This window comes from Burkholderia sp. MSh2, from assembly GCF_000731655.1.
In the GTDB taxonomy this organism is placed as follows: Bacteria; Pseudomonadota; Gammaproteobacteria; order Burkholderiales; family Burkholderiaceae; genus Burkholderia; species Burkholderia paludis.
Genome location: NZ_JPGM01000023.1, coordinates 1 through 57,671, shown reverse-complemented (window position 1 = coordinate 57,671; position 57,671 = coordinate 1). Strand labels below are relative to the sequence as shown.

52 protein-coding genes and 3 pseudogenes (1 of these 55 running past the window's edge) are annotated in these 57,671 nt (G+C 60.4%); 50 read left to right on the top strand and 5 right to left on the bottom strand.

All coding sequences use genetic code 11. The features are described from left to right. From GQ57_RS39475 to GQ57_RS15520, 7 genes are all read left to right on the top strand, one after another. Positions 1-54, top strand: the 3' end of a protein-coding gene (locus tag GQ57_RS39475; RefSeq protein ID WP_034198313.1) for a nuclease domain-containing protein. Its footprint begins 390 nt before the window's first position; 54 of the gene's 444 nt are visible here — the last part of the coding sequence; its start codon lies beyond the left edge, outside the window; the stop codon is at positions 52-54. Between the two features lie 2 nt (positions 55-56). After that, the gene (locus GQ57_RS15545; RefSeq protein WP_034198312.1) at positions 57-389 is read left to right on the top strand and encodes a hypothetical protein; all 333 of its coding nucleotides are present in this window, start codon (positions 57-59) and stop codon (positions 387-389) included. Continuing rightward, on the top strand, positions 386-634 hold the full coding sequence (locus tag GQ57_RS15540; RefSeq protein WP_034198311.1) for a hypothetical protein: 249 nt from the start codon (positions 386-388) through the stop codon (positions 632-634). Before GQ57_RS15545 ends, GQ57_RS15540 begins: the two co-directional genes overlap by 4 nt. A 39-nt stretch (positions 635-673) precedes the next feature. Continuing rightward, positions 674-1,105, top strand: coding sequence for a hypothetical protein (locus GQ57_RS15535; protein ID WP_235215069.1), 432 nt, complete (start codon positions 674-676; stop codon positions 1,103-1,105). Between the two features lie 138 nt (positions 1,106-1,243). Next, a complete protein-coding gene (locus tag GQ57_RS15530) occupies positions 1,244-1,495 on the top strand; it encodes a hypothetical protein (RefSeq protein WP_152603265.1) in 252 nt (83 codons plus the stop codon). Between the two features lie 70 nt (positions 1,496-1,565). Continuing rightward, positions 1,566-2,450, top strand: a complete 885-nt coding sequence (locus GQ57_RS15525; RefSeq protein ID WP_235215068.1) for a DUF4747 family protein — start codon at positions 1,566-1,568, stop codon at positions 2,448-2,450. A gap of 4 nt (positions 2,451-2,454) precedes the next feature. Next, entirely contained in the window at positions 2,455-3,078 is a 624-nt protein-coding gene (locus GQ57_RS15520) for a hypothetical protein (RefSeq protein ID WP_235215067.1), read from the top strand. A gap of 241 nt (positions 3,079-3,319) precedes the next feature. Here GQ57_RS15520 and GQ57_RS39470 read toward each other — a convergent pair whose 3' ends face one another. Further along, on the bottom strand, positions 3,320-3,706 hold the full coding sequence (locus GQ57_RS39470) for a helix-turn-helix domain-containing protein (RefSeq protein WP_034198307.1): 387 nt from the start codon (positions 3,704-3,706) through the stop codon (positions 3,320-3,322). Continuing rightward, positions 3,703-3,960 (bottom strand): type II toxin-antitoxin system RelE family toxin, encoded by a 258-nt coding sequence (locus GQ57_RS39465; protein WP_059601806.1) that lies wholly within the window; start codon positions 3,958-3,960, stop codon positions 3,703-3,705. The genes GQ57_RS39470 and GQ57_RS39465 overlap by 4 nt, the downstream gene beginning before the upstream one ends. A 62-nt stretch (positions 3,961-4,022) precedes the next feature. Between GQ57_RS39465 and GQ57_RS39460 the strand changes: the two genes are divergently transcribed. The 27 genes from GQ57_RS39460 (at position 4,023) to GQ57_RS41700 (ending at position 28,868) form a co-directional block, all read left to right on the top strand. Continuing rightward, on the top strand, positions 4,023-4,421 hold the full coding sequence (locus GQ57_RS39460; protein ID WP_034198306.1) for a hypothetical protein: 399 nt from the start codon (positions 4,023-4,025) through the stop codon (positions 4,419-4,421). A gap of 95 nt (positions 4,422-4,516) precedes the next feature. After that, positions 4,517-4,996 carry a terminase small subunit gene (locus GQ57_RS15500; RefSeq protein WP_034198305.1) on the top strand — a complete coding sequence of 160 codons (480 nt, stop codon included), beginning with the start codon at positions 4,517-4,519 and terminating at the stop codon, positions 4,994-4,996. Next, positions 4,996-6,708 carry a terminase large subunit gene (locus GQ57_RS15495; protein ID WP_034198304.1) on the top strand — a complete coding sequence of 571 codons (1,713 nt, stop codon included), beginning with the start codon at positions 4,996-4,998 and terminating at the stop codon, positions 6,706-6,708. The genes GQ57_RS15500 and GQ57_RS15495 overlap by 1 nt, the downstream gene beginning before the upstream one ends. Positions 6,709-6,715: 7 nt before the next feature. Then, entirely contained in the window at positions 6,716-8,011 is a 1,296-nt protein-coding gene (locus tag GQ57_RS15490) for a phage portal protein (protein ID WP_034198303.1), read from the top strand. Further along, the gene (locus GQ57_RS15485) at positions 7,989-8,828 is read left to right on the top strand and encodes a head maturation protease, ClpP-related (protein ID WP_034198302.1); all 840 of its coding nucleotides are present in this window, start codon (positions 7,989-7,991) and stop codon (positions 8,826-8,828) included. The genes GQ57_RS15490 and GQ57_RS15485 overlap by 23 nt, the downstream gene beginning before the upstream one ends. A 4-nt stretch (positions 8,829-8,832) precedes the next feature. Then, positions 8,833-10,113: a phage major capsid protein gene (locus GQ57_RS15480; protein ID WP_034198301.1), complete on the top strand. Its 1,281-nt coding sequence runs from the start codon at positions 8,833-8,835 to the stop codon at positions 10,111-10,113. Between the two features lie 76 nt (positions 10,114-10,189). Beyond that, positions 10,190-10,354, top strand: a complete 165-nt coding sequence (locus GQ57_RS43355; protein WP_174923028.1) for a hypothetical protein — start codon at positions 10,190-10,192, stop codon at positions 10,352-10,354. 3 nt (positions 10,355-10,357) lie between these two features. Then, complete coding sequence (locus GQ57_RS15475; RefSeq protein ID WP_034198300.1) at positions 10,358-10,699, top strand: head-tail connector protein; 342 nt, start codon at positions 10,358-10,360, stop codon at positions 10,697-10,699. A 2-nt stretch (positions 10,700-10,701) separates the two neighbouring features. Beyond that, positions 10,702-11,031, top strand: coding sequence for a phage head closure protein (locus GQ57_RS15470; protein ID WP_034198299.1), 330 nt, complete (start codon positions 10,702-10,704; stop codon positions 11,029-11,031). Next, positions 11,024-11,446, top strand: coding sequence for an HK97-gp10 family putative phage morphogenesis protein (locus tag GQ57_RS39455; RefSeq protein ID WP_081896665.1), 423 nt, complete (start codon positions 11,024-11,026; stop codon positions 11,444-11,446). The genes GQ57_RS15470 and GQ57_RS39455 overlap by 8 nt, the downstream gene beginning before the upstream one ends. Further along, entirely contained in the window at positions 11,443-11,787 is a 345-nt protein-coding gene (locus GQ57_RS15465; protein WP_034198298.1) for a hypothetical protein, read from the top strand. The genes GQ57_RS39455 and GQ57_RS15465 overlap by 4 nt, the downstream gene beginning before the upstream one ends. A gap of 57 nt (positions 11,788-11,844) precedes the next feature. Next, positions 11,845-12,309, top strand: a complete 465-nt coding sequence (locus GQ57_RS15460) for a phage tail tube protein (RefSeq protein ID WP_034198297.1) — start codon at positions 11,845-11,847, stop codon at positions 12,307-12,309. 27 nt (positions 12,310-12,336) lie between these two features. After that, positions 12,337-12,804 carry a phage tail assembly chaperone gene (locus GQ57_RS15455; RefSeq protein ID WP_034198296.1) on the top strand — a complete coding sequence of 156 codons (468 nt, stop codon included), beginning with the start codon at positions 12,337-12,339 and terminating at the stop codon, positions 12,802-12,804. Then, positions 12,801-13,082 (top strand): phage tail assembly protein T, encoded by a 282-nt coding sequence (locus GQ57_RS15450; RefSeq protein ID WP_034198295.1) that lies wholly within the window; start codon positions 12,801-12,803, stop codon positions 13,080-13,082. The genes GQ57_RS15455 and GQ57_RS15450 overlap by 4 nt, the downstream gene beginning before the upstream one ends. A 13-nt stretch (positions 13,083-13,095) precedes the next feature. After that, positions 13,096-17,235 carry a phage tail tape measure protein gene (locus GQ57_RS15445; RefSeq protein WP_034198294.1) on the top strand — a complete coding sequence of 1,380 codons (4,140 nt, stop codon included), beginning with the start codon at positions 13,096-13,098 and terminating at the stop codon, positions 17,233-17,235. Then, the gene (locus GQ57_RS15440) at positions 17,235-17,573 is read left to right on the top strand and encodes a phage tail protein (protein WP_034198293.1); all 339 of its coding nucleotides are present in this window, start codon (positions 17,235-17,237) and stop codon (positions 17,571-17,573) included. Before GQ57_RS15445 ends, GQ57_RS15440 begins: the two co-directional genes overlap by 1 nt. Positions 17,574-17,581: 8 nt before the next feature. Next, positions 17,582-19,297 carry a tail fiber domain-containing protein gene (locus GQ57_RS43350; RefSeq protein ID WP_200880661.1) on the top strand — a complete coding sequence of 572 codons (1,716 nt, stop codon included), beginning with the start codon at positions 17,582-17,584 and terminating at the stop codon, positions 19,295-19,297. Beyond that, a complete protein-coding gene (locus GQ57_RS15425; protein WP_034198292.1) occupies positions 19,294-19,977 on the top strand; it encodes a phage minor tail protein L in 684 nt (227 codons plus the stop codon). The genes GQ57_RS43350 and GQ57_RS15425 overlap by 4 nt, the downstream gene beginning before the upstream one ends. A gap of 49 nt (positions 19,978-20,026) precedes the next feature. Next, a complete protein-coding gene (locus tag GQ57_RS15420) occupies positions 20,027-20,779 on the top strand; it encodes a C40 family peptidase (RefSeq protein WP_034198291.1) in 753 nt (250 codons plus the stop codon). After that, positions 20,776-21,339, top strand: coding sequence for a tail assembly protein (locus tag GQ57_RS15415; protein ID WP_034198290.1), 564 nt, complete (start codon positions 20,776-20,778; stop codon positions 21,337-21,339). Before GQ57_RS15420 ends, GQ57_RS15415 begins: the two co-directional genes overlap by 4 nt. After that, entirely contained in the window at positions 21,336-25,595 is a 4,260-nt protein-coding gene (locus GQ57_RS15410) for a phage tail protein (RefSeq protein WP_034198289.1), read from the top strand. The genes GQ57_RS15415 and GQ57_RS15410 overlap by 4 nt, the downstream gene beginning before the upstream one ends. Beyond that, positions 25,595-25,900 carry a hypothetical protein gene (locus GQ57_RS43725; RefSeq protein WP_034198288.1) on the top strand — a complete coding sequence of 102 codons (306 nt, stop codon included), beginning with the start codon at positions 25,595-25,597 and terminating at the stop codon, positions 25,898-25,900. The genes GQ57_RS15410 and GQ57_RS43725 overlap by 1 nt, the downstream gene beginning before the upstream one ends. Beyond that, on the top strand, positions 25,900-26,646 hold the full coding sequence (locus GQ57_RS39450; RefSeq protein ID WP_081896664.1) for a hypothetical protein: 747 nt from the start codon (positions 25,900-25,902) through the stop codon (positions 26,644-26,646). Before GQ57_RS43725 ends, GQ57_RS39450 begins: the two co-directional genes overlap by 1 nt. 56 nt (positions 26,647-26,702) lie before the next feature. Next, a complete protein-coding gene (locus GQ57_RS15400; protein ID WP_034198287.1) occupies positions 26,703-26,987 on the top strand; it encodes a phage holin family protein in 285 nt (94 codons plus the stop codon). Between the two features lie 2 nt (positions 26,988-26,989). Further along, positions 26,990-27,484 carry a glycoside hydrolase family 24 protein gene (locus GQ57_RS15395; protein WP_034198286.1) on the top strand — a complete coding sequence of 165 codons (495 nt, stop codon included), beginning with the start codon at positions 26,990-26,992 and terminating at the stop codon, positions 27,482-27,484. Continuing rightward, the gene (locus tag GQ57_RS15390) at positions 27,481-27,972 is read left to right on the top strand and encodes a DUF2514 family protein (RefSeq protein ID WP_034198285.1); all 492 of its coding nucleotides are present in this window, start codon (positions 27,481-27,483) and stop codon (positions 27,970-27,972) included. Before GQ57_RS15395 ends, GQ57_RS15390 begins: the two co-directional genes overlap by 4 nt. Positions 27,973-28,028: 56 nt before the next feature. After that, positions 28,029-28,868: a hypothetical protein gene (locus GQ57_RS41700; protein ID WP_034198284.1), complete on the top strand. Its 840-nt coding sequence runs from the start codon at positions 28,029-28,031 to the stop codon at positions 28,866-28,868. A 24-nt stretch (positions 28,869-28,892) separates the two neighbouring features. On the opposite strand, the gene GQ57_RS15380 is transcribed toward GQ57_RS41700, so the two are convergent. Further along, positions 28,893-29,384, bottom strand: coding sequence for a hypothetical protein (locus GQ57_RS15380; RefSeq protein WP_034198283.1), 492 nt, complete (start codon positions 29,382-29,384; stop codon positions 28,893-28,895). Between the two features lie 86 nt (positions 29,385-29,470). On the opposite strand from GQ57_RS15380, the gene GQ57_RS15375 reads away from it, so the two are divergent. The 5 genes from GQ57_RS15375 (at position 29,471) to GQ57_RS41690 (ending at position 41,356) form a co-directional block, all read left to right on the top strand. Beyond that, positions 29,471-29,839: a ribonuclease E inhibitor RraB gene (locus tag GQ57_RS15375; RefSeq protein ID WP_152603264.1), complete on the top strand. Its 369-nt coding sequence runs from the start codon at positions 29,471-29,473 to the stop codon at positions 29,837-29,839. A 32-nt stretch (positions 29,840-29,871) separates the two neighbouring features. Further along, complete coding sequence (locus GQ57_RS15370; RefSeq protein ID WP_034198281.1) at positions 29,872-30,555, top strand: SOS response-associated peptidase family protein; 684 nt, start codon at positions 29,872-29,874, stop codon at positions 30,553-30,555. 85 nt (positions 30,556-30,640) lie between these two features. Beyond that, positions 30,641-31,381, top strand: a complete 741-nt coding sequence (locus tag GQ57_RS15365; protein WP_152603263.1) for a hypothetical protein — start codon at positions 30,641-30,643, stop codon at positions 31,379-31,381. Between the two features lie 703 nt (positions 31,382-32,084). After that, positions 32,085-40,406, top strand: a complete 8,322-nt coding sequence (locus GQ57_RS15360) for a two-partner secretion domain-containing protein (RefSeq protein WP_152603262.1) — start codon at positions 32,085-32,087, stop codon at positions 40,404-40,406. 626 nt (positions 40,407-41,032) lie between these two features. Continuing rightward, a complete protein-coding gene (locus GQ57_RS41690; RefSeq protein WP_152601951.1) occupies positions 41,033-41,356 on the top strand; it encodes a hypothetical protein in 324 nt (107 codons plus the stop codon). Positions 41,357-42,056: 700 nt separating this feature from the next. On the opposite strand, the gene GQ57_RS15350 is transcribed toward GQ57_RS41690, so the two are convergent. Next, on the bottom strand, positions 42,057-42,254 hold the full coding sequence (locus tag GQ57_RS15350; protein ID WP_031403138.1) for a hypothetical protein: 198 nt from the start codon (positions 42,252-42,254) through the stop codon (positions 42,057-42,059). A 558-nt stretch (positions 42,255-42,812) separates the two neighbouring features. Here GQ57_RS15350 and GQ57_RS41685 point away from each other — a divergent pair. The 11 genes and pseudogenes from GQ57_RS41685 (at position 42,813) to GQ57_RS15320 (ending at position 57,447) form a co-directional block, all read left to right on the top strand. Further along, positions 42,813-43,049 carry a MafI family immunity protein gene (locus GQ57_RS41685; RefSeq protein WP_152601950.1) on the top strand — a complete coding sequence of 79 codons (237 nt, stop codon included), beginning with the start codon at positions 42,813-42,815 and terminating at the stop codon, positions 43,047-43,049. A gap of 82 nt (positions 43,050-43,131) precedes the next feature. Beyond that, a complete protein-coding gene (locus GQ57_RS39435) occupies positions 43,132-43,713 on the top strand; it encodes a DUF2846 domain-containing protein (protein ID WP_235212819.1) in 582 nt (193 codons plus the stop codon). A gap of 348 nt (positions 43,714-44,061) precedes the next feature. Next, a pseudogene (locus tag GQ57_RS44360) lies at positions 44,062-44,160 on the top strand (DUF6166 domain-containing protein); the annotation flags it as partial. Between the two features lie 258 nt (positions 44,161-44,418). After that, positions 44,419-45,423 (top strand): helix-turn-helix transcriptional regulator, encoded by a 1,005-nt coding sequence (locus GQ57_RS15345; RefSeq protein ID WP_160257524.1) that lies wholly within the window; start codon positions 44,419-44,421, stop codon positions 45,421-45,423. A gap of 1,661 nt (positions 45,424-47,084) precedes the next feature. Further along, positions 47,085-48,137, top strand: a complete 1,053-nt coding sequence (locus GQ57_RS15340; protein ID WP_034198279.1) for a helix-turn-helix domain-containing protein — start codon at positions 47,085-47,087, stop codon at positions 48,135-48,137. Between the two features lie 70 nt (positions 48,138-48,207). Continuing rightward, positions 48,208-48,711, top strand: coding sequence for a hypothetical protein (locus tag GQ57_RS41680; RefSeq protein WP_152601948.1), 504 nt, complete (start codon positions 48,208-48,210; stop codon positions 48,709-48,711). Between the two features lie 294 nt (positions 48,712-49,005). Next, positions 49,006-49,560 carry a hypothetical protein gene (locus GQ57_RS15335; protein WP_031403135.1) on the top strand — a complete coding sequence of 185 codons (555 nt, stop codon included), beginning with the start codon at positions 49,006-49,008 and terminating at the stop codon, positions 49,558-49,560. 215 nt (positions 49,561-49,775) lie between these two features. Next, positions 49,776-50,282, top strand: a complete 507-nt coding sequence (locus GQ57_RS44355; RefSeq protein ID WP_075123092.1) for a DUF4189 domain-containing protein — start codon at positions 49,776-49,778, stop codon at positions 50,280-50,282. A 166-nt stretch (positions 50,283-50,448) separates the two neighbouring features. Then, positions 50,449-50,581, top strand: a pseudogene (locus GQ57_RS41675) (IS3 family transposase); the annotation flags it as partial. Between the two features lie 916 nt (positions 50,582-51,497). Next, a complete protein-coding gene (locus tag GQ57_RS15325) occupies positions 51,498-56,186 on the top strand; it encodes an autotransporter-associated beta strand repeat-containing protein (protein ID WP_081896663.1) in 4,689 nt (1,562 codons plus the stop codon). 253 nt (positions 56,187-56,439) lie between these two features. Beyond that, positions 56,440-57,447: a cupin-like domain-containing protein gene (locus GQ57_RS15320; RefSeq protein WP_031403701.1), complete on the top strand. Its 1,008-nt coding sequence runs from the start codon at positions 56,440-56,442 to the stop codon at positions 57,445-57,447. A 31-nt stretch (positions 57,448-57,478) separates the two neighbouring features. Here the strand turns inward: GQ57_RS15320 and GQ57_RS39425 are convergent. Then, positions 57,479-57,671: pseudogene (locus GQ57_RS39425) on the bottom strand (integrase core domain-containing protein); the annotation flags it as partial.

The window sequence follows — 57,671 nt, the reverse complement described above, 5'->3', positions numbered from 1 at the left end:
GAGGAATGGGAGCCAGCGCGCGCCCGAAAGATGGGAGAGGCAAATTGCCAGTGAGGATGTGGGTTCATATCCCGGCGGGGATGAGTAGCACACCGCGCAAGCGCGGCATGGGGGCGATGATCGTCACGGAGATCACGCGGAAGATCGACGCGACGGTGTTTCGACTGGCGCGCATTCCGACCGTGAAGAGGCAACTGGTGGCAGCAGTCGAGGCGGACGTGTTCATTCCGGAAATGTATCGGGCACAGATCGCGAAGAGTGATCCGCGTTGGGTCGCTCCGGGGGTGTTCCGCACGAAGGTCTATTGGGTCGACAACCAGAAGTCGCGCGTGCTTGGGCAGTTCCTTGCCGGTGGTGCGCACGTATTGGATCTGAGCGACGAAGTATGAGCGCCGCCGCATGCATCTTGTACAGCGACGTGCCCGAGCGGTTGCTCGTCTCGGCGATCCGCCATTTTGACGGGGTGACCGGCGCAGACCTCATCGCGTTCGACGAATGCCCGTTCTCAGGGGAGATCGACGAGACGGAGCACGGTACGCAGATCTCGTTTCCGTGGCCTCGCAATCGAACGATGCGCTACGCGATAGGTGATTGGCTCACGCACCACGGCATCAATTTCACGGTCGTCATGTAACGACGAAACCCCCGCCTCTCAAGAAAATCGAAAAACAGGATGAACATGACGATCGATGAAAGCAACCAGATCGAGGAACTGCTCGGAGAATGGTACGCATGGCAAGCTGGGTATGCGCCGAGCCTTGGCTATGGGCGCGTCGATCCGTCGTGCCGTGGCTTCTCCGAAGACGAACGGACGATCACGGCTGACGAGCGCTCGGAAACAGCAGAGCGGAAGGTGGTGAAGCGGCGAGCCGAACAGATTGAAATCTGTATAGACGAGCTTGCGTTCGAACACCGAGCAGCAATCCAGAGCCATTTCAAGGGAAAGCAGGTTAATAGCCTCAACAGGGAGTGTCACGCGTCGGTATGGAGGAATCCCCGTATTGCATTTAGTCAGATTCATTGCGTCTATCAAGATGCGAAGCGCACTCTGCTGCCCGTATTTCTGCGTCGCGGGCTGATGGCTCGCGATGACATTTATGTATAGATCATCTTTTTTGTTTGAAAAAATGAAACAATAGATGCGATTGGCTGTTGCCGGTCGAGAAATTATTCGGAATCTCCTGATTGAGGAGTTCGCTTGGCGAGGTTATTCTTTCCGGTCCAACTAATTCTGGAGGGGTACATGGACTTGGAAGACGTTTTTACCGGCGATCAATTTCGGGCGCTCAATGATCACTACAGCATCAAGCAACCTACCATCCGTCTGTGGACACAAGACGAAGTCTACGTTGTCGGTCAACTGCGTCGTGAGCTGACGAGCAACGCGGTTGCGGCGATCGATATCAAAGATGACACTGGCCAATGGGGCGTTTTGCAAGCGAGTGAGTTCAAAGACATGTTCACGAACTTGTCTGCGGGTAAGGCTCGGAGCTAAATTGCAGCCAACAACCTAGTCGGCCCGATGGGGCGATCATTGACCACAATAGAATCAATACGGGGAAAGCGTGAGAACTGTAATCGTTGGCGCACTGAACATTGTGATGCCTGATCCACACAATGAAGGCCGGTACGTAGATATGTTGCGTGCCGCATACCGATCGAAGCGCGTTGTGAAAATTCGCGGTCAATTCGCGGGGATACTCGGCACTTTTGGGCGGCGTATTGGCAGTGATTTCTACTATGGCGAGATCTTCAAGTTTTACAACTTGAAACTCACTGGCAAGTGGCTCAACGTGAACGAGCAGGCCCCGGCGGAAGAAGAGGATTTGCAGGAGTTGAACGTTCCAGAGCACCTGAAGCCCGGACTTGAAGCGTTCCCATTTCTCCTCCACTCGCCGACGCACACGCTTTTTTTCCTAAGTCAAGAGAGTGATGAGCACTTGGGGCCGGTCGATGCGGCGCGATACTTTCGAGAGCTACTGAACCAACCGCGATTGGCAGAGAAGTACGGAAAAATAAAGATTACGGTTGTACCCGACGAGGATGCTCTGAAAAAGATTCTCTCACTTCCGGATCTGCGTCGCCTCCATATCGAGATTTCACCGCCAAATCCGGACGATCTCAACAAGCTCGAAAAGAAAATTAAAGAGCGTCTGAAGAACCAGAACGCGAAAAAAGTGGTCACTGTCCTCGTGGCTGAGAAAGGTGAGTCACTTGAGCCGGACGAGGAGACCAGGTTGTTGTCTGAAGTGGCCGCGATCAATGGATATGTGGAAGGTCGTGGAGCGACGGAAAGTGGAAAAGTGCAGACGTTCTCGACGAAGGAGCATCCGATGCGCGCCCCCTCGGTGTACGATCCTGACGTCGAAACTGTAGAGACAGCCTTGTTGGGCGCTGCTGAGAAGTACCTTGCCCGCCTGCTAGGACGGAGAGGTACCAATAGGGGTTAATTTAATGCTAGGTGAGCTGAAAGAGTCGTACGGCGGCGTCTTCGAGATCTTTGGACGATACTGGAGCGCTTATGGTGGGTGGAAAGCGGTGTTTTTTTCGCCATACTTCCATGGTGCAATTGTGCTTACGGCAGTGCTCGCCCACGCATGGGTTAAACAACCGTGGTGGTCAGTGACTATCGCGGTCCTTCCTACCCTGGTAGGTTTCGCAATAGGTGCATACTCGATCGTGTTGGGCTTCGGGGACGACCGCTTCCGTGACATCATCATGGAGCGTGACGAAGATGGGCCGAGCCCGTATGTGGAGATCAGTGCCTCGTTCGCTCACTTCATCGTCGTGCAACTTTTGGCGTTGATTGTCGCATTCGTAGCAAACGGACTCGATTTCCCTCTCGACGAGAAGGAAGGAATTGGCGCGTTTATCTATTCTGTCGTTGGAAGTGTGGAGTTTGTTCACGACTACGTTGCGCCAGTCGGGTATTTCTTCGGATATCTGTTGTTCATGTACGCAATCACGACTGCTTTGGCGACTGCAATGGCAATCTTTCGCCTTACCACGTTGGCAGAGCGGGAAAAGCCGGCGGCGTCACCTGCGGCGAGCGATGATAGTCCACCGGCCGGCAACTAAATTGCTGGTGCGCTAGGGCTTGTAAACTGATCGAAGCTTTGGTATCTTGACGACGTCGGGCGCGAGGTGCGCCCAAATAGAGCCCGCTCGGTTTGCCGCGCGGGCTTTTTCGTTTGCGCGCCCGGAGTTGATATGGCTGTTTTGGTGTTTCGCCGTCGCCCGCGCTGGGTGCGTGCAGTCGTGGCGGTTGTTGCACTCATGCGACTTCATTACGCAGACAGACGAGACGAGCGACACCGCGTTACGGCAGTGCGGGTGGCGGCTCGATCAGGTCGTCAACAGGCACAGCGAGGGCATTGGCGATCTTAGACAACACGTCAGCAGTGCCGACACGTTGACGGGTTTCGATCTGGCTAAGATATGGTTTGCTGATTCCTGCGGCAGCGGCGAGCGCGTCTTGCGTCATACGCAGGTGATTGCGCCAGGCGCGAACGGGATGATCGCCCGCCAGTTCGGCATCGAGTACGGCAGCCGGGATACGGCGGCCGTCGTCGTTTGCCTTGGCGTGCGCGAACAGCGCTTCATCTTCGAGATCTTCAAGCAGGCCCTTCACGCGGTCCCACAGTTCGATGGGGACCACCGCAAAGGCTCGGTGGCCGTCCTGCTCGATAAATTGAACTTCGGTCATTTGTAGGCACCTCCACGGGGTTTGACGGCCAGCACAACGATCACAACGCGGCCATCTTCGATTTCATACAACACACGCCAATCTCCAACTCGGAGCCGGTAGCCGGGTTGGCCTGCCAGCTTTTTCGCGTTCGGATTCGGTGCGTAGGGATCGGCAGCCAGTGCATCGATCTTTGCCCGAATCGTCGCCGAAATGTTGCGCGGCATTGCCTTGAGGGCTTGGGCGGCTTGTTTGGTGAATTCGATTGAGTGCATAAACGTATGTTAGCAAAGTGCTAACAAGTTAGCAAACAATATTTGCAGTATTGCGAGGGACCATGGCCAGAAGGCTTGAGACGCTGAAGCCGCGTGTGCGACAGGTGGTCGGCTCGCGTGTTGCGACGGCGACGCCGGGCTCATGGCGAGCCGGCAAGACGAGCAGCACAGCGCGCGGCTACGGCTATGCGTGGCAAAAGCTACGAGCTGACCACCTCGCGAAGCATCCGCATTGTGTGTACTGCATGCGCGAGATTGGAATGACTGGTTGGTTGCCTGCGGATGTAGTGCTCGCCTGTGCGGCCCGAGGGATTGCCGAGCCGCTCGGGACGATCGGAGATCACATCACGGCGCACCGTGGTGACAGACGGTTGCAGTTGGATCCGACCAACATACAGACGCTGTGCAAGCCGCACCACGACAGCGCGAAGCAGCGCGAGGAGCGATGCGGTGGCCGGTGAGGTGGGCCGGGGGTATCAAAAGTCTGAGGGTCCGCCCGGCCTAGACCGCACGTTCCCTCACGCGCAGAAAATTTCCCCTTTTCAGGATTTTGTTAATGGCTTTAACAGGCAAAAGGCGGGCTTTCGCTGATGCCGTTTTGGCCGGCAAGTCCAATAAGGACGCGGCTATCGCGGCAGGCTACAGCCCCGCAACGGCGTCGTCGGCAGGATCGCGCCTTGTTAAAGACAAGGATGTGGCCCTTTATCTGGCCGCGAACCGGGTGCAGAAGGAATCCAAGGTCGCCGGCCGGGCTCAGCAGTCTCCGCCGCCTCAGAAACCGGCCGGGTTCGACCTGGAAGCGATGACGAGCTTCACGGATCCGAAGGCGTTTCTTCTCGCTGCCATGAACGATTCGCGAACGGAGCCGAAGCTGCGCATCGATGCGGCGAAGGCGCTGATGCCGTTCGTGCATAAGAAGCTTGGCGAGGGGGGCAAGAAAGAACAGAGCGCCGAGGCGGCGAAGAAGGCTGCGAGTCGGTTCGCGCCTGCGGCGCCGCCACGGCTGGTCGCTAACGGTGGCAAGAAGGTCGACTGATGGAATGGACAACAGCGTGCCCTGACTGGGAAAGACGGCTGATTGAGCGCAAGTCAATCATTCCGCCGCCGATTTTCCCGGACCAAGCTGAGCAGGCGGTCGCGATCTTCAAGGAGTTGCGAGTCACCGACCTGCCCGGTAAGCCGACCTTCGGCGAATGCAGCGAGCAGTGGGTTTTCGATTTCGTTGCGGCGATCTTCGGTGCGTACGACGCCGAAACTGGAAATCAGCTGATCCGCGAGTTCTTTCTGCTGATCAGCAAGAAGAATACGAAATCGACAATTGCTGCGGCGATCATGCTTACGGCAGTGATTCTGTGCTGGCGCGAGGAAGAAGAGCATCTGATTCTGGCACCGACGAAGGAGGTGGCCGACAACAGTTTCAAACCGGCGGCTGGGATGATACGGGCCGACGAAGAGCTGTCCGAGCTGTTCCACATCCAGGACCACATCCGTACGATTACGCACCGTGTGAGCCGAGCGTCATTGAAGGTAGTCGCGGCCGATACTGACACAGTATCGGGCAAGAAGTCGGGCAAGATTCTTATCGACGAGCACTGGGTCTTCGGTAAGAGGGCGAACGCTGAAGCGATGTTCATGGAGGCCACTGGTGGCCAGGTGTCGCGTAACGAGGGGTGGGTCATCATCCTGACAACGCAAAGCGATGAGCCGCCCGCCGGGGTGTTCAAGGAAAAGCTGCAGTATTACCGCGACGTTCGCGACGGCCAGATCGTCGACCGGAAGTCGCTTGGCGTGCTGTACGAGTTCCCGGCGGAGATGGTCAAGTCCAAAGCCTATCTCGATCCGGCCAACTACTACATCACGAACCCGAATCTCGGGCGATCGGTCAGTGCGGAATGGCTGGCGGATCAGCTGACGAAGAACCGGACGAAGACGGACGGATCGTTCCAGCAGTTCATCGCGAAGCACCTGAACATCGAGATCGGCATGAATCTCCGGTCCGACCGTTGGGCTGGCGCCGATTTCTGGATAAGCGCTGGGCTTCCGGAGCGTGTGACGCTCCTCGACCTGATCGAACAATGCGAGGTGATCGCCGCCGGTATCGATGGTGGTGGTCTTGATGACTTGCTGGGGCTTGGCGCTGTCGGGCGCATGCGTGGTGCGCGGAACTGGCTGGCGTGGGCGCACGCCTGGGCCCACCCGTCAGTTCTCGATCGACGGACAGAAATTGCTCCGGCGCTTCACGATTTCGAGAAGGCAGGCGATCTGACGATCGTCTCTCGGATCGGCGAGGATGTTGTGCAGGTGGCCGAGCATGTGGCGCGCATCGAGCGCGCTGGGCTTCTGTACAAGGCAGGCGTCGATCCGGCCGGCATCGGAGCCGTTCTCGACGCGCTCGCGGCTGCGAAGGTGCCGGAAGACAAGGTGATTGGCATTTCGCAGGGATGGAAGCTCTCCGGAGCCATCAAGACGACGGAGCGGCGTATCGCGGCGGCGTCAGGGCAACGCATCGAAGGCGATGAAGCCCCGGATGGGGCGTTGTATCACGGGGGCCAGCCGTTGTTGACGTGGGCCGTTGGAAATGCCCGCGTCGTGCCGGTCGGTAATGCCGTGAACATCACGAAACAGGTGAGCGGGACGGCCAAGATTGACCCGCTCATGGCGTTGTTCAACGCGGTGTCGCTCATGGCACTCAATCCGCCCGCGCAGGGCCAATCGGTCTACGAGTCGCGCGGCATTCGTTTTCTCTGAGGTGTGAATGGGTTGGTTCGATTTCATCCGGCGCGGTAGCCCGCCGGAGGCCGACGCTCGTCTACACGTCGAGCCGTCGTATCAGGCGGCAGCTCAGGCGACATCTCTGCCAGGCGAGTCGTTCGATGGGCTCGATGATCCGCGACTGAAGGAGTACATCAGGCGCGGTGAACTGGATGGTGGCGCAGGACGAGAGTCTCGCGCACTGCGAAACATGGCGGTTTTGCGCTGTGTCTCGCTGATCTCGGGAACGATTGGCATGTTGCCGATGAATCTGATCAGCAGCGACGAAAGCAAGCAGGTGCAGGCGGATGATCCGGCACATCGCCTGCTGAAATACAAGCCGAACGATTGGCAAACGCCGATGGAGTTCAAGAGCCTGATGCAGCTGCGTGCGCTGCTCGATGGTCAGTCGATGGCGCGCGTGATCTGGTCCGGAAGTCGGCCGATTCGCATGATCCCGATGGATCGCGGATCGGCGAAGCCGCGGCTAACGTCTTCGTGGCAGATCGTCTACGACTACACCGCTCCGGGCGGTAATGCGGTCGAGTTGCCTGCACATGAGGTTTTCCACCTGCGTGACCTGTCTCTCGATGGGATCAACGGTATTTCGCGGGTGAAGCTGTCGCGCGATGCGCTGCAATTGGCTGAGCAGGCGGAACGAGCTGCATCGCGCACGTTTACAACCGGTGTCATGGCGGGCGGAGCGATCGAGGTTCCGAAGGAACTGTCCGACAACGCATACGGACGCATGAAAACGTCGATGCGAGTGAACCACAGCGGTTCGGAGAACGCTGGGAGTTGGATGCTTCTGGAGGAAGGCGCTACCGCGAAGCAGTTTTCGAATACAGCAGTGGCGTCGCAACAGATCGAGAACCGCAATCACCAGATCGAAGAAGTCGCGCGCATGTACGGCGTGCCGCGCCCGCTGCTGATGATGGACGACACCAGTTGGGGCAGCGGGATCGAGCAGCTTGCGATCTTTTTCATCCAATACGGGCTTTCGCACTGGTTCGTGTCGTGGGAACAGGCGGCGGCTCGGTCGTTCTTGCCGGAAAAGCAGTTGGGGCAGCGGCAATTCAAATTCAACGAGGGAGCATTGTTGCGAGGAACATTGAACGACCAGGCCGCCTTCTTCTCGAAGGCGCTCGGAGCCGGTGGCCAATCGCCTTGGATGAAGCAAAACGAAGTCCGCGAGACGCTTGATTTGCCTCGCGTCGACGATCCGGTTGCCGATCAGCTCCGGAATCCGATGACACAGAAACCGAAGGGAAACGGCGATGAGCCTCCTCAAACTGCCTGAAATTCGGGCCGATCATCGGCTCAATACGGCGCAATACGACGTGCGCCCGGACGCGTTGGAGCGATGGGAGCCAGGTGTGCATGCCGCGGCTGGCGACGACTCCGCGTCGATCTCGATCTACGACTCGATCGGGGACAACTGGGAGGGCACGGGCATCACGGCGAAGCGGATCAGCGCAGCGCTGCGCAACATTGGAGCGCGCGACCTTACGGTCAATGTGAACTCACCGGGCGGTGATTTTTTCGAAGGCGTCGCGATCTACAACCTGCTGCGCGAGCACAAGGCGAAGGTCACGGTAAATGTGATGGGCCTGGCCGCGTCGGCCGCGTCAGTGATTGCGATGGCGGGCGACGAGATTCTCATGGGTGACGGTGCGTTTCTGATGATCCACAACGCGTGGACGGTCGCGATCGGTAACCGACATGACATCGCGGCAGCGGCCGAGGTGCTGGCCCCTTTCGACGCCGCGATGGCGAAGGTCTATTCGCAGCGCGCGGGCATCACTCCGGCCGAGGCCGCGGCGTTGATGGACAAGGAAACGTGGATCGGCGCCGAGCAGGCCGTCGCCGACGGATTCGCGACCGGTCTGCTCGACGGTGCCAAGGTCGCCAAAGAAACGAACGCGAGCGGACGCAAAGCTCTCGCGCTCATCGAAGCGTCGATGGCGCGGGCCGGCTACTCACGCGGCGCACGTCGCGACGCTCTCAAAGCCCTATTTGACGGCACGCCGGGCGCTGCCGTCGAGAACGCCAAGCCGGGCGCTGGCGAAGACGTTGCAGCCTCGCTGCAGAACCTCATCAACGCTCTTCAAGGATAAATCCATGAGCAAGAAACAATTCCTGATCGCCGCGCTTGCGGCAACCATGGCAGGCACGGCTGGAGCGGTTCCCCGCGGTATCGTCGCGGTACGCGCAGATGCAGGTGGGGAAGTCAAAGCCCTTGTCGAGGGTGTCAATCGTGCCTTCGAGCTGTTCAAGGCCGAGCATACGAAACAGCTCGATGCGGTGAAGGCCGGTCTGCCGGCATCCGACATCACCGCAAAGGTCGAGAAGATCGGTGTGGATCTGGATGCGTTCCAGAAGGCGCTCGACGAACACAGCGTCAAGATGGCAGCGCTCGAAATGGGCGGTACCGGTGGCGCCAAGCTGCGCGATGCTGAATACACCGATGCGTTCAATGCGCACGTCAAGCGTGGCGACGTCAATGCGGCGCTGAACAAAGGGGCTGACGAGCAGGGCGGCTACCTGACGCCGATCGAATGGGATCGGACGATCACGAACAAACTCGTGCAGATCTCGCCGATGCGCCAGCTGTGCCAGGTGCAGTCGGTTTCGAAGGCCGGCTTTTCGAAGCTTTTCAACTTGGGCGGCACGGCGAGCGGCTGGGTTGGCGAGACGGACAATCGCCCGCAAACGAACACCGGCAAGTTCGCGTCGCTTACGTTCGGTCACGGCGAAATCTATGCGAACCCGGCTGCGACACAGCAACTGCTCGACGACAGCGAAATCGATCTCGAAGCGTGGCTCTCGGGCGAAGTGAACACCGAGTTTTCGAAGCAGGAAGGCCCGGCATTCGTTGCGGGTGACGGCGAGAAAAAGCCGTTCGGTCTTCTGACTTACGTGGACGGCGGCGCGAATGCGAAGAAGCATCCGTTTGGCTCGATCGGCGTGGTGAACAGTGGTGCCGCTGCCGGCATCGCGTCGGACGGCATTATCGACCTGATCTACGATCTACCGAGCGCATTTGCTGGCAATGCGCGGTTCACGATGAACCGCAACACGCTCGGGAAGGTTCGCAAGCTGAAGGACGGTCAAGGCAACTACCTGTGGCAACCGTCGTATGTCGCGGGCCAGCCGTCGACGCTCTCGGGCTACCCCATCACGGAAGTGCCAGACATGCCGGATGTTGCCGCGAATTCGACGCCGATTCTGTTCGGTGACTTCAATCAGACGTATCTGATCATCGATCGCATCGGCGTTCGCATGCTGCGTGATCCGTACACGCAAAAGCCGTATGTGCTGTTCTACACGACCAAGCGTGTTGGTGGAGGTTTGCTGAATCCGGAGCCGATGCGCGCGATGAAGGTCGCGGCAGGCGCGTAAGCAGTCGATCGGAAGGAATCAGGGTTCGAGGGGCGTCTATCGGCGCCCCTTTTCTTTTTTCTACTGGAGGAATCGTATGGCGACTCTCATCAAGCCGTTCAAGGGGGTGAAGAACGGCGAAATCTATCCGACCGTGTTCGAGGTCGGTGACGAGTGCCCGGAAGAACTCGAAGACGGCGCCCGTGCACTCGGTGCGCTGGAAGGTTCGGAAGAGAAGAAGCCGGCCGCGCCGAAGAAGTAAGCGATGGCGCTCGTCGAACTGAAACTGGCGCTCGGCTTTGTGCGTGCTAACCCAGGCGTCGAGGATGACGTCGTGCAGGTTCTGCTCGATGGGGCGACACAGTCGGCAATCGATTACCTGAATCGGCAGGTGTTCGAAACAGGAGAGTTGATGGCCGCTGCGATTGCTGCCGAAACCGCTGGCGAAAACCCGATGGTTGTCAATGCCGCGATTCGCGCTGCGATCCTGAAGATCACGGCCGAGCTTTACGCGAATCGAGAAGACACGGCGTTCGGACCGGTTATGGACCTTCCGCTTAACGCACGAACACTGCTGCGACCGCATCGAATCATTCCGGGGGTATAGGCGTGCTGCGTTCAAGCGATCTAACCGAGCGCATTGTCATCGAGCGTAGGAGCGGCAGGACAAACGAGAACGACGAACCGTTGCCTGATGACTGGGTGAAGCACGACGACGCTTGGGCGAATGTCCTTTTCGTCAGCGGCAAAGAACAGGTCGTTTCTGGCGCCGTGCGCAGTTCTGCAGTGGCGAGTGTGCGTGTCCGGTTCCGGACGGACATCGATAGCGAAATGCGAATTCTCTACGACGGCAAGTTTTACGACATCGTCTCGGTGTTACCGAATCGTCGAAAAGGCAGCCTCGATTTGTCCGTGAAGGTAGGGGAGAAGTATGTCTAGCGTTCAAATTCTGGGTCTGGCAGACCTGCAGGCCGATTTCTTGAAGCTTGCAAAGGCACAGTCCACAAAGGCGCTCAGGCGCGCGACTGTGGCAGGCGCAAACGTGATCCGCAACGAGGCTCGAGGGCGGGCACCGAAGAAGACTGGCAAGTTGCGCCGAAACATCGTGTCGGCAGCTCTTCGTCAGAAAGACGCACCTGGAGTTGCCACGGCTGGTGTCCGCGTCCGATCGAAGGGAAACGCCGACTCGCCGAGCAACGCGTTTTACTGGCGTTTTGTGGAACTTGGTACGCAGCATATGAAGGCGGAACCATTCATACGGCCGGCGTTCGATGCATCCCTTTCACAAGCCGAGGGCGCGATTCGAACCGAGATCGTGCGCGCAATCGATAGGGTAATTGGGGGCGGGAATTGAGCACGTTGATTATTCGAGATGCGATCGGCGCGATAGGTACGGCGAAGGGCTATGTCACCGTCGCACCTTCCACATCGAAGTCTCCGTATTACGTTGTTTCTCGCGTGAGCGGAGCGCTCGATATGGCAATCGGCGGGGCGACGGGAGGTAAGTCTGGTGCTTTCCAGATCGACGTGTACGCGAAAACCTACACCGATGCAGATGCACTCGCCGACCAGGTGATCGACCGCGCGTCGACGAGCGGGAAGTTCTCTGTTGGTGGTGTTGATGAACTTCCTGACGACTTTTCGAGCGAAACCGGGGATTTCCGGGTGAGTCTCGAAATCTCCGTGCAGTTTTGACGGATTTCGATGTGTGTTTGGCCCGCCGAGTGCGGGCCTTTTTCATTTGAAGGGCATATGGCCGAGAAAAGTAAGCGCACCAAGGCGCAAGGTACGAAAGTCGAAGTTTCGAAAACCATTTCGACGGATATCGATGACGTAGCGCTCGTCTTTGTTGACCTCGATACGACGGGCAAGACGTTCCAGTGGCAGGGCGGTCAATCTTCAGAAATCGACGCGACTACGCTGGCGAGCGAGGAGAAAGAGTTCGAACTGGGGTTACCGGATCCGGGCGAATTCTCGGTCGACGGCAATTTTTCGTCGACCGACGAGGGGCAGGGCATTCTTCGTGCAGCTCGCTCGACCGGCGAAAAGCGCGTTTTCCGGGCGACGTTTGTCGACGGCTCGAAGTTCCTGTTCGTCGGCATGGTGCGTCAGTACACGTGGTCGGCCGGTGTCGATGGCCTCGTCGCGGCGACGTTCAGTGTGCGTGTCAGTGGCGCGCCGAAGCTGATTCCGCCTCCTGCTCATCCGGCAGGCTAATCGATGAGGCGAACAACAGGAAACGAAATGACGAAGACTCCTACGAAAGTCGGCACGATTCGCGCTGCAATTCTCAACCCGCTGGCTGGCTGGCGACATGAATTCGTTCCGATGCCGGAATGGGGCGGTGAAACCGTGGCGGTGCGGGAGCCGCTTCTCGAAGACCGGGCATTCTGGCTTGAGCCGTTGCGCCTCGCGGCCGGCGTTGAACCGGGTGACGACGAAGCGACGGCCCGAGCGAAGTATGCGCGTGTCAGTGCGGAAGAGCACAAGCTGGCATCCGCACGCCTGTTTGTCCGCGTTCTGTATGTCGAGACGTCAGCCGGTTGGCGTCGCGAGTTCGAGGACGGCGAAGCCACGGAGGTCGCGTCTGCATATGGTGCCGCGCATGATCGCATCGTCAATAAGGCGATCGAACTCGGCAACCTGAAGGCCGACGCAGAAGACGACGGAAAAAAGCCCTCCGCCGAAACCCCGATCTCCGACTCGAATTGACGCTGGCGCTGCGGCTCGGCAGGACACTTGCCGAACTGCGTGCGCAGATGTCGTCGGCCGAGTTCGCGTTATGGCAGGCACTGGATGCCGAGTCGCCGATCAGCGATGACCGCTTTGACCTGCACGCGGCGATGGTTGCATCGGCGGTGTTCCAGGCGCAGGGCGCAAAGGTGAAGGTCTCCGACATGCTGCCGAGCTGGGGTGGCAGTGAGACGGGGGCGGCTCAAGAGGTTACGGACGATCCGTTCTTCATGGGCCTCATGAGCATGGCAAAGTAGGCGAGAAATTAATATGGCAACGAGTCTGCGCGAACTGATCGTCAGCGTTACTGCAAATACGACCCAGTACGATCGACGCATGCAGCAGCTTGGGTCGACGGCAAGCGGCTATTTCAATGCGGTCCGAGATGGAGGTCGGGCCGCTGACGCTGCGTTTGCGTCGAATGCGTCGAGCGTGCAGGTGACGGTGCGGGCTATCGAGGCTGCGCGCGGTTCGATTCGGGGATATGCCGAGGCGGCCGCTGCGGCATTCGGTGTGCACCAATTGATCGAGTATGCCGACGAATGGACGAACCTGAGCAACCGGCTCAAGATCGTTACGCGGGATCAGATCGATTTCGCGGTCGCGCAAAACGATGTGCTGCGGATCGCACAGGCGACGCGCCAGCCGCTCGACGCTACGGCCGAGCTGTATCAGCGTATCGCGAACAACACGTCGCACCTGGGTCTGTCGATAAAGCAGGTCGGGCCGCTGGTCGAAACGATCAGTAAGGCTGTTGCGCTTTCTGGTGTTTCTGCAGACACGGCACGTCTCGGCATTGTGCAGTTGGGGCAAGCATTCGCGGCTGGCCAACTCCGAGGGCAGGACCTGAAAAGCGTTCTAGAGGAACTCCCTGGGGTTGCAGATGCGATCGCACGAGGCATGGGCAAAGGCGCGTCCGAGCTTAAGGCGCTGGCCGAGGACGGCAAGCTGACCGTTGAGAACCTCGTCGACGCGCTGAAGAGCGCAGGTTCAAGCACAGACGCGTTGTTCGGAAAGGTCGACATGACTGTCGGCCAGGCGATGACTCGCCTGCAAACGGAAATTGTCGCCTACGTCGGGCACGCGAACGAGGCGACGGGCGCGAGCGCGAAGCTGGCGCAGAGCGTGGTTTACGTGGCTGATCACCTCGACGAGATCGTAGCGATCAGCGCTTCGCTCGCTGCCGGCCGGCTCGGGGTCTATTTCGCGGCAACTGCGGTGGCGGTCGGCAAGTCGGTTATCGCGTGGAATGCTGAGCGGCAGGCACTGCTTGCCAAAGCACAGGCGGAAAACGCGGCGGCGCTTGTGACGATCGCGAGGGCGCAAAGCGATCGCGATGCGGCGGCCGCGAAGCTGCAGAATGCGCAGGCGGCGGAGGTTGCTGCGGCAGCTGAACTGGCAGGGATGCGCGCGATGCGGGAAAGCCTCGCGATGCAGTCAGCGTTGACGGCCGGTTCGATCCAGTACACGCAGGCGAAGCTTGCCGAGGCGCGCGCGATCGAGGCGAGTGCGGTCGCGCAGGTGGCGACGGCGCGGTCGAGCCTCTCGAACAGTCAGGAGATCGGCACGCGGATCGCTGGAACGCCGTACGCGGCGATTATCGCGCGCGAGACAGCGGCGGCGCAGCGCGAACTGGAGCGCGCCGAGGCATCCCTCGCGCTGGCGCAGCAGCGCCGCGTAGCGCTGGAGGCTGCGGCGGCCAAGGGTACGGTCGACCAGACGCGCTACGCGGCGGCGCTGGTTGAAACCGAGAAGGGGCTCGCAGCCGCCGAGCGCGAGGTAGCTGCGGCGACGCTGGCCCGCGAGCGGGCCGAGCGCGGGGCGACTGCGGCGACCGCTGGCTTGGCTGCGGCGACAGAGCGTGCGGCAGTGGCGCAAACCGCAGCCGCACGCGCGGGCTCGATGATGCGCACGGTCGGTTCCGGGTTGCTTTCGGTCATGGGCGGCCTGCCCGGCATCATCGCGACGGTCGGCACGGTGGCGCTCGGCGCTGCGGTGAACTGGCTGGTATTCCGCGATCACGCTAGCAGTGCGACGTCGAGTCTGATCGATATGCAGGCGCCGCTTGACCAGATTATCGAGAAGTATCGGCAACTCACGCCGATGTTGCAGGAGGTTGAGCGGCAGCGTGCGAAGCAGGCACAGGGCGCGGCGGCCAATGATGTTGCAGATGCTTACGGAAGCTTGAAGATTCAGGCTTACCAAAGCATCACGACGCCAGGATTCGACGGTGCTCCGCCGATCGTCAACGGGGAGTATCAGGAGGCGTATGACCGTCTGAAAGAGAGTCTGGATCGCGTTCAATCGACGAATCTCGGTGTCGAAGAGAAGTCGCGCGAGATTCAAGCGCTGATCGGCAATTTCGTTGACGCGACGCATGGGGGCGATGAGCTTCGATCCTCGCTCATCCAAACTGCGACAGCTATCGATACGGCTGGCGCTTCGGCCGACAAGGCTGCGCAAGCTTACGCCGCAATGGGGGCTAATAGCCGGGATGCGAACGAAGGCGTCAGGCTGCTGACCGAGGCGAACAACTTCTTTGCCGGAGGTATGGCACAGGAGGGATGGGATAAGTACATCCAGAAGTTGAACGAGGCTTCTGCTGTAATTGGTATGACCGCTCAACAACGCGCCGAGTACGAAGCAAAAGGAAAAAGTGCGAATGCGGCCGAAGCCCGACAAGCTGGTCTGATTGTTGGCCGAGCAGATGCTTACAAATCGCTCGAAAAAGCGATTCAGGACAAGGACTCGAAGGCCGAGTCCGGTGCTCGAACGAACATCGATAATTTGACGCGCGAGCTCGCGTTGATGAATCAGCAGATGGTCGTAGCGGGTGCGTTAGCGAGCTTCCAGAATGCGATTAACACAAAGAACTTTGGAAAATTCGCAAAATACGGATTTGACGAGAAGTCTGGCGATCCTGAGCTTGCGGCAATGGTGGCCCGAGCTGAAGCAACCGCAAGCGGCAAGAAGGCTTACGACGAAACGGTAGCAGAATCAGCCGCGCAGGTCGCCCGCATCGGCGTCAACGCTCCGGGGTTGAAGAAGTCATCGGGGCATCGAGCGGGAAGCGGTTCAACCACAGAAGCCGATCGGCTTCTCGAAAATATCCGGCAGCGCACGGCTCAACTGAACGTTGAGGCAGTTGCGACGGACAAGCTCACGCAGTCCGAGAAGGATTTGCTTGCCTTCGATCAGAAGATCACGGATCTGCGTGCTAAGCGAGCCAAGCTTAGTGACGGTGACAAAAGCCTACTGCGACGAGAGCAGGAGATTCGAGCCGGATACGAACTGAATGCTCAGAAGGAAAAGGAGGTCCGCTATAACGAGTCGATCAACAAGCTGAAAGAGCGGAGCGCGCAGATCGATGCCGAAATGGCGGATTACGCGAAGGAGAGAGCGCGCGAAGCTCAGCGGAACCTCGATGCAATGTCGCAGGGTGACAATGAGCGCGCATTGAATCAGTCGCTTGACCGAGTAGGCGACGAATTTCGCCGGCGCCGTGATGAGTTGGCGAAGGGTGCGCGGAAGGATGGCACGCTCAACTCGCCCCAGTACCTTGAGGCGATTTACAAAATCGATCAGGCGCAAGCCGAGCAAGAAGAAAAGGAGCGCGGGTATCACGCGGCGGAATTGGCTCGGCAGGCCGACTGGAAAACCGGGGCGAAGCGCGCGATGGCGCTGTATCAGGAGTCGGCGGAAAACGCGGCTGGTCGTGCGGAGGAGGCGTTTTCGAGTTCGTTCCGCAGCATAGAGGACGCGCTTACTTCGTTCGTGTCGACCGGCAAGCTCGATTTTCGCGGGCTCGTCAACAGCATGATCGCGGATTTGGCGCGGTTCGCTGCGCGCGCGGCGATGGCGCCGGTGTTTAGCGCGCTCGGCTCGACGCTTGGGTTGGGCGCGGCCAGTACGGACGGATTTAGTTCGTCGTCGTTGCTCGGCGGATTGGCGGGGGGCTTGTCCGACATGTTCGGAGGCGGGGGCGGCAAGGCGTACGGCTTCCACCTCGCGACTGGCGGGCAGGTCGCTGGTCCGGGTACGTCGACGAGCGACAGCATTCCGGCGTGGCTCTCCAACGAGGAGTTCGTGGTGAAGGCTGCGGCGGTGCGCAAGCCGGGTGTGCTGCGCCTGCTCGAAGCGATCAACAGCGGACAGGATCTCGGCTTCGCGAAGTTTGCGAATGGTGGACTTGTCGGCGGTGGCTCGGCTGGTGGTGGGGTGCTGGGAGCTCAGGGCGGTGGGATAGAGCTGAATATTCCGGTGACGATCGACGGTGGAGCAGGCAACGCGTCGCAGATGATGGCGAGTGCCGAATTCGTGAAGAAGCTTACGCAGATGGTGCAGGGGCTGATCGCGGTCGAAAGCCGTCAGGGCGGAGCGCTTTGGAAATTGAAAAACGGGATTGGGTGATGACGGACACCTTTATTTGGTCGCCGACCGTCGAGGGATTCGGTGGCGATACGACACTGCGTGTACGAAAAGCAGGTTTCGGCGAAGGGTACACGCAGCGCGCGGCCGACGGCCTCAACAACCGGCAGACGCCATACAACCTTCGATTCGTGGGCAAGGCCGACAAGATCTCGGCGATCCTCGCGTTCCTCGACGCGCATGCCGGCGCGGTGTCATTCTTCTGGACACCCCCGCTTCGGCCGCAAGCGCGATTCGTATGTGAGAAGTACACGGAACCGGTAAAGAGCGGGAGCGTGTACACGATCACTGCACAGTTTGAGCAGACATTTGCACCATAGGGTTAGATATGCCAAAACTTCAGAAAGCGAACCTCGGTGTGCCGCCGAGCGGTAGCGGGGGCGACGATCAGCGGACGGCCAACCTGCGGTTCAACGAGAACGCGGACATATTGAATGCTTGTGTTGCGCTCGGCTATTCGTTTCTCACCGACAATACGACGATTCGTCCTGATCAGGTTGGTGCGCGCTACGGGGTAAGCATGGGCGTCGCTGGCAAGGGCTTGACATTGCCCCTTGTGTCATCTGTCAGTGTGAATGCGTGCGTCCACGTTTTCAATGTGGGGCCGCCGATAACCATTGCAACGCAGGGCAAAGACGGCACCCAGATCCGCAGTCTCAATACTGGAGATTGGGCGACATACAGTGCAGACGGGGAGTCATTTTGGAATGTTGTCGCACGTGGTCGAATGTTTCCAGATGAGGTCGTAAGCGGATTCCTCACGGTAGCCAATGGGCTTACGGTTGGAGGGGATGTAGTTGTAAAGGGCGGCGTTGCAGCCAGCGGCAAGCTTATCGGCGTGAATGGTGCGAACCTGCTCCTCAATGGCTCTGGGGAGCTTGGCAACGTTCCCGGTGGGTGGGGAGGTGGCTGGCTTACTGCGGCTAACTGGGCCACGACGGGGGACTACTTCGCGAACTCGGCTCCGATTAATTCGGTTTCGTACGCCGGATGTAATCCCATCGCAATGCCACCTGGAGTGACGCTGACACTTTCCGGCGAAATCTACGCCGGCGGCGTTACAGCCGGTTCAGTGTGGTTTAGGCTTGTTTTTCTGAGCGCCTCAAAGAGCGCCATTGGCGTCTCACCAAATATCGCAGCGACCAACGGTGCAGATTGGACGTTCCGATCGAATTCGATGAATACGCCGGCCGGTACGGCGTATGTATATGTGCAACTTGGAATTGAAGGCACCTCGCCAGCCGTGGCCGCAGGCGGGGTGGCATGGCGACGCCTCAAGCTCGAATACGGTGCGACACCATCCCTGTATTCCCAAGAAGCGAGCATAGCCTATCTGAGTGGGGCGCCTGCGTTTTCTGGTCGGCCGACGTTCGCTGGTAAAGTCCCGTACGACACGGGGAATTTCGATCCATCGAAGTATGCGCCCCTCTCCGGTGCGGTGTTCGCGAACACTGTCTCAATTCGAAGTGGTGCGGGGCAGTTCAGGGGAACAGCGACGGCAATCTCCGGCACGTCAACGGGCTCGGTGAATGACGGAATTCAGTTCAGCTCTGTCCATGGGCCATTTGACCGCGAAGCATTCTTCGCGGTGCGTGAGTATTACAACCAGTCTACGAATGGGTTGATCGCGGTTCGGGCCGGGACGGAATGGCGCACATTCCTGTTCAGGATGGACGGTAACGCGTACTGCGAAGGGAACTGGAGCAACGGTTCGGATGAGCGGGTCAAGACGAATATTGCGCCGATCGATGACGCTTTGTCGAAAATGCGCGTGATTCGGGGATGCACCTGGGATCGCCTGGATGGCGTGGCGGGCGGTATTGGATTCATTGCCCAGGATGTGCAGAAGGTGTTTCCTCAGCATGTTCACGTTGCATCCCCTACCCGTACGCTTACTGACGGCACGACTATCAAGGACTTCCTGTCACTGGATACGGGTGGGATTGCCGCGGCGTTGCACCATCAAGCAATTCTCGAATTGATGGACGAACTCGAATCCATGCGAACACGGATTCGGGTGCTCGAATCGAAGGTGTCGGCATGACGATTACCGCCGACATTCAGCAGCTCGAACCTGGCCGACGCTTGGAATTTCTCGAGGTCGACTGTTCGGAGATCGGCGGAGACGTGTTGCGCTTTCACGGGCACCTGCAGTCGACGTCGATTATTTGGCAGGGGAGGGAATACAGGCCGTGGCCAATTCAGGCTGCCGGCTTTGAGCGGACGTCGGATGCTCGACAGCCGGCGCCGACGCTTACTGTCGGAGACATCAACGGCACGATCACGGCGCTGTGTGTCGCGCTCGATGATCTTGTCGGCGCTAAGGTGTTTCGCCGGCGGACGCTGGCGAAATACCTCGACGCGGTGAATTTTCCCGACGGCAACCCGACCGCGGACCCGAATGAGCAATGGCCGCCTGAGCAGTGGCGAATCGAGCAGAAGAGTGACGAGCAGCCCGGCGTGCAGGTGGAATTCACGCTGTCGTCGCCGCTTGACTTCGGCGGGCAGCAGGTGCCGGCGCGCCAGATCGTCGGCCCGTGCCAGTGGCGCTATCGAGGGCCCGAGTGTGGATATGTCGGCGTGGTGTACTTCGACAAGAACGACAGGCCGGTGAGCGATCCGGCACTCGATCGCTGCAGCATGAAAATCAGCGGGTGTGAATGCCGGTTTGGCGTGAACAACCCGTTGCCGCACGGCGGCTTTTTGTGCGACACGCTCGCATAGGCCGTCGACCAACATCCCTTTATGGACCCGCCAATCGGCGGGTTTTTTTATGGACGAACGAATCAAGCAAGCGATCGCGGAGCACGCGCTCGCCGAGTATCCGCGCGAGTGCTGCGGGCTCATCGTCGAGACGGCGTCCGGCGACGTGTATGTGCCTGGCCGAAACAACGCAGCTGTGCCGACCGAGCAATTCGCGCTCACGGCGGAGGACTACGCAGACGCGGAGGACATGGGAGAAATTCTCGCGCTCGTGCATTCGCATCCGAACGGAACGGCGCAGCCGAGCATGGGGGATCGTGCAATGTGCGAGCGTGCTGGCATTCCGAGGTGGGTGATTGTCTCGCTCGGCGTGCAGGCCGACGGATCGATTGGCATCGACAAATGGTGCGAGTTCGCGCCGAGCGGGTATGTGGCGCCGCTCTATGGCCGGGAGTACCTGCACGGCGTGCTCGACTGCTATTCGCTGGTGCGCGACTGGTATCTCGCGGAGCGCGGGATCGCACTTCCGGATTTCGAACGCAAGGATGGGTGGTGGGCCGATGGGTATTCGAACCTGTACATCGCGCACTACCAGGACGCGGGCTTTCTCGATGTGGGGCGTGACGCGCAGCTCGACCCTGGCGACGTGCTGCTGATGCAGGTCCGAAGCAGAAACGGCGTGCCGAACCATTCGGGTGTGTACCTCGGCGATGGCATGTTCGCGCATCACATGTACGGGCGTCTGTCGTGTCGTGCCGTGTGGGGCTCGATGTGGCGGGATAGCTGCACGACCGTGCTGCGTCACGTAGGGGGTGCGAAGTGACGGAACGGTTACGTGAGGTGAGGCTTTACGGGATCGCGGGTGCGCGATTCGGACGTGTGCATCGTCTGGCCGTTTCGTCTACCGCGGAGGCGGTGCGGGCGCTGTCAGTGCTGATTCCCGGCTTTCGGCAATTCCTGCTCGAGTCGCGTGATCAGGGGCTCACGTTTGCGGTGTTCAACGGACGTCGGAATCTGCGCGAAGACGATCTGGCCGCGCCGGTCGGCGATGACGCGATCCGAATCGCGCCAATGATCATCGGCAGCAAGAGCGGCGGCCTGTTCCAGACGATTCTGGGCGCGGCACTGGCGGTGGCCGGCTTCGTGTTCAGTCAGCCGACGCTGATCGGCCTGGGCGTCTCGATGGCCCTCGGTGGCATCACGCAGATGCTGAGTCCACAGCAGGCCGGGCTCGCTGGGGTTGCCGACAACGGCACGTCGTACTACTTCAACGGGCCGGTGAATGGCCCGGCGCAAGGCGAGCCGGTGCCGCTCGTGTACGGCGAGATGGTCGTCGGATCGAAGGTTGCCAGCTCGGGCATCTACACAGAGGATCAGGTGTGAAAAAGGTCTACGCGGAATCGGGCCCGAAGCGGATCAACGGCGCGAAGGGCGGTGGTGGTGGCGGTAGTGGCGGCGAATCGCCGGACAACCTGCACTCGATCGCGCGTGCGAAGGTGCTCGACATCATTTCCGAAGGGCCGATCGTCGGCCTGGTGAAGGGTATGCAGTCGGTATTCCTCGACGGCACGCCGATCCAGAATTCCGACGGGTCGGTCAACTTCCAGAATTACAGCGTCGACGTTCGCACGGGCACGCTCGATCAGGATTTCATGCCGGGCTTTCCGGCGGTCGAGCGTGAATCGGCTGTTGGTGTTCCGTTGGCCTCTGATGCGCCATGGGTGCGGCAGGTGCAAAACACGCAGCTGACGGCGGTTCGTATTCGCTTCGGTGTGCCCGCGCTGCAGAAGAGCGATCCGGCGGCGGGCGTGTTCGGTTATCGCGTGGAATATGCGATCGATCTGTCGGTCGACGGTGGGTCGTACGCGCAGGTGCTGTCGGCGGCATTCGACGGCAAGACGACGTCGCTGTACGAGCGGTCGCATCGGATCGAGTTGCCGCGCGCGAAATCGGGATGGTTGGTGCGTGTGCGCCGCATCACGCCGAATGCGCACAGCTCGCTGATTGCCGACACGGTGAATATCGAAGCGATCACGGAGGTGATCGACCGTAAGCTGCGTTACCCGATGACAGCGCTCGTTGGCATGACGTTCGATGCGCGTTCGTTTTCGCAGGTGCCGGTACGCTCGTACGGTGTGCGCGGCCTGATTATTCGCGTGCCATCAAATTATGATCCGGAGACGCGAACATATTCTGGAGTATGGGACGGAACGTTCAAACCGGCCTGGACAAACAATCCGGCGTGGATCTTCTACGACGTCCTGCTTGAATCTCGGTATGGTGCCGGTCGCTTCGTTGACGCGTCGATGGTCGACAAATGGGCGTTGTACGAGATCGGACGTTATTGCGACGTCATGGTGTCGGACGGAAGGGGAGGTATCGAGCCGCGCTTTACCTGCAACTGCGTGATTCAGACCGAAGCCGACACGTTCAGGGTGTTGCAGGATCTCGCCAGCGTTTTTCGTGGCATTGCGTATTGGGGGCCGGGGGCGGTGATCGCTTCTGCGGACATGCCATCCGATCCAGTCTACGTGTATACCGCGGCGAACGTGATCGACGGAGCGTTCCGGTACGTGGGGAGCGAGCGCAAGACGCGATACACGGTCGCGCTTGTCAGCTACAACGATCCGTCGAACCAGTACAAACAGGCGGTCGAGTATGTGCCGGACGACGACGGCATCGCGCGTTACGGCGTCATCAAGACGCAGGTAACGGCGTTCGGTTGCACGTCACAGGCTCAGGCGCACCGGCTCGGTCGGTGGCTTCTCCTGACGTCGCGCTACGAGTCGGGCACGGTGTCATTCAAGGTCGGGTTGGATGGGGTGCTGGTCGGCCCGGGGCAGGTGATTGCGATCGCGGATCCACGAAAGGCTGGTCGTCGCATCGGCGGACGCATTCGCGCGGCGGCCGGCAACGTTGTCACGCTCGACAAGGCGCCGACCATGGCGCCCGGCGACCGCTTCACGGCGATTCTGCCGTCGGGCGTTGCAGAGTATCGCGCGGTGAAGTCCGTTGATGGCGACGTGCTCACGTTGGCGGATCGCTTCGATGCGGATCCAGTGCCCGGCGCGGTGTGGATGCTGGAAAACGCGGAGGTCGCGGCGCAGCTCTATCGCGTCGTGAGCGTTCAGGAAGGCGACGACGACGGGCGCATCGAGTACACGATCACGGCGACGATGCACGAGCCGGGGAAGTACGCGGCAATCGACGATGGTGCGCAGATCCAGCAGCGGCCGGTGACGGTTGTTCCGCCTTCGGTGCAGGCGCCGCCGGCCAATGTGCGGATCACCACGTATTCGGCGGTCGATCAGGGCATTTCGAAAACGACGATGGTGATCGCGTGGGATGCCGCGGATAACGCCGTGACATACCTGCCGGAGTGGCGGAAGGATAACGGCGAGTGGGTGAGCGTGCCGCGTACGGGCGGGCTTCAGGTCGAGGTGCCCGGGATTTACCAGGGGCGGTACGTTGCGCGCGTGCGTGCGCAAAATGTGATGAACGTCACTTCGTTGCCGGCTGTCAGCGTGGAAACGCAACTGAAGGGAAAAACGAGCCTCCCGCCGGCGGTCGTGTCGCTCAAGGCGGCTGGCGTGGTCTACGGCATCAACCTCGACTGGGCGTTTCCTGGCGACGGTACTGCCGGAGACACGCAGCGCACCGAGCTATGGTACAGCCGCACGCCGAACCGGGCCGACGCTATCAAGCTGTCGGATTACGCGTATCCGCAAGCCTCGACGTCCATGCAGGGGCTTGCTGTTGGCCAGGTGTTTTATTTTTGGGCGCGTTTGGTCGACACGACTGGGAACATCGGCCCGTGGTTTCCGGCGAATGGTGCAGGTGTGCAGGGGCAACCTACGACCGATCCGGGGGCCTACGAGAAGTATTTCGAGGGGCAGATTTCTCATTCGTCGCTGGGTGCGGATCTGAAAAAGCCGATCGACGCGATTCCGGGGATTCAGCAGGGCGTCGCGGATAACGCAACCGCGATCGCGAAGGAGGCGACCGACCGGGCGACGGCGGTTGCGGGCGAAGCGCAGGCCCGCGCTGACGCCATTTCGAAGGAGGTGAAGGATCGCGCGGATGCGATCGCGAAAGAGGCGAGGGATCGGGCTGACGCTGTTGCCGATGAAGCGCGCCAGCGTGGCGCGGCCGTTACGGCCGAGCAGCAGGCGCGGCAGACTGCCGATACGTCCCTCGGGCAGCGAATCGATACCGTGTCGGCGAGCGTAGGTGATGCGGCGGCGGCCATCAAGCAGGAGGCGACGGCGCGCGTCGACGCTGACGGCGTGCTGTCGACTCGTATCGATACCGTCGTTGCGAAGGCGAATGACAATGCCGCGGCGATCGCATCGGAGGTGACGACGCGGGCCAATGCCGACACGGCACTCGGCAAGCGCGTCGACACCGTAACGGCCGATGTCGGGGCTAACAAGGCAGCGATTACTGCCGAGCAACAGGCGCGAGCCGACGCCGACGGCGCGCTGTCGACGCGAATCGACTCTGTCGTCACGAAGTCGAACGACAACGCGGCGGCGATCACGTCGGAAGCGACGACACGCGCGACTGCGGACACGGCGCTCGGCAAGCGCGTGGATGCCGTGACGGTCGACGTCGGCGCGAACAAGGCGGCGATCACGGGCGAACAGCAGGCGCGAGCGGACGCTGATACGGCACTCGGCAAGCGTGTCGATGCCGTCACGGCGACGGCCGGTGGCAACTCGGCCGCAATCGTCGCAGAGCAGACCGCGCGCGCGGCTGGCGATAAAGTCAATGCCGATTCGATCACTTCGTTGAAGGCGACAGTAGATTCCAATACGGCGGCCATTCGTCAGGAAGCGTCGACGCGAGCGGATGCCGACTCGGCGCTTTCGAAGCAGGTCAGCCAGGTATCGGCGCAGATCAGCGGGCCGATGGCGGGCGATACGGGGCAGGCGGCTGGGTCAACGCAGGTAATGGCCGGTGTCTACAGCGAGCAATCGGCGCGCGCCGAGGCTGACATGGCGTTGGGGCGACGGCTCGACACCGTTGGCGCGCAGATGCAGACGGGGCAGGCGTCGCTGCGTGCGGACATTCGAACGGAGTCGAGTGCGCGCGTGGATGCGATCAGCGCGCAGGCCGAGCAGATCACAACGATACGCGCGCAGGCCAACGAGAACGCGGCGGCTGTCCAGACGGTTGCGCAGTCGTACGCGGATATCAACGGGCGCGTTTCGGCGTCGTACCAAATCAAGACTCAGGTCACGTCGGACGGGCGGACGTATATCGCCGGCATTGGCGTGGGCATCAATAACGACAGTGGCATCGTTGAGTCGCAGGTTTTGGTGTCGGCGCAGCGCTTCGCGGTCGTTGACCCGAACAACGGCGGATCCTCGATCGTGCCGTTCGTGGTGCAGGGCGGGCAGGTGTTCTTGCGTCAGGCGCTCATCGGCGTGGGGTGGATCACGAACGCGATGATCGGCAGCTATATCCAGTCCGACAACTATGTCGCGGGAAAGCAGGGTTGGCGGCTCGATAAGAGTGGGTGGTTCGAGATCAATTCGACTGATGGTCGTGGAAACCGGACCGTAATCGATAGCAATGGCGGCCGCGTGTACGACTCGAATGGACGTTTGCGTGTTCGTTGGGGGGTATGGACGTAATGGAGGCCGGGCTCGAGATTTGGGACGATGCTGGCCGAGTAATGCTGAATGGCACGACTCGGTGCGGGCGGCTGCATGGCGTAGTGAGGATCGGCGGTGCAGATGGTGGCGTCGCTGCCGACCTATCGGGAGGGCAGCCGTTTTGGTCGTTTATGCCGGACTGGTTGTTTCAGCACATTTCTATGAATGCTCCCGTTCCTGTGATCGATATTGACGCGGGAGGTGTGCGGTGGCGGTACAGCACGGACGGCGGCGGGAGCTACCGAACGCCTGTTCCGGGGTGGCTCATCTACGGAGTGTATTGATGGAGGCAGGATTTCAGGCCTTTACAGACGGCGGGGTTTTCCAGATCGATGGTAAGACGCCGAATTACCAACTAGTTCAGTCAATGTCGGGAGTCTCGCAGCGGACATCTGTCCAGACTGTCTGGAACAATGATCACAAGCTTCAGTTCTATGGTGAATATTGGATTTGCTCGTTCACCTTCTCAGCCGATGAACCTCTCTATGCGTTTCAGGCTGATCCGGGAGTCGGAGTTGCGCTTTGGGACACGACGTCGGCTGATGGTAGCGGTCGCCTTTTCACAGTGCGCCTGATAACGACCCAACAAGCGACGGTGCGCCTTTTCGTCTTTTCGAAGGTTCCTGTCAGCTCAAGCAAGTTTGGGTTGCAGGTGTTCGACGAGAATGAATCTTTGATTGCTGATGCGGCTAGCCCTTTCTATCGAGTGCTTGACGTTATCCAAGAGGGCTATTTAGGCAACGATCTTGGATGGGTCGTAGCTGGCGCGCCGAGCCCTTCAGACCTTTCGAGATCGTATGGGCGGCCAGTGCTGATTTCGGCGTTATGGTCGTCGCATTACATATGGGGCTCATCTAACAGCAACCAGCGGCTGTGGGACATCCTCGAAATCGGAATGGTGTGGGTCACCGGTGACACCGTCTCGTGGGGAACGCGACTGTTCAACGGTGGTAGGAGTCCGAACGTCGCGACGTTTCGGGAGTGTTGGCGAACCAGGTTTATGGTGCTAGACGGAACAGGAATTGTGTAACAAGCCGCCAGATTGGCGGCTTTTTCTTTTGTGGGGTACGGGGAAGAGGAGCCGTAATGCAAGAGCATGAAAAAACCATCCTGGAGTTGATTCTCATGGGCGGATTGATTGGTATCGCGAAGGTGCTGGTCGGTAATGAGCCGTTGTCGTTTCGGCTCGTCGTCGGCCGGGCTGTATTGGGTTCCGCGACGTCGATGGTGGCTGGGCTCGCTCTGCTGCAGATCCCGGATCTGCCTCCGATTGCGCTGCTCGGTCTGGGGAGTGCGCTCGGCATTGTGGGGTCGCAGTACCTCGAAGTGCTGCTGCGTCGAAATGCAAAGCGTGTGTTTGGGGGAAAGTGAAGATGGCGCGAATCAGTGTGGCCGCTGCGGGCGGAAAGAACCGCGTGGCGTTTCTCGATGCAATCGCAGTCAGCGAGATCGGCTCGGCGCTGCTCGCGAAGTCGGACGACGGTTACAACGTTCTGGTCGGAGCGACGGCATCACGGCCGCTGCTGTTTGCGAGCTATGCCGCACATCCGGACGTACTCAACCGACAGATCCGGGTGCCGTCGACGGCAGCTGGGCGTTACCAGATCCTCACGCGCTGGTGGCGGATCTATCAGGCGCAGATGAAGCTGCCCGACTTCGGGCCGGTGTCGCAGGATCGGTACGCGCTGCAGCAGCTCCGCGAGCATGGAGCGTTGCCGTTGATCGACGCAGGGCGGTTTCGCGAGGCTGTGGCGAAGGTATCGAACGTCTGGGCCAGTCTGCCGGGGGCTGGCTACGGCCAGCACGAGAACGACATCGAGAAATTGCTGGCGGCGTATCGCGCGGTCGGCGGGGAGGTGACCGCATGACGTGGATCGACCCGCGTATCTGGCTGCTCGTCATTGCCGGGGTTATTGCCGGTGCCGGCTGTGGCTATTTCAAGGGGCATGGCGATGCCGACCAGTCTGCGAAGGTAGCGGATCAGGCGCGGCAGATCGATGACCTGACGAACGACCGTAACGAATTTCGCCGCCGGTTGGCGGCACAACAGGAGATTGCAACGGATGCCGCGAAACAACGTGATCGTGCGACCGCTGATGCAGTTGTTGCCGATGCTGCTGCTGACGGCCTGCGCAAGCAGGTTGCCGCACTCGTCGCCGATGCTCGACGTACCAGCGCTTCCACCGGAGGCCCGGCAGCCAGTGACGCCCTCGATCTGCTTGCCGACGTGTTCGGCTGGACTGACGAGCGCGCGGGAGAACTGGCGAAGCTCGCTGACGAGCGAGGCATCGCGGGCCAACAGTGTGAACGTGTCTACGACGCCCTGACGGTGGGGCATTCCAAAAATCGGAATTGATCTGTAAACTTCCAAATTACGAAGTGAAAGAAATTAACCAACGTCCGAGACCACCAATGAAAAGAAACCTCGCAGCACTGGCTTTCCCGCTCCTCCTCTCGCTTTCCGCGTGCGGCGGCGGTGATGATGTGGGTGCAGCCGCCGCACCGAGCAAATTTGCGATCAAGCTGACCTATTCCGGTCTGCCGCTTATCAAAGCGCAGCAGTCGTCGAAGATGTCTGCAGTAGATGTCGGAACCGGACGCGCTTCGAGTCAGCCATCATCGGATGGCCAGGCCACTGTCGATGCGTTACAGAAGAAATTCAGCGAAGCAGGAACGGGAGTCACGGTTTATCCTGGCGTGATTGATGGAACGACTCTTCACCAGATCGTGATGTCGGTGAATGACGGCGTGGGCCCCACCGAAGATGAAATGCGAAACGCCAAGCATCCCGTCGTTTTAGACGAATGGGTAGTGCTCAATTTTGAGCTTGATGATATGCAAACGGGACGCAGCGATCCGGCTCAAGTTGCCGCGCTCGCGCAATTCAAGAAGGATCTCATCGTATTTCAAAATCGACTGTCGTTGGAGAACAAGCAGTTTTATAAGGTGCTTCCGATTCGCACATGCGAGCTTCCGGAGGGACAAACGGCGGCAGATGGCTTGATCGAAGTTCTCAAGAGTGTGCCTAACTCGGGATACCTTCTGGGCTTGCGGGATGCACCGGACAAGGCACACATGGGGGCCGACTGCCGCACTCCTGATGCGGAAACGCGGGAGGCTCATTTGAATGAAATCGTGAGCCCCGTCGTTGCAAGCTACAACGCCGTCAACCAGCAAGTGAATGACTGTAGGACGAACCCGGCGAGTCGCCCCGAGTGGGAGTGCTGGGGTATTGAGCCTGTGAAGAAGTAACGGTTGCGGGGCGCGCCGCAGACTTCACATCATCCCGGCGCGCCCTTTTTCCTTCCGGAGAAGGTGGCGCAGCTCCTGAAATTGTCCATTCCCGCCACTAAGCTCCCCGCGGTCCGCCACGTTCTTGTCGACGTAGTCGAACCACGCCTGAATCCTATCTAGCGATTTCCGGAGGGCAAGGATTTCGAGGATCAGCCAGCGCACCTGAAGGTCGGAGTACTCGCGCCAGAGGGCGCGCAGCTCGGCATCAGACGGGGCGTCAAACTCCGGGATCTTAGGCTTCGTCTTGAAGCGCGGATCGGTAAGCGGCACACGGTTACGATCAATCCTGGTGGCCTCGATCGGCGTGCACGAGCCTAGGAACGCTGACCTCGCGTCCTGGTCGATCCACAATTCAAATTCCGGTTTCGTGAGCTCAATGGGTGTCCTCAGGCGGTTTTTGTCGCCCTGGAACCCGTACTCCCAGATGTAAGCCCACTGCGGCTTGATCACGTCGTCACCACTGTATAAAAACACAGTGTATCCCGCCGCAAGGAACCCACGTCAAGTCTTAGAAACAGGGAGCGAACCGGGCTGCTGACGGTGGTACGATCAGATTCAAGTTGAAACAAAAAAGGGCCAGCATTATGTCGACTGTTGCGACGCTGATGGACACTGCTGTGGCCGACGTTGAACTCCTACGCGTGCTGGATGCCGACGGAGACGACTTCAGCATTCCGCGGGATGTTGAATTTCTTCTGCGAGGACCATCCGCGGAGAAGGCAGCTATCGTCGCGAGCTTTATCAACGATCATCAATATGGCCGAGCGACAGCCGATCAATCAGGGGCAGGGCATCGCGTCTTGGTCGTGATCAATATGCCGATTCAGCAGCACAACATCTTGTCCGTCTCTGGTTTCATGGCATGCCTCGGCATGCTCTACGGTCTAGAGTACGACGGTTGGGGCTGTCTGGCACAGAAGCGTCACTGATCTGGGTCTGTCACGTTGGAGAGCTTCCCGAGATGTGTACAAGCTACCGAGCGCCGCATGAAGACTACGAAATCCGAGAACTGCGGATCGAGCCGTTCAGCGACCTGTACCGCGACTTCCCGTGGAAGCCCGATATCTACCAGGACTACCTGGCGCCGATCGTTGTAAACGTCGACGGAAAGCTCAGACCATTGGCGGCCGGCTTCGGCTTCTGGCCGCGTGCGTTACAGAAGGCGAACATCGAGAAGGCGAAGGAGCAGGGCCGGAAGCCCCCGATCATGCGCAGCACGGTGAACGTGCGCGATGACAACCTCGGAAAGTCGCTGCTATACGGGCCGGCCTGGCGCGCCGGGCGCCGCTGCCTGATCCCGGCCGACTGGATCTACGAGCCGTGCTACGAGACTGGGAAGAACGTATGGCATCGGATCGGACTGACCGACTGGCGAACAATGTGCGTCGCCGGCATCTGGCGGACGTTGCAGGGTGCGGACGGTGTCGAGCATCACACGATGTCGATGATCACGGTGAACGGCGACGGGCACCCGATCTTCTCCCGCATGCACAAGCCCGAGGACGAGAAGCGAGCCGTCGTGATCCTGCACCCAGACGACTGGGAGGAGTGGCTGACGACCTCGAACGTCGAGGCCGCGCGCGCGATGCTTCAGCTATATCCCGCCGATGACATGGTGGCAGCTCCCGCGGGTACTGAACGTTGACGAAGTAGCGTGACAATTCCCTATATGCGGCTACATTTTTGAACACTAGACTTGCGAATACCTATACCGTCGCGGACAAAGGAAAATGCCACTCCCACCCGAACAACGGCTCAAGTTCTTTGTTTTTGTCATAGAGTCGCCGTCTCCTTTGGATCTCTACCATCGGAGAAGCGAGGGCGAAATTGTTCGGCAGGCGGTAGAGCTGAATGTGATCAAGTGCGCCGTGAAGACGGCAATTTCTAGACTCGCGTTTGAGGCATGTCTGAAAATCGGTCTTGCAGAGGCGATGGCCGAGAATCCTGGGCTTATCCCCATCCTCCACATAAGCGCGCATGGAAATCAGTTCGGCATTCAGTTGTCGGACGGCTATGTAATGTCATGGCAGGAGTTGAAAGATTTCTTAAAGCCTGTAAACGCTGCTCTTCAAGGATTGCTGATCTTGTGCATGTCGAGCTGCGAGGGTTATTCCGGCATTAGGATGGCAATGCATACCGATGAGAGCGACCTCCCATACTTTGCACTGATTGGATGTGGTTCTAAGCCGACGTGGGGGGAGACTGCGGTAGCATATGCAACGTTCTATCACCAGATGGCCCGAGGCGAGCACATTTCGGAGGCCGTTCGAGCGATGTGTGTCGCTTCGGGGAATAATCTCTTTTTCCTTGAACACGCTCAAGAAAGTAGGCGCGCCTACCTAGAGTACATGCAAACATTCGACGCCGCGCAGGCTCAGTCGAGTATGGAAAGTATCGTTTCGGATGAGTGCCCGACTCGCCGCGATGAGCTGAAGGGGCACTCTGAAATTTCCACCGACCGGGGCGAGTAGGGGCTTGCGGCGTAGGTTTCGATATAGGAGTCGTCCCGCAGGCCACTGGCATTACTTCGAGGATAGTAGCCGACGTGGTCGGCACTGTGCCCGGCCGATGAGAGGCCGGGCCTCGCGGAGGTTGGGAGTGGACCAAGGAGGTGTGGGTTTTTCTGCCTTCGCATGCAGCGCCACTGTACGTATCTACAGCATTGACGAAGGCAGAAAACCGCATGGCGTTGCGGGTCTGCGCCCTGTCAACTGATCTTGCATACAGTGGAATCGGCCTTCAAACCCGGTTGGGGGTGTCAGACACTCCCGGGTAGGTTCGACTCCTGCTGCCTTCCGCCAAATTCCCCATTTCCTCCAGATCGTCATTCGGTCGGCTTTACCTTGCCGACTCGGCCGTTGCGCACGTAGAGCCCGACTTTTTCCTTCGACCTCGACTGTGAGGGCGGTTTGGCGCGGATCGCCCGTCAAGCAGCATCGAAGAAAATGAAAGCCATCCTAACTGGTCGTTCCGGCGTGAATAAATTTATTCATCAAGGGCAGATTTAGGATTGCATCCGGATCAAGGAAATCGAAAGGGATGCCTAACCATTCTTGATGATCAGCAAAATTTGCACGTGATACGCTCCGCTCGGTAAAACTATCAAACCGAGAAAGGTCGCATCGGGATTTTCTCGGGACGACAGAACAATAAGCCTTGGCAGGGGCGGAGATCATGCGTAACAAGAAGGCGCAATGGGCCGGGGTCGAGCGCATTGCACAGGGCAAGCTGGCACGCGAATCGGCGTGTACGGATTATCGTTTTTCTGGTTCGACGCGTGCCGACGTTGCGCGGCCTGCGTGGATGCGTTGTATTGCCGCGGCGATGATCGTCGTGATGTACTTCGCGCCGGCGGTATTCCTGGCAGACGAAGTGGCCCATGCCGCGCCGATCGTCGACCCGCGCGCACCGATTCCATTCCAGCCCACCATCACGCAAAGCTCGGCCGGGGTCCCGGTAATCGATATTCCTGCGCCGAACGCACAAGGCATTTCGGCGTCGCAGTTCCAGAACCTGTCGGCAGGGCCGGCTGGCCTGATCTTCAACAATAGCCTGTACGCGGGGACTTCCCTGATCGGCGGGCAGGTCGGCGCCAATCCGAATCTCGCCGGGCGCACCGCCTCGGTCATCCTCGCTCAGGTCACATCCACCGGCAGTCAATATGCGTCCGTATTGGGCGGGCCTCTTGAGATTTTCGGAAATTCTGCATCCCTGATCATTGCCAATCCGAACGGGATCAGCGTTCCGGGCGGCACCGCGCTGACCAATATCTCGAACCTCACGCTGACCACCGGCACGCCGCAGTTTCTGACCGGCGTAGGTGGCACGGCGACGAGTTTCGCGAACGCGGGCGCCGTTGCGTACAGCGTCGGCGGCGGCAACATCACGGTCGACGGGCCGGCGGGTAACGATGGCACGCCGGGGGCCGGTATTGCCGGGACGGTCGGGAACCTGGACCTGATCGCGCAGACCGTCAATGTGAATGCACCGCTGAACGCCAACCAGCGTGTGAACATCATTACCGGCAACCAGCTCGTTTCGCCGACCGCTACCGGGGCGACCGGCATCACCTACGCGACGGCCTCGAACGGCCTGCCGAACAACGCTGCGGCGATCCCGACTGCGAACGGCCTGGCGATCGACGCGAGCCAATACGGTTCCGTCACGAGCGGCCAGATCTACATCATCCAGAATGCCGCCGGGCTCGGCGCGAACATGCAAGGCCCGTTGTCTGCAACGGCGGGCAACGTGGTCGTCAACGCGAACGGCGACGTATCGGTCGGACAAACTTTTGCCAGCCAGAACGTCAATCTCGCCAGCACAGGCAACACGACGATCAGCGGGACCGGACTGGCAAATCAGAACTATACGGTCACGGCAAACGGCGACATCAATGCGCCGGGTGCGGTGTCGGCGGGGCAGAACGTCACGATGACTGCCGGCGGCAACCTGAATGCCGCATCGGTGTCGGCGAACGGGAACGCGACACTCAATGCGGGCAATGCGATGACGGTCGGCTCGATGTCGGGCCAGAATCTCGCGTTGCAGACCGGCACCGGCGATTTGACGATCAATTCGTCGTTGAGCGCGCCGGGCACGATTTCGGCGAACGCCGGGCGCGACCTGACCGTCAACGGCGCGGTACAGGGCGGCAGCACGGTAACGCTGGCCGGCGCGCGCAATGCGACCGTCAACGGGGCGGTGTCCTCGGTGGGCGACGCGAGCGTGACGGCAACGACAGGCTCGGCCGCGGTCGAGGGTAACCTGCAGTCGAACGGCGCGGCCACCGTCACGGCGGCCCAGAACGCCACGATCGGCGGCACGGTGCAGGCGCAAGGACCCGTGACGATCGCCGCCCAGGATGGGTCGATCACGGGGCAGGGCAACGTCACGTCTTCGCAGGGGGGCGTGAACCTCAATGCAGGCCAGGCCATCGCGCTGAACGGCGCGGTGCAGAGCGGCAGCACGGTCAACGCGACGGCCGGCACGAACGCCAGTTTCGGCGGCACCGTGTCCGCGCCGGGCGCGGTGTCGATTCAGTCCGGACAAGACACGACGCTCGGCGGGAACGTGACGAGCGGCGGGAATCTGAGCGTGACGTCGGGCGGCAACACCAGCGTGCAGGGCACGGCCGCATCGGTCGGCGACATGACGCTTGCGGCAAACGGCGGCTCGCTGACGACGACCGGCAATGTCGTGTCGCTCGGCACGTTGAACGCGAGCGGCTCGCAGGGCGTGAATCTTGGCGGCACCGTCTACAGCGGTGGCAACACATCGATCGGATCGAGCGCAGGCAGCGTGACGGTGGCGGGGGCGGTGTCGACGCCGGGCGCTGTCAACATCGACGCCGGGCAGGACGCAACCGTCGCCGGCACGCTCCAGAGCGGCCAGACCACGACGATCGCGGCCGCGCGCGACGTGAACCTGAACGGCGGCCTCGAGGTCGATGGAACGGGTAACGCGAGTGTCACGGCGGGCCGCAACCTCAACGGCACGGGCGCGATCAACGTCGCGAACGACACGACGCTGAATGCCGGCAACAACGTTGCCGTCTCGGGCGCGATCCAGACCGGCAACAACCTGAGTGCGACGGCAGCGAACAGCCTGAACCTTGGCGCGACCACCGCGGTCGGCACCAGCACGCTGACGGCGACGAACGGCAGTGCAACGCTCGCGGGCGATGCGCTCTCGGGCGGGGCGACGACGATCACGGCCGGCACTGACGTGAACACGCAGGGCAAGGTGACGAGCCTGGGGGATCTCGCGGTCGACGCGAAATCAGGCAACCTGACGGCATCCAGCCCGGTATCGAGCGCAGGCAACGCAACGCTGAACGCCGGACAGAACCTGACGTTGAACGCTCAGACGACCGCCTCGAACAACGCGAGCCTGTCGGCGACCAACATCACGACGCAAGGCGTGGCCGTCGGCGGCAACCTGACCGCGACGGCCGCGAACACCCTCGATACGTCGGCGGGCCAGCTCAACCAGACCTTCAACGCCAGTGCCCCGGCGCTGTCCGTCGGCGGCAACGCGACCTTGAGTGGCGCGAACGTGACGACCGCGAACGCGGTGGTCGGCGGCACCACGCAGATCGCGGCATCGCAGAGCCTGACGACGGGCGGTACGGCCGCGTTCAAGGGCGACGCGACGCTGGCGGGCGGCACGGTGACGAACGTCGGCACGCAGATGGCGGCCGGCAACCTGAACGTGTCGGGTACGACCGTCTCGAACGCAGGCAGCCTGTCGTCGCTGCAAACGGCGAACGTGACCGCGACGAACCTCGACAACTCGGGAACGATCTACGGGCCGACGGCGAACGTCAGCGTATCGGGTGCGACGACCAACTCGGGCGGCCTGCTCGCGACGAACGCGCTGAATCTGACGACGGGCAGCCTGAGCAACGCGAACGGCCTGATTTTTGCCAGCGACGCGAGCAACCCGACTGCCGCCGTCGGCAACACGACCGTGACGGTGACGGGCGGCAATGGCTCGTTCGACAATACGAACGGAAAAATTCTCGCGCAGAACGTCGCGACGCTGAACCTGCCGAACCAGACGCTCGATCCGTCGGCAGCCAGTTACGGGACCGTCAACGGCGGCAACGGGGTGAACCTGTCGGCGCAGTCGGTGAACAACTCCGGAACATGGACGCTGCCGGGAACGACCGTCACGGTCACGGCGGCCAACGGCATCAACAATGCCGGCACGATCAACCAGGGCGCCGGTTCACTGACCTTGAACGGCACGGTCGGCAACTCGGGTACCGTCAACGGCAACGATCTCACGATCAATGGGTCGCTCGCGAATCAGTCTGGCGGAACGGTCGCGGCGAACGATGCATTCACGCTGAATGGTTCGGGTACCAATGCGGGAACCGTGCAGGCCGCGAACACGCTGACGATTTCGGGTTCGAGCTATGACAACTCGAACGGCACGACCAAGGCCGGCAACAGCAACAGCCCGGCGGGCAGCGGTAACCTGAACGTCAACCTGTCAGGCAATCTCGACAATGGTGGCGGCACGCTGAGTGCGACGAACGACGTGTCGATCACGGCGGCAGCCGTCAACAACTCGTCCGCGTCGACGACAAGCACGACGACGACCACGAAGACCATCGTCAACACGCCTCTGTTGATGTCGACCGTGATCGGCACCGAAACGGTGTACGGGATCACCGATATCGGCCCGGACGGCGGTTACCTGACGCTGGTGTCGACCACGGTGCCGGCCACGCTCGGGGGCGTGCTGTCGGTGACGGGTATCGTGCCGCCGCTGACCAGTGGATGGTCCGATGGCGCGAACAATACCAACATCGGGGTCGGCTATATCGGCGTGAGCGGTCCGCAGTCCGCGCCGGTCGCGACCTCGGGCACCGTTCAGTATGTGCAGGTGCCGACGCTGGTCGGCTACAACGGCAATTCCGGCACGCCGCAAAGCGCGAATCTCTGGTACGTGCAGGGTGGGGCGGTGCCGACCAACAATGGTGACGGCACGGTCTATCCGGTTACGACGTTGACGATTCCGACCGTGACGGAAACGACCACCACCACCGGGGCCGTCGCAGGCAGCTCGGTGATCGCGGCGGGCCACGACCTGAATCTCACGGCGAACAGCCTCAATAACCAGAGCGGTACCGTCAGCGCCGGAAACGACGTCAATCTGAACGTGCAGTCGCTGTCGAACGGCGGCTCGTCCGCGAGCTCGACGGTGACGGACACGGTGGATACCGCGTCGCTGACGGCCTTCATGAACGGCTTGCTGTCGATGCAGAAGTCGGGCGGCGTATCTGTCTGGGGCAGCGGCAATGCGGGCGGGGCGTATGGCTGTACGAACGGCGGGGGCGACAACGGGCAGTTCTGCGCGGTGGGCCCGTCGACGCCGCCCACGTCGTTCACGTTCGACTCGCCCGGTGCCGTGACCGTGCAGTCGGTCACGTCATCGACGACGGTGCAGGAGGCGACCGGCCAGATCGTCGCCGGTCACAACCTGAACCTGTCCGGCGGGAATCTGACCAATGCGGGCACGCTTGCGGCCGGCAACGACGTTCACGTCAACGCGTCGAGCTTTACGAATCAGGGCACGAATATCGGCACGATGACGACCACGGCCGGTTGCGCGTCGGGCTACAGCGCGGGCTGTACATCGTTGTCGACGACGAATCCGAATTCGCAGACGTATGCGTATCAGCAAACCAACGCGACCGTCACGGCCGGCAACGATGTCGTGATCGCGGCAGGCTCGGTCTCGAACACCTACGGCAATCTGGTGGCCGGACGCAACGTCGTGATCGGCGGGGCCGGCACGACGGCATCCGATACGTCGACGACGCCCACCGCGCTCACGCAGGCGGGCAGCGTGACGAACACCTCGGGCGCGATCGAGGCGGGCAACGACGTCAATATCAATGCCGCGACGCTGACCAACACGATCGCCGCACCGGTGCAGATCCACCAGAACTACGGCAGCGCGACGCCCTATACGGGCTGCACGTACAACTGCGAGGCGTATGTCGACGTCCAGTCGGCAAGCCCCGCAACGATCACGGCGAACCACAACGTCAACCTGACGGCCGGAACCTTCAGCAACACCGGGAGCCTCGTCACGGCACTGAACAACGTGACGATCGACGCGAGCAACAGCGCGGCCAGCAACAACCAATATCTGTCTGCGTACTGGAGCAGCGGTTTCACGCGCTACGGAACGCCGTATGCGACGTGGGGGTGTGCAAACAATTCGTCGTTGTGCGCGCAACTGTACGGTAGCGCGTACAGCAGCAGTGCGCCGCAGGATCCCGCGGGCTTGCCGGATGCGGTGGGGCTGCCGGACTTCGTGCCGGGCACGATTCAGGCCGGCAACACGCTTGCGGTGAATTCGCCGACGCTGACCAATACGGGTAACGTGATTGGCCAGACCGTGAACCTCACGGGCGCAACGCTCGTGAACGGGCTGACGAATCCGAACGTCTATACGCCGCCGCCGGCCGTGTCGGGGCAGGTGATTTCACTCGGGCCGCCGGCGGCACCGTCGAGCGCGCAGACGACGGTCAACAGCGCGGGCCTCGTGACGACGCTTGCCGGTCAGCCGACTTCGGTGACGGGCGCGGCGGGCTTGCCGGCGAACACGCCGATCGGCGTGCAGACCGTGGGCAAGCCGGTCGCGCCGACGGTGCCGACGTCGAACGCACCCGGCAGCACGACCGTCAAGACGATTTCGGGCGAGACTGTTCAGGTGTCGTATCTGACGAACAATCCGGCAGCGGAGGTGACGGGCGCGTTGTCGCCGGCGGCACTGATCGCGGCGTTGCCGGCCGACCTGCAGCCGGGCAGTGTGCCGTTCTATTACGACCCGTACACGCAGGCGCAGCAGGTCGAGCAGGCGGCGCTCGAGGCGACCGGCAAGAGCAGCTTCTATAGCACGCCCAGCGCGACCGACAGCACCAGTCAGGCGTCGGTCAACAATCAGGATACGGCGGCGCTGTATGGTGCTGCGCTGCAGTACGCGGAGCAGAACAACGTCGCGCTGGGCACGCAACTGAGCCAGGCACAGCTCGCGCAGATCAACGCGCCGATGCTCTGGTACGTCGAGCAGGCGGTGCCGGAGCCGGGGTGCACGGCAACCGGTAACGGTGCGTGCCCGACGGTGCAGGCGCTGATGCCCGAGGTACTGCTGCCGCAGAACTATGCGGTGGTGAACGCCGACGGCGAAATCACGGGCACGAACGTCGCGCTGAATTACGCGAACAGCATCCTCAACACGGGTTCGATCTCGGCGCAGAACCTGAGCGTCGATACCGCGAGCCTCACCAACGAGCAGCGCTCGACCAACGTCGGGACCATCTACAACCAGGCCGATGAAGGCGTGCTGCAAACCACCGGCACGGTGGTGCAGCAGGGCGGGTTCATGACGGCCGCCAACTACGATCTGCAGGTGCAAAGCCTGGACCAGATCGGCGGGGCGCTGCAGCAGGTCAACGCGGATGGCAGCGTGAACACGGCTGCCACCCAGCAGCTGCTGTCGAACCTCAAGAGTCAGCTTGGCGGGCAGTTTCAGCAGAGTACGGTCAGCAACAACCTCCAGACGACCTTGATCGCGGACGACACGGGTTTCGATCCGCTGTCGGTCATCGGGATGGTGGCGGCGGTCGTACTCTCGTATGAGCTCGGTCCCGAGCTGTTCGCGTTCTACAACTCGCTGATCGATCCGATTGCGCTCGCGGCGATCAGTCCGACACTAGCCGTGCTCGGCAGTGCAGCGGCGACAGGTCTCGCGGCGGGCACAACGGCGCTGGTGGCGAGCGCGGCGGACCAGTTGATCTCGACGGGCAGTCTCAATCTGAAGACGACCTTCGAGACGGCAGGGGTGACGGCGCTGACGGCGGGTCTTACGCAGGGACTGCTCGGCAACACAGGTCTCAGCAACCTCGGTAACGGGATCACGCAGGGCACGCCGGCCGCGACGCTGGCCAATCTGGGGAACACGGCAGAGAACATCGTTGGGCAGAGTCTGATCGGCGCCGGCGTACAGACCGCGATCGAGGGCGGTAGCTTCGGCACGGCGTTGCTCAACAACGTGGCGACCGACGCGGAGTCGGTGGCGAATAACGCAATCGGCGTGACGACCGATCCGCTGTCGCCGACGAACATCGCGGAGCACGCGGCGCTCGGTTGTGCTGCGGGTGCGGCGCTGGGAACGGGGTGCGGATCGTCGGCAGTGGGCGGTGCGGCAGGCGCGGTGACGTCGGGTGCGCTGGTGGATGCGGCGGGCGGTTCGAATACGCTGACTGATTCGCAGCGCGCGGCGATCATTGGGGCCGCGACCTTGGCGGGCGGGGTCACGGCGGGCGCGCTAGGGCTGAACGCCGCAGCGGGTGCCGGTGCTGCGGAAAACGAGGCGATCAACAACGGGACGTCGTTCAAGTCGATCGGTAGCAACCTTGAACACGGTGCGGCAAGTGCCGGTGAACAGGCCGCGATGCAGGACGAGGGGGCGAAATTTACGGTTTCGCCGTTGACCGGGCAGGAACAGGTTCAGAATGGCGGGGACCAACAGTCGGGGGCTGGCGGCAATGCGCAGACGGCCGGCCAAGCCACGGGAGCGGGCGTTGCCACCGCGCTGAATCCGGGCGTGATGGGCGGCGGTAGCGCCACAAACAGCGGAACAACCGCGCTCTACCGGGCCGTGGAAGATGGCGAGCTAGAGTCGATTAATGCGACGGGAGCGTTTAGCAACGTTCAAGGGATTGAAAATAAGTATTTCTCGACCACCCCCCAAGGTGCGGCATCATATGCACAACAAGCGAGCCAAAATCTTAAAATTGGTCCGTTTACGATCATTCAGACGGGAATCCCCTCGGCAAGTATTACGCCTGATATGGTTCCGGAATATGGTGTAGATCGAGGAATTCCTACGGTTGTAGTACCGACTAATCTGCTGCCGCAGCTTAAAGCGCCAGTACCATTAAACTATTCTCCGATTCCGGGAGGGTTGAAGTGATTAGGGGTGATGTTGAAGCGAGAATTCAATTCCTTCCTTCACAGGAAGGCGGTCGGCAAGGAAGGACGCCCGAACGAGTGTTCGGCTGTCCCTTGAGAATAGATGGTGTTAACGCTTACTTTGACTGTCGCCTCTTGCTGGATCAGCATGGGGCCATTGCTCCGGGCGATACGGTGATTGTGCCAATCAAATTCTTATGTCCAGATTTGATAAAAAAATATCTTCACCCGGGCGTATTGTTTAGTTTGTGGGAGCGTCGAACAATCGCCAAAGGCGAAATATTGAAAGTCATCGCTGACGTCGACGAATGAGCCCTCTTTGGGAGACGTACAAAATCTCCCCCCATGGCAGGATAGGCCAGCGGGCCCAATTAACCGGGCAGCGCGCAAAACGAGACCCGGCTTCGGCCGGGTTTGTTGTTTGTGGCGTTCGCAATGTACGCTGCTGCGCGCGATGTTCGGGGGTCTCGGGGGCGAAGCGCCTGAGCAGGTGGGCAGCATTTTGCAATTGCCAGGTGTTCAAGCCGACGTGGATCGAGGTATTCCAGCTTTTGTGATTCCAAATAACCTGTTGCCGGGACTCACTCCGACAATTCATAACTATTTCCCGATACCACCGTTTCGGCCATGATCAAGATCGTTACACCAGATATCATCTCCAGAGTAACGATGTATCCGACGGATGCAGGTGGGAAATCGGTTACGATTCCGCCTATACAGTATCGATGTCCGTTTTCGGTCAACGGGGAACTGTTCGACTGCCGGTTGCTATTGAATCAGGTCGGGATCAGCTTGTCGCCGGGATGTACGGCTGACATTCCAATCAAATTCTTATACCTGAACCTCGTCAAAGATATGTTGATACCCGGTGCGCAGTTTGCCTTGTGGGACATGGGTAACTTCGCCGATGGAACAATCTTGGAAGTTACTGCCCCTCATGAGGCAGGATAGGCTTGCGCCGGTTATTGCCCGGACAGCAGTAATGAGACGAACCCGACCGCGAGCCGGGTTTGTGCTTTATGGCGTCGGCGAGCGTGACGGCGCTGTTGCTGAATTGCTCGATTCGTCGTCGGCCGCGAGGTGTACCCCCGCCCGCTAGAAAATTCCCCTCGCCACCTCGCGGCGCACGCCCTCGTCTCCGTGCATTTGCCGAATTCCGTCGATCGCGTGCCGCAGCCAGGTATCGGCAATTGCGCGATGTTCATCGTGCGGCCGTGGAATTGCGCGATTGCTGGTCGCGGTTCGTCATCGAAATCTCCCCTTGAAATGGCACAGATATGACGCACGTACCAAACCGCGTGCCGATCTGGCTGCAAGCTTTGCCGGTATTGGGTTTGATGCGGTGCACGAAAACATGTGGCGAGCTGGCGTCCGAACCTTTCAATCGGTCTGAAAGCCAAGCGCAGCAAGGCTTTGCGGCGTGGTGCAGATTGCACCACATGGTGTTCACTGGCGTAGCCGATACAGCATCATCTCGAAGGACTTGAGCGAGAGCGCGAAGCCGTGATGGTTGAGCGCGTCGACGATAGCCTGACGCCGGCGCGTTTGGCCTCTTCGATGGCGGGCAGCAGCTCGCGCAGGCGAGCGATCTTGGAGCGGGCGGAAGCGTCGTTGACGAGCGCTTGCAGGGCCGTCCTCAGGACGTCTTGGTTCATGGTGCCGGGTTTGGCACGGACAGCCATCGGGAGAGCGAATCGCGCTCGTCGTCGGAAAGGGCGTTGAGCAGGGCCTGAGTGGGGCCGTGCGCGCGACGAAAAGTGCCGACGACGATCTGACGGGAGCGGGTCGTGTCGGGGATGCGTTCGGAGCGGATCAGGCGGACGAAATCGCCATGTTCGCGGATGAGCATGGATCGACGGTCGAACGGGTGAGGGAGCGTACAGCATAGCGCGCCGACGTGGATCGAAACCGGTGACGGGGCGTAAAACGCGATTCGTCAATGAGCAGCCAGCCTTGGAGCTGGCTTTTTTACGCCCGGCGTCCGAGAAGCAGGCGAAGACCATCGGGCAAAAAAGCAAAACGAGCGCTTACTCGCCACTCCCATGACGAGAGTTAAGACGGCAGGGTAGTTAGGAAACCGTAAAAATTACCGGAGAAGAATTGACAATCTCCGGGGCCGGAACCGACTACAGTAAGCGCATCCGCGCGCGCGAGGTGGCGCAGCGCATTGTTCTTTAGACGCTTGTTCAAGCCGAGGTGGATCGAGATATTCCAGCTTTGTGATTCCAAATAACTTTTTATCCAAGCTCTACGGTTGTGCAGCAAACTGGTCCGGCTGAGTCTCTCGCTACTAATGCTGGCAGCCCGCCCACATTTGTTGTGATTGGCATATACAACGGCGTTACGATAAAAGTCATCTTCCAACCCGCTAGTAAGGGGGGCTTACCCGGGCTATTGAGACACTGTCATGGAAATTCAAAATATGCTTCGGTCAGTTTTAAGCGATATAAAAGGAAGTTTGCCAACCGAAAGGCATGAATTCATTCGTGAGTACATTGAGGTGGGTGAATTTGGCGTTGCCTTAGAAGTTTTGGTTGATTTTATAAATGAATATAAAATTCCCGTTTCCACTGAAGGTGGGAATTTATTGATTCATTGCGGAGATCAAATGCATATAGATGTATCACACCTCTTGCAAGAGTAGAGTAGCCCTCAGCGCTGGCATTGAACCATCGCTCGGACAGCAGCAGTGAGACGAACCCGGACGCGAATCGGTTTTGTGCTCTATGGCGTTGGTGATCGCGATAATTTCGTTATATTCGTTGGCAGTTAAATTTCAATTATTTGAAATGGAGAATAGTATGGGTAATAAATTAAGAAAGATCGTGCTCGCAGGAATGTCAACTCTTCTTGTGGCGGGTTGCGCAACTGGCCCGCAATACAAGGATGTTGCTGCTTCCATTCCTACACTGGCCGCCGACCATGGGCGAGTCTATTTTTTTCGTTCCGAATCGTTCGGTGGAGCGATGATTCAACCTGAGATCAAGCTCAACGAGCAGGTTGTTGGGCGTTCTGTTTCTGGTGGCTTCTTTTACGTTGACGAACCCCCGGGAAGCTATACGGTATCGACCAAAACCGAAGTAACCCGCTCCGTCGATTTCACGCTCCATGCGGGTGAAACGAAATACGTAAGAACATCAATCAGCATGGGGGTTCTGGTTGGTCACATCACCCCGTCACTCGATGATCCCGAAACGGCCCCGAAGGAGATTGAATCGCTCAAATATACGGGCGGTAACGGTAGCTCTGCCCCTTCCACCCCGGATTCTAGCTCGAGCGCGGCATCTCTAAAAACGAAGCAGGACTAGTGGAGGGATAACGGAAAGATGAATCCCAGGGGTATTGCAGCAGCGTTGCCGATCATGCCGACGACGACGCTGCGTCGCCGTGGGCTGTTGTCTCGGGGAACGTCTACGGTTCTGGTTGAGACGAGGTCCGGAAGAGAGCAGGCTGGAAGCCGGGGCGGTGTCGGGCTTGACGCAGGGCGTCGACGATGGGCTGGGCCTGAGCAACACCGACTTCGGGAGCATGGGCTCGAATCTACTTGGGATGGACCTGTTGCAGGCCGGCTTGGAAATGTTGGCGGTGCGCTGGTCGCTGTCGGTGAGCAGAGTGTCATTGATCCGCTTTAGGAATTCTGGACCGATCCGACCGGTTTCGCGTGGGGCTATTGGGGAAGTGGTCCGGTGCAACTGACGCTGGCATTGTGCGCGGATGTCACGAGAGACGACACGCGCGCGTTACGCATCTATTAACGATACAAAACGTGGCACGTCTCCAGTTGGCCGACCGGCGAAGCATGGGGGCCCATATTCGACGATGTAATCTGGCTGGACATCATCGAAATCGAAAGCGCATAATCCGCGTAGCGGGAAAACCGATCATGGATATGATGCTGTTGTTCCCGCTATTTGGACGCGTGCGCGTCACGATGCTCCGGGCACCTACCGCGACTGCGATCGCCATCTATCGCGATCGCATATCCATGTCGCCTGATCGTGTACCGAATGCATATGGATACCAGACAAATTGATCTTGTGCACTTCTCGACGCTCGACGCCCCTGTTGGCGAGCAGCTCGACGCGTGGGCCTTGCTTAGTCAGGTTGTCGATTTCTCGCGGGAGGACGATCGTAGTGCGCCCTTTGAAGCCCGCTACGATGGCGCGTCGGTAGGGCCATTATTTGTTGGTGGCCGGACTTGGCATGACCCAACGCGACGCAGCAAGTATCGGGCGAAACGCGATACCAAGCGTCTTCGTGATGGTGCAGATTTTTACTACTTCACATACCAAGCTACCAACAGCGTCGAGTGGCGAACTGAGGCAGGTGAGGGACGAAAGCAGCCGTACGAGCTATACATGACGGACGCCTCTCAGTCGATCGAATGCCTGGGCACGATGGGGAATGCCGTCTCGCTGATTGTGCCGCGTGAAACGCTGCCTGCTTCGACCGAAACATTGCATGGCCAGTCGCTTGTATCGGCCGCTGGAGTATTGCTGTGCGATCACTTGCAATCGCTCTTCAGGAATCTGTCGAGAATGACGGTCGACGATATTCCGCATGTTGTGCAAGCAACGACTCATCTGCTGATGGCCGGCATTACACCTTCGCAAGACAATCTAAGGCAGGCTGACGTGCCGATCCGCGAGTTGCTTCTGGCGCGAGTCGGGCGCTATATCGACGATCACATGCTTGATGGCGATCTTGATATTGCGCGTATTTGTCGAGATGTCGGGTTGTCTCGAGCGAAGCTCTATCAGTTGTTCGAGAGCACCGGCGGCGTTATGCGCGAAGTTCGTCGCAAGCGACTCGCTCTGATTCATCGTGCGTTGTCGGAGTCGGTACGCGGTTCGCAGAGGATCAAGGAAGTTGCTTTGAACTACGGTTTCAGCGACGAGAAATATTTCTATAGAGTGTTCAAGGCAGAGTTCGGATACACGCCAGCGGAAGCGAGGGAACGAATGCAGGCACTCAAGTTGGCGCGGGAAAGCTCCCTGACGGAGTGCGACAAGCTGTGAGCGGCTCGGCTGGCTTGCAATTTCCCACTTCCGTTCACAGGCTGTTGAAATACTATTTTGGCGGGTGTCGCTCGAAAAGTGCGACCTCCCGGAATGGCCTATATGACGCGCTCGCCACCCCGGCAAAGGGAAAAGGTACCCATGAAAACCAGATTTCCCTTGCTCCAATTGAGGTAATTCAACAACCTGCTAACTTTGCAGAGCCCTTCTGGCAGCCTCGATCAACAAATCCGAGCGATATCGAATTTGCCTGGCCCCCAACACCTCGCGGCTGCTGGCACCGTCGATCCCTGCCCGGTCGCCCGGTGGACCGCCCATAGGAAGGGTACGTTGTCGCTGGAGCATGGAGCCCGGCCGTCACCAGTCGCGCGCGTCTGGGTAGGCAGCTGCCGGTCGTACAGCAGGCCACAGTTTCAATCTCCGATCTTCGGGTTGTTGAGTCCGACAAGGCAGAGAAGAGCTTTGCCATCCACTACGTTGCCGATTACGTCCAGCGGACGGCGACACGCGTCGCACATGAAAGCATCTCTTACGACCTCCGTGACACATGCCTTCCGCAGATGCCGTCGGCACGCTTCGGTATAGCGACCGAAAGTATTTACACTCTTGAAAGGATTTCTGATTGCTTTCCAACTTGTAATAATCCATGAGAGCCGCAGGGGTAGCGCTCGATCGACAGCGTCTCATTGGTGTTCTGGCAAAACAAGAATCCACCAACTATAGACGCCTATCCACCCATCTGCGCATGACGTTGTTGTACTATCCAGAGACTCATGCAAGAAACGTTTTTCCTTTTTTCTCAACTCATTGAGGACATCGAGTATACGCATTGAATACGCGTCGGTCCGTGATTGCCATTTCGATTGGTCAGTGAGTTGAGGAATTGTATTTTCTGCCAATATTGCTTGCAAAATCGATAGTGATCACCGGGTCAGGCTGAGGCAGCGCTATGTCAATCGCTGGTGTTGCGCTTTTAGCGGGTTGCTCTGCATTCGATGATAATCCGTTTTCTCAAAAAAATGAGTTAATGGGAAAAAAACATCACTGCTGCCTACACTGTATATGGCCGGGAATCTGGGGCGTTTACAAAAAAATACATCGAGTGGGTCGAAGACATTTCATTTTGGAACAATGTTCCAACAGGAACGGCAAGCAAGCAATTCGTCCCGACTGGTGGATCGCATATAGTTGGCACGACGCCGGGGCCAAACGGCACGGAGGAGCAGATTTCCAGTCCAAACGGGGACTACGAGACGGTGGCCGATAAATGTCGTGTGTTTTTGGTCATTGATGCCAAGAATATCATCGTTGATCAAGGATTAAATTCCTGTACATCCTCCGGAGGCAATCCGTCCGGCAATGCTTCTACATCCCAACATACGAGCAACTGGGCAACCTTGCTGTTTTTCGGGAAATGATATTGCCAGACTCTGACGAGCCTATTTCATTAAAAACATCTCGGAGTTAAATTCTCGCCCTGTAATGGGCAATGCGGTGATGGAAATTCGGCGGTCATTACGGGTCGTGTATGGCGGCATCGGTCTGTGCGCGCTGTTCATTCTCATGAAAAGGAATCGCTGTGATCGTATTTTCAGTAAGCCAATCTGCGATCACATCGTTCTGGGTACTTTGTCTGCATTCTTTGCACGTAAACGTCGGTCATGCCTAACGGTTCCCCTCTGGATGTGTATCGATTTACGACCGTTGATGAGCCGGGAGAGCAACGGTTTGATGCATGGGCCGCGGCGATTTCGACGTGCGAGTACGAACGGCCCGACAATGCGACCGTGTCGTTCGATGCGGAATTCAATGCCACCCGATTCGGACCGTTCGTGCTTGCGGGCCGCCGCTGGCTTCTGCCGGAGCAACTGGTTCATTACCGAACGGTACGGAACACCAAAAAGATTCGAAGCGATCAGATCGATCACTACCATCTGGTGCTGCAGTTGACGGGGGGAGCGGTCGGCGAGTGGGCACATTCGACGGGATGCGTTCGCGCAGGCGGCCTCTACCTGTTCGATATGAACAGGCCGTTTGACTGCATGGTGACGGCCGGTGACACCATTGGTTTGGTGATTCCGCGGGATCTATTCCAATCGCTGGATCTCAAGCGGTACGGCGACATCCTTGATCCGGCGATTGGCGCCATTCTAAAAGACCATCTGCTCTCCCTGATGGCTAATATCGACCAGTTAAGCAGCGAAGCCGTTCCATACGTGACCCGTGCCACCAACAATCTATTGAGAGCCGCACTGATGCGCTCACCTGACACATTGAGCGAGGCTGAATCGGAAATCAACGTGGCGTTGATCCGGCGGGCACGTCAGTTCATCGAGACGAATCTGATGCGATCGGACTTGTCGCCGGATGTGATCAGCGCGGCACTGGGCGTATCGCGGGCGAGACTCTACAAGCTCTTTGCAGGGCACGGCGGGATCATGCGCCACGTTCAGCAGCAGCGGCTGGAGCGGGCGTACGACGTGCTTTCTGATCCGGACATGCCGAGAGAGCGTATTGCAGATGTGGCCCTGCGCCATGGATTTAACGACGAAAAATATTTTAGTCGAGCGTTTCGCGTGCGCTTTGGCTGTATGCCTCGGGAGGCCGTCGAGTTTGCGCGAGAAAGAAACCGTAAAGCAGTTCCCACGGCAAGCCACGAACAGGTCGCTTCCCCATTACTCCCGAAATGGCTGGGAGCGCGCGGAGAAGGGTGACGGACATCGAAGGGTTTTGAGGTGTTTTTCTTATTTGATTTGCACGGTGCGTGGATGGGGAAGGAAGGCAATGAATATCATATTTATGTTTAAATATTTTGCTTCTGATGTGCCAAAGAAAATTACTATTTTGCGCGGTTTGGTCGTTTCGCTTGCAGGCGGATGTTTTCTGATGTTGTCCGGCTGCGCAGCAGATGGTCATTTGATCACGCTGCAGGAAGCTATCGCCAACAGTCACTGGACCGGTCGCCCGATTAGCGAGGCCCTGGCGAAATGGGGGAGGCCTACCGGTGGGATTAGGCATGCCGAGGATGGAACGACCGCCTACATATGGCCTTTTGGGCAAAATTACAGCTATGGCCTGTTAACTGGTACCAATACTCAGTTGGTGGCTGGCGGGGCACCTGGAGGGACGTTGGTTACGACTAATCAGTATGAGCAACATACGGGCACAATGGAATGTACGATGATAATTAATGCGGATTCGAAGGGAATCATCACTCATTTCGAGACAAAAGAGAATTTCCTGCAAGGCGGATGCAAAGGTTTTTATCATAGTTCCAATGCTCCTTGAATAGTGGGTCGCGTAGAACGCCTTGATATTGGAAAATAAATGGATGTCCGCGTCGTCTGGGCGCTCGCGGTAGGCGAGGCATCAAGGCGTACCGGGAATGGTGGATGCCGGCGCGGTCCTGGACAGTTGACATGCCTCGGTTAAGTTTGCAGGCACGGAGTCGATCCATGCCAGGACACGCGGGCATTCGTCGAATCCTCCGCAGACTTTTTGGAGAGTGGAATGTATCAAGGTGCGACCGTTCATCCGGCGAGAGAGCTTCGATTGCGGATATCCCAGAACACGGGAAGGGTCATGAGTGTCTCAGCGTTTCTGCTGGCTGCGACGCTGTTGGCCGGTTGCGACGATATGGCGCGAAACGGGCTTGTCCATTCGCATCGAGACAGTTTTGTGCATGAGAGCGATACCGACCCGACCGACAATATCTCAGACCCTCTCTGGGCAAGACGAATCAACAATGACAGGGCCGCGGTGAAGGATGGTTCGTCCCCGCAGAAGGTGGTCGATCTGGACATCCAGATGGCGAGGATGATGCCCGAAGCACAGGCCATCGTGGCCGCGCAGGATCAGGCGAGAGCGCGGGCGTGGATGCAGCGGTACGATGCACTGAACCATGAAATGCTCGACGCTCAGATGCGTTCCGGTACGGCCGGTTTGGCCGCGGGTTCCTGGTCGAAAGGGGCATGGGTTCAGCGGGGAGACTCGGACCCCTGTATTGCCCTCAATGGACAAAATCTCTGTCAATCAGGTACTGCAAAGAACTACCAGGTCTCAGGTCCAAAAGCCCTTCAGGAAATGACATCCATACTGGCAGACCAGCAACGCCAGAGACAGCAGATGAGCAGGTAGTCGTGAACGCTCCAGCACCCTGATACGCCGCCCGGGTGGCAGCGGACAAAAACCCGCGGTGGACCGACCAGTTTTTCGTAGACATCTTCGAGCCATGATTTTTGGCAACCGAGGAGGTCAGGATGAGCGGCAAGGCGGTACACGGATGAGTTCAAGATCGAGGCAGTCAAACAGGTAACCGAACGCCGCATCGCTTGTCACTTTGGACGGGCCTCATGAAGTTGCATGCTTTTTTCATCACTTTGATCGTTGGTGCCGCAGCCAATGTCGTTACGACGATCGCTCACGCGCAAGCCTGCCCGCCCGGTACCTCTCCGGCTGCCATTGGCAATGATTTAAGCGCCTGCGCTCCGGACAATAGTCGGTCATCGCAGCGCGCCCCGGGGCCGCCGCCAGAGCGATGGATCGACTACTGGGGGGCGATTGCGGTTTATGAGCCCACCAGTAGCCTTGGGGTTGCCACCAACATGGGGAGCAAGGCTGAGGCAGAGCAGGCAGCACTCGCGGATTGCCAATCGAAACACGGATCTACATGCAAAATTGGAAGTGCGTACCGGAATGGCTGCGGCGCCCTGATCGGAAGTACGACCGGCTATGCCGTAGCCTCGGGCCCAAGCTTAGATAAAGCGATTCAATCTGGCATGGAGATTTGTACCAAATCGGGATATCAGAATTGTCACGTCTACTATTCCGGCTGCAGCCTGCCTCAACGAATTCAATAGGCGACGATCCGAGAGAGTCGATATTGATCAGCAATGCATGATCTTGAATCAAGCCGCATGGCGGATTGGTTTATGCATGAAGTAGCAAGCGATGTGTTTGGGTGATTTTTGGAGGCGACGCAAATGGCTGATCACTGCTTTCTTGAGATGCCCATTTGGTCCGCGTCGGAGCTTGCTTCGCTTTGCGATCAGCGAGTACATCGAAATCTTCTACAACCGGCAACGCGCAGGCGCGTCTGAACTACCCATCGCCTGTCGCGTTCATGCAGCGCTTATTTCTGAATCGGCTCGCTGCTTAGCCCGTTGGGCTCCACGAATTCCGTCCGACCTCAGTCGACTGCGCGTCCGCATCGCGGAGATAGCCATAGAGTCATGGCTTTTCCGACAGGAAATACTTTTACAGGTCGCTCAAGGCCGAGTTCGGCCACCCGCCGAGCGAAACAGTGGGGCGCGTGCGTCATCTGTCGGACGATCCCCATGGCGGGCGGCTCGATCAGATGGATCGCCTGGCCGGATGGAGCGTGCAGTGGGGGGGCCGAATAGCGATGCCGGCTTCATGCGTTGCCGGGTCGAAAGGATTTTTCTTTCGTTTTGTAATTTCAACGTGCTTATTGATAATCTCAAGCCGTGACGATGGAAAGGTAGGCGTATGATTTTCAATTAATCAAAATTGGCATGGAAATCCACTTTTTGTGGATGCGAATCCACCCTTTATCTTGATGAAATAACTTAATATCGAGGGGGTTCAGGCCGAGATGCTGCGGGGTTGCGCGCGTCTTGCCAACGGCGGTGGCCGACGGTAGGCAGACTTGGCGGTTGTGCGGAGTCCATGCGAGTAAAGGGTGCTGCTTTTCATCGATTAAATTCGGGTGGGGTAGCGAGTAGATTTTGTTTGATTAAAAAATAATTTATACAATTTAAATTTATTAGAAATTTTCATCTGAAACGCTAATCACTTTTTCTCATTGGCGATCAAAAAATGCCGTACCTATTTGATGGCGACGGGTGGAATCCGAGGCTCGCGCCATGAAGTTTCCATAGCTACAGGAACATCGCTTCGGAATCTCTCTTTCATGAAATGTTTTTAGGAATCCATATCGAAAGGACTGGTTGAATCCCGCCTGGAAAACGCAAACCTGACGTTTGCCGCGTGAGGTAGGGGTGTCGTGTTGTCGTCGCCGACATGCGACGACAGGTTCAAAAAAAGGACAGCAGATGAACCGGATCTACAGGGTAGTTCGCAGCCGCGCATCGGGAATGCTGCAGGTTGCGTCGGAGCTGGCACGCACGCACAAAGTTGGCGGCCAGGAGGCATCGTCGTCGCGGGCGAGGCCGTCGGGTCTGCCGTTGCGGCGGCGCGCGGTGGCGCTTGCCGTGGCGAGCGTGTGGATGGGGTTCGTCGCGGGGGCACCGACCGCTGCGTCGGCGCAGGCGATCATCGGCGCGTCGGGCCGCAACGGCACGTCCGGCACGACCACCGTGGTGGGATCGGGGGGCGCCGGCAGCAGTCCCGGCACGAACGACGGCGCGCCCGGGGCGCTGGGCAGCGCGCCGAGTGCGAGCGGCGGCGCGGGCGGCGGCTTGGCGAATCTCGGCGTGGGTGGCGGCGGCGGCGGCGGTGCGGCCGTCGTCGCGCTGAGCGGCTCCAGTTTCACGAACGCCGCGGCCAATACGATCCAGGGCGGGATCGGCGGCGACGGCTACCTTGGCGGGAACGGCGGCGGCGGCGTGGTCGGCACTGGGTTCACGCTGAGCAACGGCGGCTCGATCGTCGGGCGGCAGGGCGGGACCGGCATCACGGTCAACGGCGTCGGCGGCACGGGCGGCAATGGCGGCGACGGCGTCGATCTCGGCAGCGGGAGTACGGCGAACAATAGCTACACCGCCGCCATCGACGGCGGCGGCGGCGGCGCGGGCGCCACGCAAGGCACCGGCGGCAACGGCGTCACGATGGGAAGCGGCAGCGTGCTGACCAACAACGGCACGATCCAGGGCGGCGGCGCGGCGAACTGCTATTCGACTTGCGTCGCCGGGACGGGCGGCAGCGGCGCGATCCTGTCGGGCAACGCGAGCGTGACCAACGCGGCCGATGCGAGCGGCAACACATCGGTTCAACCCGGCACGATCTTCGGCGGCAAGGGCGGCGCGGGCTGGGATCTGGGCGGCATCGGCGGCGTTGGTGTCCAGTTGCAGGGCAGCGGCAGCAGCCTGACGAATACCGACAGCGCGTTCGTCGTCGGCGGCACCGGCGGCGCGGCAAGCGCCGCGAACGACACCGGCGGGGGCGGCGGTGCGGGCGTGACCACCGTCAGCGGCGCCACCGTGACGAACGAGAACAGCGCGACGATCCGCGGCGGTGCGGGCGGCGACGGCAGCGTCGTCGGCGGCGCGGGCGGCGTCGGCGCGACGCTCGTCGCAGGCAGCAGTCTGAACAACAGCGCGACCGTGGCCGGCGGCGTCGGCGGCACGGGCAGCGGCGATACCGGGGCCGGCCAGGACACGACGGGCGGCACCGGCGGCGCCGGCGGCGCGGGCGTGACGCTTGCGAGCGGCGCCAATCTCGTCAACAGCGGCGCGAAAGCGGGCATCAGCGGCGGCGCGGGCGGCAGCAGCGGCGCCGGCGGCCAAGGGGGCGCAGGTGGAACCGGCGTCGATCTGGCGGCCAATGCGACGTTCGCGAACGGCGCCGCGGTCAGCGGCGGCAACGCGGGGCGCGGCACGGCCGCGACAGGCGTGGCCGGCGGACTGGGCGGTACCGGCATCCTGCTGGAGAGCAGCGCGCATCTCGACAACACGGGTACCGTCACCGGCGGCGCAGGCGGCCAACAGTTTTCGGCGAATACGTCGGGGCTCGGCAGCGGCGGCGCGGGCGGAACGGGGCTGGCGCTGGCCAGCGGCGCCAGCGCCACGAATACCGGGGCCGGCGCGATCGCGGGCGGCGCGGGTGGCGCGGGCGGTGTTTATGCCGGCAATGCCGGCGCGGGTGGCGCCGGCGCCATGCTCGCGGGTGGCGCGACGCTCTCCAATAGCGCGACGATCCGGGGCGGCAGCGGTGCCGAAGCGGCGAGCTATTCGGGTACCCGGGCGGCCGGCAGCACGGGCGGTGCGGGCGTGGTGCTGGCGGGCGCCGGGGCGACGCTCGCGAACAACGGCGCTTCGGCGCTGATCGCCGGCGGCACGGGCGGCGACGATTCCGGCGGCGGCACGAGCGGCATCGGCGGCGTGGGCGTGTCGCTTGCGAACGGCGCGAGCGTCACGAACACGGGCGGCGCGACGATCAGTGGCGGTGCAGGCGTCAACAGTCGCGTGATCGGCCTGACCGGCGGACTGGCCGGGGTCGGCGTCGTCGCCACCGGCGGCGCGAGCATCGTCAATGCGAGCCTGATCGAGGGCGGCACGCCGAGTTCCGATGCGGGCGCGCCGCAGGTCGACGCGGTCGACCTGAGTGGCGGCGGCAATACGCTGACGCTCGAGAACGGCTACCGCTTCGTCGGCAACGTCGTCAGCACGAGCGGCACGACCAACGGCGGCGATACGCTGGTGCTCGGCGGCGACAGCGCCGCGACGGGCGGCACCGGCAACGGCACGTTCAACGTGTCGCGCATCGTCGGCACCGTGCCGACCGGCTACGACAAGACGAACGGCCCGGCGTACTACGGTTTCAACGCATTCGAGAAGACGGGCACCAGCACCTGGACGCTGACTGGCACCGGCGCGACGAACCAGAACTGGCAGATCGCGAACGGCGTGCTGCAGGGCGATGCGACGTCGCTGCAAGGCAACGTGACGTTCGCGCCCGCGTCGGGCGCGACGCCGGGCGTGGTATTCGACCAGGGCAGCGCCAACGCGAACAGCCCGGCGAGCGCGACCTACGCGGGCGTCGTGAGCGGCGCGGGCAGCCTGACGAAGATTGACAACGGCACGCTGATCCTGACGGGTGCGAACGCGTATACCGGCGGCACGACGATCGGCGCGGGCACGCTGCAGATCGGCAACGGCGGCACGACCGGCTCGATCACCGGAAACGTGGTCGATAGCGGTTCGCTCGTGTTCAACCGCAGCGACAACGGCAGCTTTGGCGGTACGATTTCCGGCTCGGGAGCGGTGACGGTCGCGGGCGGCGGCACGATGACGCTGACGGGTGCGAACACGTATACCGGCGGCACCACGGTGTCGAGCGGCGTGCTGCAAATCGGCAACGGCGATACGTCGGGCTCGATCGTGGGCAATATCGTCGACAACACCAGCGTCGTCTTCAACCGCAGTGACGACGTCACGTTCGGCGGCAACATCTCGGGTACCGGCGTGCTCACGAAGAGCGGTGCGAACACGCTGATCCTGAACGGCAGCAACACGTACACGGGCGGCACGACCGTCGGCACCGGCACCCTCGAGATCGGCGACAGCGGCCATGCCGGCGCGACGCTCGCGGGCAACGTCGACGTGCTGAGCGGCGCGACGCTGCGCGGCCACGGCACGATCGGCGGCAGCGTGCTGAACGACGGCACCGTGTGGCCGGGCGGATCGGTCGGCGTGCTGACGATCAACGGCAACTACACGCAGAACCCGGGCGGCACGCTGCAGGTCGACGTCACACCGACGCAGGCGTCGGAACTGGTGGTCGGCGGCACCGCGCAGCTGGGCGGCACGCTGAGTCTTGTCTATGCGCCGGGCACGTATTCGGCGACCACCTACACGCTCGTGCAGGCGAAGACGGTCAGCGGCACGTTCGCGAATACGCAATCGTCGGGCTCGACGCCGACGAACCTGAATGCGCAGGTTGCCTATAACGCGACGCAGGCGAATCTCGTCCTGGCGACGCCGACGCCGACGCCAACGCCAACGCCGACGCCAACGCCAACGCCAACGCCAACGCCAACGCCAACACCGACGCCAACACCGACGTCAACCCGTGTCGGACCGGCAGACGGTGACCTGTTTGCGAACCGGATGCGGCTCGTCAATCTCGTCGGCCAGCAAGCATTGAGTACGGTGCTGGATGCCGGGTTGACCAGCATGAACACACAATGCGGAGCCGGCGCCGTGGGGGCTCCGGGGCAGAGCACGGCACGCGCGGTGTGTCAGACGGGGGTATGGCTCCAGGCCAACGGCTCGGATGCGGTGATCAGCGGCATGGATCGTCTGCATGCGAACGGCTTCGGGCTGCTTGGCGGCGTCGATCGAGCGATCGGCGAAACTGGGCTGCATCTCGGCGTCGAGGCCGGCGTGAACCGGATCAACAGCAGCGACTCGGCTGGCGGCGGCGGCTCGACCGACAATGCGCACATCGGTCTGTATGGATTCGCGAACGCGGGGCCGCTCGTGTTGTCCGGTACGGTCGACTTCATGCACAGCAGCTACACGATGTACCGCGCAACCGGCATCGGCAACGCATCGTCGGACCCGGGCGGCAGCACGACGGGCGCTGCCGTGCAGGCAGCCTGGCCGCTCGCGGCCGCGCAATGGCTGATCACGCCGCGCATCGGCGTGCTGTATCAGCATCAGCGGCTCGATGCATTCGGCGAAACGGTCGCGAATCCGAGCCCGCTGGCGCCGGCGTTCGGCGTGACGGGGCAGGCTGCGACGTATACGACGTTGCAGCCTTATGCGGCCGTATCGTTCTCGCATCCGTTCGAGGTCCGGAATGTGACGTACGTGCCGAGCCTCGATCTCGGATACCGCTACGACGCGCGCGGCAACGTACCGGCGGTCACGGTGCTTGCGCAGGACGGTACGCAGTTCGTGCTGCCGGGAACGCCCATCGGACGTAGCACAGGAACGGTCGGAGCGCGCTTGACGGCCGAGTTGCCCGGGGCGTGGAACCTGTACCTGAACTATCAAGGGCTGTTCGCGACGCACATGCACGACAACCTGCTGACATTTGGCTTCACGAAGCACTTCTGACGAGGTTTGGCATCCTGACGGTAGCCCAGCCGGTTCGCCGGGGGAAGGACTCCGCGCGAACCGGCGCGAGCATAGGCAGCGCGCCGGCACGGCGAGCCGGTTGCTTCGGGCTGAAAGGGCGGCGGGCACGACACGATGGCGCGACCGGCGTCTCGCCGCCGCCCACGACGGCTACATGCCGGCCGGCGCACGCCGTCGACTGCGTTTCGCGCGTCGAGCCTGCACCGATTGACGACATGACGAGGAGAGGATCGTGACACGTCCGTTCGACGACGACTGGCGCCGCTGGATCGCCGAGAATCTGCTGCTGGACGGTACGCCGGACGCGCTCTTGCAGGTGCTGGCGTCGCACGGCTTCACGCCCGACGATGCCGCACGCGAGATCGGCGCGGCACTGGCGAGTCCGTATCTGCAAGGTGGAACGCGCATGCGCGATCGGTTGCGCAAGCGCGACTGGCTGTTGTCCGTCCAGAGTGCATTGACCCGGTTGCGCACGAACGGCGACCGCATCGAGCGGTACGCGTGCCTGCCGCGTGATGCGTTCTTCGACAGGTATTACTTCTCGAACCGCCCCGTGATCCTGACCGGCGCGTTCGACGACTGGCCGGCGCGCGCAAAATGGAGCTTCGATTATTTCCGCGCGCGCTGCGGCGAATGCGAGGTCGAGGTGCAGTTCGGGCGCGATTCGGATGCTCAATACGAAATCAATCAACCGAAGCACAAGAGGACGATGCGCTTTGGCGACTATGTCGATCTCGTGGAGCGCGGCGGCACGACGAACGATTTCTACATGACCGCGAACAACACATCGCACAATCGTGTCGCGCTCGCAGCGCTATGGGACGACGTTGCACCGATCGAGCCGTATCTCGACCCGGCGTCGCCGGACACCGGATTCTTCTGGTTCGGTCCCGCAGGGACGAAGACTCCCTTCCATCACGACCTGACCAACAACTTCATGGCGCAGGTGATCGGCCGCAAGCGGGTGAGACTCGTGTCGTCGCTCGATACGCCGGCGATGTACAACGATCTCCATTGCTATTCGCAGGTTGACGGCAGTGCGCTCGACTATGAGCGTTTTCAGCGGCTGAAGGACGTGCAGGTGCTGGAGTGCGTGATCGAACCCGGCGATCTGCTGTTTCTGCCGATCGGCTGGTGGCACTACGTGGAGGGACTCGATCCGTCCGTCACGATGACGTTCATCAATTTCGCGGCGCCGAATGATTTCGCGAATACGTACCGGACCTATCACGCGGTGTGAGTGACCTGCGGCGGGATTTTGTAGCCAGGTAAGCAGTGAGTCGCATGTCGATATTATCGGACTCCAGCCAGGCTCGACGGACCGTGGCCGGAGGTTGGTAACGATGGGCGCCATGCGGCCGCTTCTCGTTGTAGAACTGACGCCATGGCTCGATGAGCACCCTGGCTTCAGCACGGCTGCGGAACCACTCGCGATTCAGCAGTTCGTCGCGCAGCTTGCCATTG

Coding starts and splice junctions, on each gene's coding strand:
- GQ57_RS15345 (WP_160257524.1), top strand. CDS start 44,419: ATGGATACCAGACAAATTGATCTTGTGCACTTCTCGACGCTCGACGCC.
- GQ57_RS15400 (WP_034198287.1), top strand. CDS start 26,703: ATGCAAGAGCATGAAAAAACCATCCTGGAGTTGATTCTCATGGGCGGA.
- GQ57_RS41700 (WP_034198284.1), top strand. CDS start 28,029: ATGAAAAGAAACCTCGCAGCACTGGCTTTCCCGCTCCTCCTCTCGCTT.
- GQ57_RS15480 (WP_034198301.1), top strand. CDS start 8,833: ATGAGCAAGAAACAATTCCTGATCGCCGCGCTTGCGGCAACCATGGCA.
- GQ57_RS15495 (WP_034198304.1), top strand. CDS start 4,996: ATGGAATGGACAACAGCGTGCCCTGACTGGGAAAGACGGCTGATTGAG.
- GQ57_RS39450 (WP_081896664.1), top strand. CDS start 25,900: ATGGAGGCAGGATTTCAGGCCTTTACAGACGGCGGGGTTTTCCAGATC.
- GQ57_RS15340 (WP_034198279.1), top strand. CDS start 47,085: ATGCCTAACGGTTCCCCTCTGGATGTGTATCGATTTACGACCGTTGAT.
- GQ57_RS41685 (WP_152601950.1), top strand. CDS start 42,813: ATGGAAATTCAAAATATGCTTCGGTCAGTTTTAAGCGATATAAAAGGA.
- GQ57_RS39470 (WP_034198307.1), bottom strand. CDS start 3,706: ATGACCGAAGTTCAATTTATCGAGCAGGACGGCCACCGAGCCTTTGCG.
- GQ57_RS39460 (WP_034198306.1), top strand. CDS start 4,023: ATGGCCAGAAGGCTTGAGACGCTGAAGCCGCGTGTGCGACAGGTGGTC.
- GQ57_RS15475 (WP_034198300.1), top strand. CDS start 10,358: ATGGCGCTCGTCGAACTGAAACTGGCGCTCGGCTTTGTGCGTGCTAAC.
- GQ57_RS15490 (WP_034198303.1), top strand. CDS start 6,716: ATGGGTTGGTTCGATTTCATCCGGCGCGGTAGCCCGCCGGAGGCCGAC.
- GQ57_RS15455 (WP_034198296.1), top strand. CDS start 12,337: ATGACGAAGACTCCTACGAAAGTCGGCACGATTCGCGCTGCAATTCTC.
- GQ57_RS44355 (WP_075123092.1), top strand. CDS start 49,776: ATGAAGTTGCATGCTTTTTTCATCACTTTGATCGTTGGTGCCGCAGCC.
- GQ57_RS39435 (WP_235212819.1), top strand. CDS start 43,132: ATGGCGTTGGTGATCGCGATAATTTCGTTATATTCGTTGGCAGTTAAA.
- GQ57_RS15460 (WP_034198297.1), top strand. CDS start 11,845: ATGGCCGAGAAAAGTAAGCGCACCAAGGCGCAAGGTACGAAAGTCGAA.
- GQ57_RS43355 (WP_174923028.1), top strand. CDS start 10,190: ATGGCGACTCTCATCAAGCCGTTCAAGGGGGTGAAGAACGGCGAAATC.
- GQ57_RS41680 (WP_152601948.1), top strand. CDS start 48,208: ATGAATATCATATTTATGTTTAAATATTTTGCTTCTGATGTGCCAAAG.
- GQ57_RS43725 (WP_034198288.1), top strand. CDS start 25,595: ATGGAGGCCGGGCTCGAGATTTGGGACGATGCTGGCCGAGTAATGCTG.
- GQ57_RS15535 (WP_235215069.1), top strand. CDS start 674: ATGAACATGACGATCGATGAAAGCAACCAGATCGAGGAACTGCTCGGA.
- GQ57_RS15370 (WP_034198281.1), top strand. CDS start 29,872: ATGTGTACAAGCTACCGAGCGCCGCATGAAGACTACGAAATCCGAGAA.
- GQ57_RS15350 (WP_031403138.1), bottom strand. CDS start 42,254: ATGCTCATCCGCGAACATGGCGATTTCGTCCGCCTGATCCGCTCCGAA.
- GQ57_RS15395 (WP_034198286.1), top strand. CDS start 26,990: ATGGCGCGAATCAGTGTGGCCGCTGCGGGCGGAAAGAACCGCGTGGCG.
- GQ57_RS15365 (WP_152603263.1), top strand. CDS start 30,641: ATGCCACTCCCACCCGAACAACGGCTCAAGTTCTTTGTTTTTGTCATA.
- GQ57_RS15485 (WP_034198302.1), top strand. CDS start 7,989: ATGAGCCTCCTCAAACTGCCTGAAATTCGGGCCGATCATCGGCTCAAT.
- GQ57_RS43350 (WP_200880661.1), top strand. CDS start 17,582: ATGCCAAAACTTCAGAAAGCGAACCTCGGTGTGCCGCCGAGCGGTAGC.
- GQ57_RS15360 (WP_152603262.1), top strand. CDS start 32,085: ATGCGTAACAAGAAGGCGCAATGGGCCGGGGTCGAGCGCATTGCACAG.
- GQ57_RS15520 (WP_235215067.1), top strand. CDS start 2,455: ATGCTAGGTGAGCTGAAAGAGTCGTACGGCGGCGTCTTCGAGATCTTT.
- GQ57_RS15545 (WP_034198312.1), top strand. CDS start 57: ATGTGGGTTCATATCCCGGCGGGGATGAGTAGCACACCGCGCAAGCGC.
- GQ57_RS15335 (WP_031403135.1), top strand. CDS start 49,006: ATGAGTGTCTCAGCGTTTCTGCTGGCTGCGACGCTGTTGGCCGGTTGC.
- GQ57_RS15440 (WP_034198293.1), top strand. CDS start 17,235: ATGACGGACACCTTTATTTGGTCGCCGACCGTCGAGGGATTCGGTGGC.
- GQ57_RS15540 (WP_034198311.1), top strand. CDS start 386: ATGAGCGCCGCCGCATGCATCTTGTACAGCGACGTGCCCGAGCGGTTG.
- GQ57_RS15325 (WP_081896663.1), top strand. CDS start 51,498: ATGAACCGGATCTACAGGGTAGTTCGCAGCCGCGCATCGGGAATGCTG.
- GQ57_RS39465 (WP_059601806.1), bottom strand. CDS start 3,960: ATGCACTCAATCGAATTCACCAAACAAGCCGCCCAAGCCCTCAAGGCA.
- GQ57_RS15420 (WP_034198291.1), top strand. CDS start 20,027: ATGGACGAACGAATCAAGCAAGCGATCGCGGAGCACGCGCTCGCCGAG.
- GQ57_RS41690 (WP_152601951.1), top strand. CDS start 41,033: ATGATCAAGATCGTTACACCAGATATCATCTCCAGAGTAACGATGTAT.
- GQ57_RS15530 (WP_152603265.1), top strand. CDS start 1,244: ATGGACTTGGAAGACGTTTTTACCGGCGATCAATTTCGGGCGCTCAAT.
- GQ57_RS15500 (WP_034198305.1), top strand. CDS start 4,517: ATGGCTTTAACAGGCAAAAGGCGGGCTTTCGCTGATGCCGTTTTGGCC.
- GQ57_RS15445 (WP_034198294.1), top strand. CDS start 13,096: ATGGCAACGAGTCTGCGCGAACTGATCGTCAGCGTTACTGCAAATACG.
- GQ57_RS15425 (WP_034198292.1), top strand. CDS start 19,294: ATGACGATTACCGCCGACATTCAGCAGCTCGAACCTGGCCGACGCTTG.
- GQ57_RS15390 (WP_034198285.1), top strand. CDS start 27,481: ATGACGTGGATCGACCCGCGTATCTGGCTGCTCGTCATTGCCGGGGTT.
- GQ57_RS39455 (WP_081896665.1), top strand. CDS start 11,024: ATGTCTAGCGTTCAAATTCTGGGTCTGGCAGACCTGCAGGCCGATTTC.